The following is a 57,671-nucleotide window of genomic DNA, read 5'->3' on the forward strand; positions in this document are numbered from 1 at the left end:
TTTCTCCGGGGGTGATGAGAAAGGAAACGGCTGCAGGCCGTGTCCGTTGAGCCGGTGGAGCGGGATGGGGCTGGTTCAGTACGATATCTCTGTAAAAATTGCCAAAAGAATTCATTGTCCATGTCTTCCGGTATGGATTATTTGCAGTATGCGCAGAAATGTTTCTGGAGGAATATGACCGGGCCTATTGAAAAGTCCCTGCCCTTCCGGGGATAGAAATATATTGGCGGGAATGCCATTTACTTTGAACTTGTCAGCGAGTGCCTGGTTTCGGTCCACATGAATGCTCACGGGTATAAAATGGGCGTTCAGGTATGCCCTGACGTCTTCATTGGCGAGGGTCTTTGTTTCCATGGTGCGGCACCAGGAGCATTGAGGGCTGTGGAAGTAAAGGTAGATGTGCTTATTCTCGGAAGCTGCTTTGGTTTTGGCGTCCTCATAGGATGTCCATGTAAGAGGTTCGGCAGCACTGGCCGCTGAGACTGAAAGAAGGAAAAGAAGGCAGATGCAGAGCGTGCGGACCGTAGGCATGAATGTCTCCTTGCAACATAGGGTTGGGTGAAGTCAGGGGATGAAAACCAGTTTTCCCATCTGATTGGTCATGAGCAAAATGCCCGTAGCTACCAGCAGAATACCGCCTGTTACGTTGGCAGCCTTGACAAAGGGCTTGGCCTTGCGGACGAATGCCATCAGTCTGGCGGCGGCAAAGGACAGAAGGAGAAAGGGCATGGCCAGCCCGGCAGCGTAGACGGACAGGAGCACAACTCCATGATAAATACTTTCTTTTGTACCTGCAATGACAAGAATAGAGCCGAGCAGGGGGCCGATGCAGGGACTCCAGCCGGCGGCAAAGGCCATGCCGATAAAAAAAGCGGCTAAGGCGTGCACGGGGCGGCTGCGCAGATGAATGCGTTTTTCGGTATGAAGAAGGGGTATTCGTATCAGGCCCATAAGGTGAAGACCGAAAATAAGAACGGCACTCCCACCGGTAAGGCGAAGCCAGGTGCCGTTCCCTGAAACCAGCTGCCCGAGAAAGCTGGCGGAAGCGCCGAGCGCAATAAAAACAACGGAAAAACCAGCGATAAAGCCCAGGGTGGAAACCTGTATTCTGCGCTGCGCTGCGTATGAAGGACCCTGGGAAAATTCTTCAATGGAAACACCGGAAATGAAGCTGAAATATGCCGGTATTAAGGGCAGGATGCAGGGGGAAAGAAAGGAAAGAAGTCCTGCGGTGAAGGCGGCGGCAAGGGATACGGGCTCCACAAAAGGCATGAAAACTCCATGGTTTGAAAAATGTTGACGGCTGTTATTCTTCTGAGAGGAAGAATCCCGGATGGATGTGTACATTTTCAGGGTTCCCCTTGAAAGAATCCGGGAGGGGCTACCGTATGGCTCCGTTGATGATAGTGTCCCGGTCAGGTACGCATGCAGCAGGATATCTGTCCTTGCACAGACATTGAGCACTGTCTGGTAAAAAGGTTACAGAAAAAGCATCACGGTGTTTCCGGTTCCCGGCTGGAAAGTTCCCGGGAACGGTCTCTTGCAGCGGTAATGGCCCGGGTCACAAGATCCGTAAAGCCCCCCTCTTCCAGTATGGCCAGGGCCGCAGCGGTGGTTCCGCCGGGAGAGGTAACCCGTTGTCGGAGCGTGGCTGTATCTGCCCCGCCGTTTTCCATAAGGGCTATGGCTCCTTTCAGGGTCTGCACGGTGAGTGTAAGGGCATCATCATTGGAGATTCCAAGGGTTGTTCCTGCCTGTATCATGGCTTCAGCGAGCAGGAAAAGATAGGCCGGCCCGGAACCGGAAAGGGCTGTGAGCGCATCCATGAGAGTTTCCGGGAGAACACAGACTTTGCCCATAGAACCTGCCATGGTCATGGCAAGTTCCATGTCCTCATCCCGGACTCCCGGACCACGGCTGAGACCGGACATGCCGCATCCCACAAGGGCGGGTGTGTTGGGCATGATGCGTATGGGTACAATGAGCTCTTTGGCATGGGCCGTGAGGGATGCTGTGAGATGGTGTTCTAGTGTGGGAAGTGGTATGCCTGCAGCAATGGATATAATCAGTTTTCTCGACCTGTTCTCCGTGTATCTCGGATCCTGGGTGAGTTCATGAATGACGGAGGGGAGCTGTTGAGGTTTGACAGCCAGAATTACAATGTCTGACTTATCAAAAACCTCTGCGTTGTCTGTGACAGAACGGATCTGAAATTTGCTGGCAACAAGATTGCGCTGGTGCTCCCCCGGATCGGCGGCAAGAATCTGATCTGCGGAGATACCTGAGTTATGGCGCAGGGCCTGGATCATGGCCTGGGCCATGTTACCTGCACCGATAAAACCGATGGTTTTTTGGGAAAGAATGGAGGGCACGGAAAAAGTCCTTTCGATGGGTAATGGCGTTGGAGTTCGGTTTCGTTTGACAATGTGGATGGGAAGACTGACAAAAAAAGGCGGTTTTTTTGACTTTTTTTGTCAGTTCCCGGTACGGCGATGTAAAATAGTTCCATTGTCTCATTTATTATCTGACTGCACCATGCACTTTCTGTCAATACCTGCCATGCATCGGGTACAGGGAAAGTCAGGGGAGTTTTCCGGATTCTTGACGGTTTCGGGGGGATGCCGTATGGTAATAGTCCCATGCGGTTATCTGAAAAAGAGTATCCCGTTTCCTCCCCTGAAGTTGTTGCAAGGGTAAAGACAGAAATCTTCCGGGAAGAATGTTTGTGCCGGAATACCGGAATCCTTCCCTGACAAAGACACAGACGATGAGGTAGAAAAATGTTTTTGCTGGGCAATTTTTTTATGGCTCTTGCCAGAATCACGGAAATGATACTGACCATTTATGTCTGGATTCTCATTGCCAGGGCACTGCTTTCCTGGGTGAACCCGGATCCTTACAATCCCATTGTACGCTTTTTGCATCAGGTAACAGATCCTGTGATGGACAGGGTCCGGAGATTGATTCCGCTGCAGTTTGGCGGAATTGATTTTTCTCCCATTATCATCATTCTCGGTATTGTTTTTCTTCAGCAGATGCTGGTGTCCTCACTGTATAACATGGCGAAAATGATGGGCGGATAACAAAGCAGGAGGGGAAGCCCGGAGCCTGCATGAACCTTTTTACGGAGCAGAAACAGAAATATGGCAAGAATTGATGCTTTTTTCAAACTCATGCACGATCAGGGTGCTTCGGATTTACATCTTGTGGCTGGTCAGCCCCCGGCCCTGCGTATCAATGGAGAGATGGAGCGGATAAAGTATAAGGTCCTTGAGAATGACGAGCTCCGCTCCATGCTGTATGAAATATGCCCGGAAGATAAGATCAAAGCTTTTGAAGAAGCCGGAGATGTGGATTTTGGTTATGAAATTCAAGGTCTTGCTCGTTACAGGGCGAACTTTTTTATGCAAAGGAATGGTGTGGGTTCGGTTTTCAGGGAAATTCCCACAACCATTCTGACTGCGGAACAGCTGGGCCTGCCAGCGGTGATTTCAAAACTGGCTCTGTTGCCCCGGGGGCTGGTGCTGGTGACAGGGCCCACAGGTTCCGGTAAGTCCACAACTCTTGCCGCTATTCTGGATGTGGCCAATCGTCACCGTAAAGACCATATTATCACGGTGGAAGATCCCATAGAATTTGTACACAAAAGCCAGAGTGCCCTGGTGAACCACAGAGAGGTGGGAACCCATACCAGGAGTTTTTCTGCCGCGCTGAGGGGAGCCCTGCGTGAAGACCCGGATGTCATTCTGGTGGGTGAAATGAGGGATCTCGAAACCATATCCCTTGCCATAGAAGCTGCGAGTACGGGACATCTGGTGTTGGCTACCCTGCATACAAACAGTGCGGCGAAAACCATTGACCGTATTATTGAAGTGTTTCCCGCCAACCAGCAGGCTCAGGTTCGTTCCACCCTGGCAGACAGCATAAGGGCAGTGATTTCCCAGACTCTTTTTAAAAGAGTGGATCAGAAAGGTCGCATTGCAGCCATGGAGATTCTCATAGCCAATCCGGCGGTGAGGAATTTGATCCGGGAAGGCAAGACCTATCAGATTGCTTCCATGGTTCAGACCGGTAAGAAATATGGCATGCAGCTTCTGGATGATGCCATCATGAACCTTTATACAAAGGGCTTGATTTCTGCCGATGACGCGTATGCCAAAGCCAATGAAAAAGCCCGTTTTGTCAATTTTCTCAAAAATCCACCTTTGGATTTTACAGAGGTGTGACGGGTAAAAGAGGTTGCCGGAAAGGGGTTCGCATCCATGAGAAAGCAGGAAATAGATCATATACTGACACAGATGCTGGATTATCGCCAGAATGTGTCGGATCTGAATTTTACCGCCGGTCGTCCACCTCAGGTGGAAAGTGATGGCAGGCTTATGGGAGTGCCCATGGAGCCGGCTCTGCCATCTCTGACGCCCTATCAGACGGAAGTGCTGGCACTGACCCTGATAGGTAGAAACCGTCGTATGGCGCGTCAGTTGGTCCAGGAAGGTTCCTGCGATCTTTCCTACGGCCTTCCGGGCAAGGCAAGATTCCGTGTGAACGTATTTTCCCAGTCCGGTGGCAATTATTCAACCGTACTGCGGAAACTGGAAGCCCGGATTCCAACCATTGACAGCCTTAGACTGCCGGAGGTTTTTCACAGGATAGCGGCTGAAAAAAACGGTTTGATTTTTGTTACCGGCGCCACGGGTTCCGGTAAGTCAACCAGTCTTGCCGCCATGCTCGATGCCATCAATAATACCCAGGAAGTGCATGTGGTTACCCTTGAGGATCCTGTTGAGTACCAGCACCCCCAGAAAAAATCTACCTTCAACCAGCGGGAATATGGTTTGGATTTTCCTGACTATATCACGGGGCTACGGGCAGCTTTGCGTCAGGCTCCCAAAGTGATTCTTGTGGGAGAGATGCGGGACCGTGAGTCTGTTGAAATTGGTCTCCGAGCCTCGGAAACGGGGCATCTTGTTCTGACGACTCTGCATACGGTGGATGCGGGAAAAACCATTAACCGTATTATTGGTATGTTTGAAAGTGAAGAAGAGCGGCAGATGAGGATTCGCCTTGCGGATTCGGTGAAGTGGATAGTGTGTCAGCGTCTTCTCCCTAAAGTTGGCGGGGGGCGCGTGGCTGCTTTCGAGATTCTTGGCACCAGTCTTCGGGTTAAAGACGTTATCATGAATGGTGAGTCCGAAGGTAAGACTTTTTATGAAATGATTCAGGCCGGTCGTCACCGCGGCATGTGTACGTTTGATGATTCCATCATTGAGTTGTACGAGAGGGGTCTGATTACGGAAACAACGGCACTGGCCTATGCCTCCAAGCGGGAGGTGGTTGCCCGGGGGATTGACAGGGTGAAAGCTGCCCGTGGAGAGAAAACAACGGACATCGACAACCTGGAAATTGACCGGGGGTATGGCCGGCGGGAGGGCTTCTGATGGTTGCCGAAGAAGGGGTGATAGTTGTGGTATGTGATGGGTGTGCAGCGTCATTTCGTATACCCGAAGACAAGATCCCGGCGGGAAAAACAGTGGGCCTCACCTGCCCGAAATGTGGTCATCGATCTTCTTTTACCGCATCGGCTGATGACGTGGAAACAAAGGCTTCCGCAGAAAGCGTAAGCAAGAGTTGTGAACATACAGAGCAGGGAAGTTCTTTTTTACCGGATCCGATGGCAGGTGAGATGGAGAGACCCTCCGCATCACTGGTATTTGCTGAGGAAGAGGGAGACCTGGCACTGGTTTGTGTGGAGGACCTCAATCTGCAGAAGCAGCTTCGGATGGCATTGGAACTCATGGAGTATCAGGTACTTGTGGCAGCTGCTCCCCATGAGGCGTTGAAGAATCTCCGTATGCATACATGTCGGCTGGTCCTTGTTCATGAGACCTTCGGAGGAGGGGATGAAACACGCAATCCCGTTCTTTTGTATCTGGAACGACTTTCTATGTCCATCCGCAGGGAGATGTTCGTGCTCATGCTGTCGGAAGGCCACAGTACTCTGGATTCTCTTGTGGCTTTTGTGAGGAGCGTGAATCTGGTCCTGAATGTACGGCACCTGCCGGAGATGGAGCGTCTTCTGGGGCAGGGTCTGGCCGATCACCAGCGTTTTTATGAGGTTTTTCTGGATGCCATGAAAGAGTATGGGCGGCGTTGAGATGTTTTTCTGATTATGAAGGGGTAAAGGCCACGGGTGGAAAGTCACCCATGGCCTTTCGGTTTTAAAGGGGGGCTCTTTCACTTAGAAGCCGTAGTCCTTCAAGGGTAAGGGTGCTGTCCACGATTTCTATGGTTCGGGAAACTTCCTGCATGAGCGGAGCAAGGCCTCCCGTGGCAATAATTTTGACAGAGCCTGTCATTTCTGAACGTATTTTGTCCACCATACCGTCCACAAGAGCGGCATAGCCATGAATGATGCCTGACTTGAGACTGGTTTCGGTATCTTTGCCGATGATGCTGGCTGGCGGATTGAAAAGGGCAACCCTTGGGAGCTTGGAGGCCCGTTGAAAGAGGGCGTCTGCGGCAATGGCAATGCCGGGTGAGATGGCCCCACCGAGGTAGGCTCCTTCCGGGGAGATGACATCAAAGGTGGTGGCGGTTCCAAAGTCGATGACGATAAGTGCCTGCGGGTAACGGTGGTAGGCCGCAACGGCATTGACAATCCGGTCTGCACCGACTTCCAATGGGTTGGTGTAGAGGATGGGCATCCAGCCTTTAACGGATGCAGGTCCCACCCAGTGCGGAGCAGGGCCGGGTATATGACGGCGGCAGAAGGCATCCAGAACAGGAATCATGGGTGGCACAACGCAGGACACTATGGTCTTGCTGATGGCCGTGAGTGGGATGTCGGCATCCTGAAACAGATTTCTTGCCAGAACGTGAAATTCATCCGGAGTGGTATCCCGCCGGGATGGGATCCGCCAGTCTTTCCGAAGTGTCTCACCCTGAAAAATTCCGATGACAGTATTGGTGTTGCCAACGTCAATGACCAGCAGCATGGTGCCTCCTCACAGTGGTAGGAAAAAAAGCGTGGAAACATTCCGGCATACGAAGCGTTTTGTCAAGAAAGATCTGCGGGAAGGATTCCCGCGTTTCTTTCACAAGGCTGCCCCGCAAGGGTAATGGCGCGGTTTACTTCCAGAGCGGCGCGGGTGGCAGCCACATCGTGAACCCGAAGTACCTTCGCTCCGCTCTGCACGCCAAGGATGGCTGTTGTCAGGGTACCGGCAAGGACTTCTGGAGAAAGAGTGTCCGGTTCTCTGCCATTGCGGGCGGTGATGGTCCGGATAAAGCGTTTGCGTGAAGTACCCAGCAGTAATGGGCAGCCAAGCTCTTTCAGATCGTTAAGATGAGCCATCAGTTTCAGGTTGTCTTCCAGCGTCTTTCCGAAACCGATGCCCGGATCAATGAGAATGCGGTCTGCTGCGATGCCACCTTTTACGGCCAGCTCAACTTTTATCCGGAGAAAATTTTTCACTTCTTTTACAACATGTTTGTACTGAGGAGCAATCTGCATGGTCTGGGGGTCGTTCTGCATATGCATGAGCACCACATGAACCCCTGCTTCAGCACATAGGGACAGCATATCCGGATCTGCCAGTGCGGATATGTCGTTGACCATGTCGATACCGGCTTCAATGGCAGCTTTGGCAACGCTGGCCTTGCGGGTATCGATGGAGAGGGGAATCGTGCTTTCTTTTCTCAGCTCACGGAGGAGAGGAATGACCCGTCGGCATTCTTCTTCCGAAGAAACGGGACTGGCAAAGGGGCGGGTGGATTCTCCTCCGATGTCCAGTATGCCTGCTCCCTCATCCATGAGCCGACGGGCATGATCAAGGGCTTTTTCCAAGGCAAGAAAACGGCCTCCATCGGAAAATGAGTCAGGGGTACAGTTCACGATTCCCATAAGGGTACATTGATCCGGCAGGATCAGGCGGGCAGAATCCGGGTCTGGTATGCGGTTTGTCATGGGTGGCTCCCTGCTGAAAAAAGACGGGTCTTTTTCTACCGCAAGGGAAGAAAAAGACCCGTAACAATCATGTGCTGCGTCAGGCTCGGTGAAGCTCTGAAGAATTTTCTGCCCGGGTATCAGGTTCTGTCAGGATTTGCGGTCTTCAGAGGAGCTGTTTTTGTCTGACTCCGGCCTTTCATTTTCCTCTTCAGGCCCTGAATCAGTTTCTGGCTCAGGCATGTTAAGGTTGTCTTCCGCCCCCGCATCGTTGTCGCCATCGGAAGGAGTGAAGCCTTCCTGCTGGGGAGGATCGAAGAGGGAGTCTTCTTCATCGATTTCAGGCAGGTGCGATGGAAACTCAATGTCCGGACGCAGTGAAAGGATCAGTTCATCCAGTTCTTTGCCGGATACGGTTTCTTTGTCGAGGAGCATCTCCGCAAGTTTGTGCAGAATCTCCAGATTGTCTGTGAGAACATCCAAAGCCCGGTGATAGGCTCCGTGGATGAAAGCAGATATTTCCGTATCAATTTTACGCGCGGTTTCATCGGAATAATCCCGGTTCTGACCGATGTCACGGCCAAGAAAAATCTGTTCATCTCCTTTGGCATAGGAGATGGGGCCGAGGTCATCGCTCATGCCCCAGGAGCGGACCATGCGTTGGGCCACATCCGTTGCCTGTTTGATATCATTGGCAGCACCCGTGCTGATGCGTTTGAAGATAATTTCTTCGGCAGCTCTGCCGCCAAAGGCTACGGAAAGGCCGCTAACCAGCTGATCTTTATATCTGAAAACGCTTTCGTCCGGCAGAAACCAGGTGATGCCTGCAGCTCTACCCCTTGGAATGATGGTTATTTTATTTACCGGATCGGTGAAAGGCAGCAGCCGTGCCACAAGGGCATGGCCTGCTTCATGGTAGGCAGTGACCCTTTTTTCTTCTTCGCTCATGACATTGGATTTGCGCTCAAGACCCATGTATACTTTATCTTTGGCATCTTCAAAATCTTTCATGTCAAGGGCGTCTTTGTTGCGTTTGGCTGCAATAAGAGCTGCTTCGTTGACCATATTTTCTAGGTCTGCACCGGAAAAGCCCGGTGTCCCCTTGGCAAGGCTTTTTATATTGACGTCCCTTGCTATGGGAGATTTCTTCATGTGAACGCGGAGTATGGCTTCCCTGCCTGCAATATCGGGGAGTGGAACCACTACCTGCCTGTCAAAACGTCCGGGTCGAAGGAGGGCGGGGTCGAGAACATCAGGCCGGTTGGTGGCAGCGATGAGGATAACCCCTTCATTGGATTCGAAACCGTCCATTTCTACAAGCATCTGGTTCAGGGTCTGTTCCCGCTCGTCATGACCGCCGCCGAGACCTGCACCGCGCTGCCTGCCTACGGCATCAATTTCATCGATAAAGATAATGCAGGGGGCATTTTTTTTGCCCTGGTTAAAGAGATCGCGGACGCGGGAGGCACCTACGCCCACGAACATTTCCACAAAGTCTGAGCCGGAAATACTGAAAAAGGGAACGCCTGCCTCACCTGCCACAGCACGGGCCAGAAGAGTTTTTCCTGTGCCGGGAGAGCCTGTGAGAAGAACCCCCTTGGGGATACGCCCGCCCAGACGGGTAAATTTTTTAGGATCTTTCAGGAAATCAACAATTTCCTGAAGTTCTTCCTTGGCTTCCTCCACACCCGCCACGTCTGTGAAGGTGACACGGGTTGTATTTTCGTCCATAAGGCGTGCTTTGCTTTTTCCAAAGCTCATGGCTTTGCCGCCGCCACCCTGCATCTGTCTCATGAAAAAAATCCAGACACCGATCAGAAGCAGCATGGGGAGCCAGGAAACCAGAACAGAAACAAACCAAGGTGATTCTGCGGGTGGTTTGGCTTTGATGGCAACGCCTTTAGCCCGGAGCATGGGAATGAGATCCGGATCATCGGGGGTAAAGACTTTGAAACGCTGATTCGTTTGGGTGACCACTAGCAGGTCGTTGCCCTGTATGGTGACATTGGCGATCTGTTCTCTGTCCACCATGGTCAAAAAGTCAGAGTAGCCAATGTTTTCCTCGGCATACTGAGGCTGGTTGAAGATGTTATAGAGCATGATCATCATAAGAATGATAACGAGCCACAGAGATAAATTTTTATAAAATGGGTTCAATGCGCCCTCCTGGAGCGTGGAAGTTTGTCCGTAAACGTGGTGGACGAAAACCGTGTTTCTTTTGAATCAGGTGCCTGATTGCTGATAGTGCATCGGGTACGGATCTGTGTCAGAATTTACGGCATCCTGATGCGGATACAATACGGTTGTTCGGCCAGGCACTGAATGAGGTGCGGGCAAAACGTCCTGCACATAGTAACCATGATCCTGCAGCAGGCAAGTCAGACAGGACAGATATCTGCTGTGCTGCTTTTTCACGGTGACCTTTTATTCCGTTGAGGCAGGAAAATCAAGGACCGTAAAATAATATGAATCTTATAGCATATCCTTGGGAGCTTCGTGAAGACTCTTCGTATTTTCATACCGGATCTTCTTTCTGCCACAGCAGCCAGAGGCTGGTGTTTTTTTCTGTCGCAAAAGCGATGCGGATATCCGGCGGCAGTCCCGGTACCCAGATAACGGCTTCCTGATGTATGATGACAGGCCTTTGTCTTCGAAGTTCTTTGGGAATAAAGGACTCGGAGAGGAGGCGGAAAATTTTTCTGGATCCGCCCCTTCCTGAAGGTCGCATACGGTCTCCGGGCAGGGGAACGCGCACAATAAGGGGAAACAGAGTGTGGGGTATGGCTGTGAAAGGGTCCTTGCAAGAGTTTTCCGGAGGGTCTGACTGGATGAGAAGGCGTCCAAAACCGTTGGGAAGGAGGACTGTGGCGGGAAGACTTTTGGGGAGGGCAATGTCACAGGAAAAAGAAGGCAGCTGTTTGTTTATACGGAGGGAGTGGGGCATGTGTCTGAGCTCAAGGATTCCCATGGAATAGCGGGCACGAATTCTTCCGGGAAGGTGGCATTCCACGGATTCGCTGGAGTGCAGGAGCTGCTGAATGCTCTGCAGATGTCGCTGGCCAAAGGCCTGGAGATTCCCCCGGAGGTGACAGAGAGCATGGCGTAGAATACGGGCCTGCAGGGCCGGAGGCTGGCTGCTAAGTTTTTTTCCCCTTAGGGAGACCTTGTCTGAGGTTTCTTCCAGTAACAACTCCAGATAGGCATTTTTTGAGGTGTTTTCCAGCCACTGATTTTCGTTTTCTGCAATGGCAGCTGTACGCAGTAGAGTGCGGCGGATAGATGGATTGAATTCTTTTTCCAGGAAGGGAAGAAGTTTATGACGGATACGGTTTCGCAAGAAAACCGTATCTTTATTGGAGGAATCTTCTTTCCATGGGATTCCTCTCTCCATAAGGAAATGAATGAGTTCGGATTTCTGCATATGGATGAGAGGACGGACAATGACTCCCCGGCGTATGGGTGGAATGCCTTCAAGTCCGTCTGGTCCGCAACCTCGGATGAGGTTCATGAGAACCTGTTCCGCTCTGTCGTCGGCATGGTGAGCCGTAGCTATGTGGGTATAGCCCCGCTCCTTTTGCAGCTGATCGAAGAAAGCATACCGTGCCATGCGCCCGGCTTCTTCGGTACTGCAGTCGGGGTATTCCATGGACAGAGAGGCTTTTCTGCTGTGAAATGGAAGGGCCAGGGTTCGGGCATGGTCAGCCACAAAGGTTTCTTCTTCCGAGGCTTCGGGTCTCAGGCCATGATGGAGATGGGCAATGCCAAGGGAAGCTCCGTGAAAAGGGCAAAGTTCCATAAGCGCGTGGAGGAGGGCCATGGAATCCGCTCCACCGGATACGGCAATGAGTACCCGTGCATTGTCGGGCCACATGCTATATTCCCGTATGGTTTGCAGAACTTTTTTGAGAAAGGGTGATGGCGGATACAAGGGTTTTTTTATGTTTTCTTTTTTCAACATGGCAAGAATACCTTGTCAAGAAGGGCCAGTATCTGTATATTCGCCCAGTAAATGAGCCTCCAGGGGTATCCTGGCCGGCCGCTGCGTAACACATTCTCGTGAACCTCGTCAGATCCGGAAGGAAGCAGCGATAAGCGAAGCGGTGTGTGTCGTGGTTCGACCCCGGCCAGGATACCCTTGGGGGTTTGTTTTTTTATACCTCCCTGAAGGAGGGCTCCTTTCCGTCTTCCTGGTTCCAGGAGGACGCAGCATTTTTACGGCCTCTTTTGACACGGTACATAGCGCGGTCTGCCAGGAGAAGCAGGTCTTTTTTGGTTCGGGCATCATCGGGATAAATGGCAAAACCGATGCTTGCCGTTACCCGTATGCCTGGCTGGTTTGTGAATGCAGCAAGATAAAGGGTGTTTCTTACCGCAGTGAGCACAGAGGAACATTTTTCCTGAGCCTGTTCCCTTCCGCAGTCAGAAAAAATCATAACATATTCGTCTCCTCCATACTTGGCAACAATGTCCCCATGTCCCAGATTTTCTTTCAGGGTCTGCCCTACTTCCCGTAGTACCCGTGATCCCATCAGGTGCCCTCTGCTGTCCACAACGCTTTTAAAGTGGTCCATATCCATGAAAGCAACAGCCAGTTTTGTGCCACAACTCTCTGCTTTAAGGATGAGGGTTTCCAGAATTTGGTGCATATAGCGGGCATTGTAGAGCCCTGTGTATTCATCGGTGATACTGAGAAGGCGGATTTTGTCCAGAAACTGGGCATTGCGTATGGCGATGGCAGCATAGTCGGCCAGAAGGGTGAGGATGGGAAGATGGCGTGTTTCAAAAGTCCGGATATCTTCCAGATTGATAATTTCAATGACACCGAGAACTTTGCCATGGATGCAAAGGGGCAGGCAGAATACGGATTTTGTCTCAAAGCCAGTTGTCTGGTCGATACCGGGAAAAAAATGGGGGTCTTCCTGAGCGTTTTCCACAAAAAGAGTCCGGCAGGTTTCGGCTGCATGGCCTGCAATTCCTTTTCCACGCTCAATCCGTACGCCAAGCAGCTTATCGTTTTCCACTCCAACAACAATTGTAAAATGTAACTCCCCTGTTTCCTCGTCCCGTAGCAGGAGGGACCAGTGGTCTGCCATCACAAAGGTACATATTTTTTCCATAATGAGCTGCAGGATTTCATTGAGATCAAGGGTTGACGTGAGTCGTTTGCCAACCTCAAGGCAGGCGAGAAGTGCTTTGGATTCCAGCTCCTGAACAGTTTCTTCTGTGATGGGGGCCATTGATCGCCTCGTTTTTGAGTAAGAAAAAAAACAGTTGAGCATAAACCATACCTTATAGTCAGGGAAAGCAGGACAAGTCAAAGAAGAAGGGCATGGAAGGAAGCGGTCTTTTGAGAGGCGTTTTTGCAAGGTTGCGATTTTGAATGAAACCAGTTGTCGTAGAAAGGGGGGGGGAATACCACCGGGTGTCCTGGTCGAAGGGACACCCGGTATGGCAGGGAATTGATGAGAAGTAGACGGGGACCGGAAAGCCGGTTTTTTGTAGTGGGATCGGTTGCGCCATGGGCGAAACCCGACCGGGGTGGGACTTTGAATCCGCATGTAATCACGCGGACTCTGGTTTGGGTAATATGCACTCTGCGTGCCAATGTGGTCGGGTGTGGATTGTTTTTTTGGTTGTGTTTTGATTTTATTGTTTTTTATGGGGGCTGGCGGCAAATTACGGCCAGTTGCATTTCGAAGCGAAAAAGGGAATCCGGGAGATTTTGTTTCGGTAAGCGCAAAAAGACCGGGTAAAAAAGAACCACACCGTGGAGGTGCGGGTATAAAAGAGTCGGTATTCAGTATCGCCGAACCTTATTTCGGCAGGGCAAAAAAGGAAGTAGCCTCCGTACCATTGGGAAAAAGCCAGGACCCGGACGGCATCGAACTCTTATGCCGTGAATGGTGGCTGTTCAGCGGTAAATACCGCTGAACAGATAGTCCAGAAAGGGAAGGTTTCAGGGAAGTCTGGATAGGCGTCCGATAAGTCCCATGGTTTGGTAAACGAGATGGGCAGCAGAAAAATCAGCATGAAAAAACCCGTTCATGGGAGCCAGTTCCACGCAGTCCATGCCTATGATTCTACGGCCCGTGACGGCTTTAGCGATCACATCCAGGGTTTGATACCAGCTCAGCCCTCCGGGGACAGGGGTTCCCGTTGCTGGTATCACGGAGGGGTCCATGCCATCCACATCAATGGTGAGCCAGATTCGTTCCGGAAAATCATGGGGGAGAAGGTTGGCAGGAATCCCGGAAAGGGCAATGGCAGATGCATCCAGGTGCGGTACGGGAAAAGTCTCCCTGAAGTCTGCTTCTTCGGAAGAGAGAGCCCGGACACCTACCTGAAAAACATGATGGCCCATGTCCAATGCCCTGCGCATGACCGATGCATGGCTGTAGGGGTTTCCTCCATAAGCATCCCTGAGATCCGCATGGGCATCAATCTGTACGATGCCGATTTTTCCGAAACGCTCTTTGGCAGCCATGAGTCCGCCCAGTGTCACGGTGTGTTCGCCTCCCAGAAGTACGGGAATGCTGTATTTCGAAAAAACGCTGTCACAGACCCGGGCTATTCGGGAGAGCACCTTGGCGGGTGAAGACTCGCAGGCTACGGGTGGGTGGGTCCATATGCCAAGATTGGCAGGTTCATCCACACCGTCAAAGCGTTCCAGCTGCTCGGAGGCTTTCAGTATGGCCGAAGGCCCTTTGGCTGTCCCCCCACCATAGGATACGCTGGCTTCCCATGGTGCTGGAATAACATGAAAAAGACATTTATCCGGGTTTTCACCCGGATTTTCACTGGCCAGAAAAAAGGGATAGGCATTGTTCGTGTCCATCAAAACGTTCCTTGTCAGAGAGGATATGCCAACACAGTACCCCAAAAGACTTTTTGTCAGGATAAGGCACACATGGCTTTTGTGAGTGACATGGTTTCACATTCAAGACCCATCCGTATTTCTGGTTACCATGACATGGCAGCATTAGGAACCCGGGGCTGGCAGACGGCGGGGGAAGGCCTTACGGGTGTCCTGTCATCCGAGCTGTGAAAGTGCTCTGTAATACCTTTCGGTAGTGTACAGAACCGTGACCAGAAAATAATGGCTGCGCCAGAGTGGTAATCAGATACGTATTTTGCTCCTGTGAAGGGCCTGGGGTTTTTAGCTTGAGTGCCGGATGTCTGAATTTACAAAGGACCTTTGTGCTGTATGGTAACAGAATCCAAGAATCATCCCAGTCTGGTTTTAAAGTCCTGATATTCGAATTCTCGTTCCAGATGCAGCCTTCCTTCCATGTCAATGCGATAGATGGAAGGAAGGGGAATGCCGTTGAAGGTGTTGGTTTTAACCATGGAGTAGTGGGCCATGTCCGTAAAAACAAGACGATCACCCACGGTAAGGGGGGTGTCAAAGCTGTAACTGCCGATACGATCACCCGCAAGGCAGGAAAGGCCCCCCAGCTGGTAGGTATGGGCTTTTTCTCCCTCATCTCCGCTGCCTATAATATCCGGTCTGTAAGGCATTTCCAGCACATCGGGCATGTGGCAGGTGGCGGAAGTGTTCAGAATGGCATGGGGCCATCCTTCTGAGCCGGTAATATCCAGAACTTCCGCCACGAGAAAGCCCGTGTTCAGTGCAATGGCTTCGCCAGGCTCCAGATAGACGGGAATTCCCCGGAACTCTTTTCTGAAATCAAGAATCAGCTGGCAGAGTCTGTCCATGTCATAGTCGTCCCTTGTGATGTGGTGGCCTCCGCCGAAGTTTATCCAGTGCATGGATGGGATAAATTCTCCAAAGTTCGTCACAAAGGCTTCCAGCACCAGAGCCAGTTCATGGCTGTTTTGCTCGCACAGGGCATGGAAGTGCAGCCCTTCTATGCCGCCCAGCAGATCCGGCCTGAAATCCCTGCGCCTGACTCCCAGCCGGGAACCGGGGGCGCAGGGATCATAGATGGCCACTTTCCCCACGGATCGTTCTGGATTCACCCGTATGCCGCAGCTGATTTTTCTGGGGGCTGACAGCGTCATGGGTCTGAATTTTTCCCAAAGTGAAAAGGAGTTGAAGACCAGATGATCACAGAGTCCGAGAAAATTCTCCATATCCTCCGGGCTGAAAGCAGCGGCAAAGGCGTGGACTTCTCCTCCGAAGGTTTCCCTGCCAAGGCGGGCTTCATGCACGGAGCTGGCACAGGTGCCGTCCAGGGTTTTTCTGATGAGCCTGAAGGTGGAAAACATGGAAAAACCTTTAAGAGCCAGAAGAATACGGCATCCCGTGCGCTCTTTTATCTCACCTAGGCGGGCAAGATTTTTGGCAATGAGCCTTTCATCCACCACAAAGGCCGGAGTTTTCAGGGCATAGGGGTCGAAATTCAGGGGCCGGGTCATTGGCTGATGATTTCCTTCCATGGCAGTCCGTGAAGATTGAGGGCTTCCATGAAGGGATCGGGATCCAGTTCTTCCATATTGAAAACCCCCCTTCCTGTCCATTTGCCGCTGAGCATCATTTTGGCTCCTATCATGGCCGGAACCCCTGTGGTGTAAGAGATGGCCTGGGACCCCACTTCTGCATAAGCTTCTTCATGGCTGCAGATGTTGTAAATATAAACGGTTCTTTCCTTTCCGTCTTTTACGCCTTTCATGAGGCAGCCGATGCAGGTGCGTCCCTTGGTCAGAGGCCCAAGGCTTCCCGGATCGGGGAGAACCGCTTTTAAAAATTCAATGGGGGCAATCTGCTGGCCCCTGATTTCCACCGGATCGATGCGTGTCATTCCCACATTTTCAAGGACTTTCAGGTGGGTGAGGTAGGCATCGGAGAAGGTCATCCAGAAGCGGGCTCTTTTCAGGCCTTTCAGATGTTTCACCAAAGATTCCAGCTCTTCGTGGTAGAGAAGAAAGCATTTTTTAGGGCCGATACCTTCCGGAAAATCATAGGTCATGGACCAGGAAAGGGGATCGGTTTCCACCCATTCGCCCTGCTCCCAGTAACGGCCCCTCTGGGTGATTTCCCTGATATTGATTTCCGGGTTGAAATTGGTGGCAAAGGGCTGGCCATGGTCGCCTGCGTTGCAGTCGATGATGTCCAGGGTATGGATTTCATCAAAGTGATGCTTCTGGGCATAGGCACAGAAGACATTGGTGACACCGGGGTCAAAGCCGCTGCCGAGAAGGGCCATGAGACCTTTCTCTTTAAAACGCTCCTGATAGGCCCACTGCCATTTATACTCAAACTTTGCCACATCCGGCGGTTCGTAGTTAGCCGTATCCAGATAGTGCACGCCGGTTTCAAGGCAGGCGTCCATAATGGCAATATCCTGGTAGGGCAGGGCCACGTTGATGATCATTTCTGGTTGAAACTGGCGGATCAGGACCACGGTGTCAGCCACCTTGTCCGCATCCAGCTTTGCTGTACGTATGGGGCGCTTAAGCTGGGCTGCAATGCGGTCGCACTTTTCCTTTGTGCGGCTTGCAAGCATGATTTCGGAAAAAATGTCGGGAAGCTGGGCGCATTTGTGGGCCACCACCTGACCGACACCGCCGGCACCGATAATTAAAACCCTGGACATTGATTACCTCCCTTGTTGTTTGGATGTGGGTTCAGGCTCTGTTGGCATGTTACTCCGTATTTGTAAAAAGCTAAATAATGCAGTATGTTTTTCACTTGGTGAATGCCGTGTCCGTCAAAGATACACACAGGCTGTCTGCTTGTGATGCAAGTCTTTTCTTAGAGATTCTTGTCCTGTGAGCCGGCGGTAGAAACTTGTCCGCACGGCCGATAGAACCCTGCCAATTGCCATAGCCGCTTCAGGCCTGGGGTACTTTTGTGCCAGTGTCAGGCTGTTGGCTGTCTTTATTCGCATCCGTCATGCAAAAACCGAAAAAAGCGGACTGACTTCGTGTCAGGGGCCGGGGTTATGGCTTGCGAGTCGGATCCGGAAGAATGGCAATGTCATCCACAGACAGTCGTGTGTCGCAGGTTGCCGGAGTCGAAAGATCTCTAACGTTCATAATAGGTATAGCCCAGCAGGCCTGTTTCATAGGCCTTCATGACTTTGTACCTGTCTTCCACGCTGATAAAACCTGCTTTGATGGCTGTTTCAGCCGCGTGGCGGAATCGTTCGGCCATGGCTTTGGGGCTGTATTCCACATAGCTTAAGACATCAGCTACAGAATCTCCTTCCATTTCCTTCACATAGTCCAGTGTGCCGTCTTCACGGATTCTGACACTGACCACATTGGTATCACCAAAGAGATTGTGCAGGTCGCCCAGGGTTTCCTGGTAGGCACCTACGAGGAATGCGCCGAGATAATACTCTTCGTCCGGTTTCAGTTCATGCAGAGGCAGGGACTTTCTTACTCCATGGATATCAATAAAACGGTCCAGTTTACCGTCGCAGTCACAGGTAATATCGGCAATTACGGCGTTACGTGTGGGTTTTTCGAGTAACCTGTGTACCGGCATGATGGGAAAGAGATGGTCGATGGCCCATGCATCGGGAAGGCTCTGAAAAACACTTAAGTTGCCGTAATAGATGTCGGCCAGGGCATCATCCAGTTCACTGAGTTCGGGAGGTATGCGTTTGAGTTTTTTTACATCCTGGGCAATGGTGTGGATGATGTGCCAGAAAATGGTTTCGCCGAGGGAACGCTCCCTCAGGGTTACGGCTCCATGCTGAAAACGCTGGCGCAGTTCGTCTCTGTAGAAAATGGCATCGTTGAAGCATTCCTGGAGATTTCGAAGGCTGAGGGAGTGCAGAACATCGACCAGGTTGACAATGACATCCGGAGCATCTTCCGGTATGTCGCTGAGGAAGGGCTGGGGTTCCAGCCGACTGACATCCAGAATGTTGAAGAGAAGCACAGAATAATAGGCTACGGTGGCCCTGCCCGATTCCGTAATGATGATGGGGTGGGCGAGCTCTTCCTCGTCCATGACACCCATTACGGTTTCCACAATGTCAGCGCAGTATTCGTCAATACTGTAATTCCGGGAATTGGAAAAATTGGTGTGGGAACCGTCATAGTCCACAGCCAGTCCACCCCCAAGGTCCAGATAACCCATAGGAGCTCCTTCACTGATAAGACCCGCATAGATACGGCAGGCTTCCAGTACGGCATTGCGTATATCCCGGATGTTGGGAATCTGGGAGCCTAAATGGTAGTGCAGAAGCTGAAGACAATCCAGCATTTCCTTTTCCCGGAGTCTGTCCACAAGTCCGACCACCTGAGTGGTATCCAGGCCGAAAATGCTGCGATCACCACCCGAATCTGTCCAGTGCCCTCCGGCTTTGGAAGCGAGCTTGATTCTTATTCCGATGCGGGGTCTTACCCCGATAATAGCTGCCCGTTCAAGGATGAGTTCCAGCTCACCGGGCATTTCCACCACAAGGAAACATGGATATCCCATTTTGCAGGCCCAGAGAGCCAGATCCACGAATTCTTCATCTTTGTACCCATTGCATATGAGACAGGCTTCCGGATCTTTCAGAAAGGAAAGGGCAGCGATCAGCTCGGCCTTGGAGCCGGCTTCCAGTCCGTGGTGATAACGGGCGCCGAAGCTTGTCACTTCTTCTACCACCTGTTTCTGCTGATTCACTTTGATGGGATATACGCCCCTGAAATTCCCCTGATAGCCTGCATTGTCAATGGCTTTGGCAAAAGCTGAATGCAAACAGGCAATCTGGGAATCCAGAATGTTTTCTATGCGCAGCAGCACGGGCATTTCTTTGCCCCTGGCGCGGATTCCCTGAATAAGCTCGGGAATGCTGATGCTCAGGTCTTTGCGGTCAGGAATGGGAGTGATGATCACCTCACCAGCCTGGGAAATGTCGAAATAGCCAGCACCCCAGTTACGTACACCGTAAAGATCCAGTGCGTTTTCCAGGCTCCAGCGATCAAGGGTATTTTTTTCGAGCAATTCCATATCCTTTTTAAGTGTTGAAAGTTATTTGTCAGGCCCGGTTACAGAGGTTTATCTGTGTTGCGGGAGGTCAGGGTGTACGGCGCTTTTGAAGTCTTACCGCAAGAAGGCCATACACCATAAGGCAGAGATAACTTGCTGCAGCCAGTACTACGATGGTGGGTCCTGTGGGCAGATCCATTTCAAAGCTAAGGGCAATGCCGCCTGTGGTAAATCCCATGGAAAAAAGTACGGCAAGGCCCATCATGCCCGCAAGACTCCGGGAGAGTTGTCCGGCAATGGCGGCGGGCAGAGTAAGCATGGCGATAACCAGAACAATGCCGACTACCCGGATTAAAAGAACAATGCTCAAGGCTGTGAGTACAAGCAGGAGAAAATAGTAAAAGTGTGCGGGAACGCCCCGCAGTTCGAGAAATTCCTCATCAAAACAGACAGCCACAAGTTTATTATAAAAAAGGATAGCCATCAGCACAATAAATGCCGCCATGACTCCCATCATATGAAGATCGTTGGGGCCGATCATGAGAATATTGCCGAAGAGGAAACTCATGGGATCCAGATAGCCCGATGTCTTGGCCATGAAAAGGAGGCCAATGGCCATTCCTACGGCCCAGAGGGCGTTGATGACCGTGTCTTCCCTCTGTTTGGCCTTGAGACTGACGGCTCCAATGATAAAGGCCGCGAGAAGTGCTGCCATCAGAGCGCCGCCAACGGGATCCCACAGAGAGCTTCCTGTTTTCTCCTGCATGAAAAGGGCAAAGCCGATTCCTCCCAGCACACAATGGGCGATAGCTCCCGCAATGGTACTTATGCGGCGGGCAACCACGTAGGAACCGACTATACCGAAACTGATACTGGATAAAAGCCCCGCAACAACCGCATAGCGCAGAAAGACAATATCCGGATCAAAGAGGGTGCTGAGCATGGACGACATGGGTATGCCCTTTTTCTGTGCAGCGATGGTCATGGCGGACCATCTGCATGCTGCAGTTGTAAATTTCCTGAATAGCGGTTCCCGTAAGTTCTGTGGTGGGGTGGATCACCACCCTGCGGTTGACACAGATAACACTTTTGACAAGGGCGCTCACAAAGCCCATGTCATGGGACACCATGAGAACGCTGATATCATGGGAAAGTTGTTCCAGAAGGGCCATAAAACGGGTTTCTGTCTGGGCGTCAACATTGGCAGTCGGTTCATCCAGCAGAAGGAGTTCCGGTTCGCAGGCAAGGGCCCTTGCAATCATGACTCTTTGTCTCTGTCCTCCGGAGAGAGCGGAAAAAGGCCTGTCCGCCAGATGCTCCATTTCCACATGGGCAAGGCATTCCATGGTGTGAAAACGGTCTTTTTTATCCGGCCACCCAAAAAATCCCCTTATGCCACGACGGCCCAGGCGCCCCATGAGGACCACCTCCCTTACGGTGATGGGAAATACCGGATCAAAATGAAGATATTGGGGCATATAGCCAACCCTTGGGCGGGCATATTCAGGGTTTTTGCTAAATATCCGTACGGTCCCGCTAGAGGGATGGAGCATACCGGTTATGAGTTTTAAAAGGGTGGTTTTGCCGCCTCCGTTGGGTCCGACCATGGCAACAAGCTCCCTCGGGCCGATGGTAAAGCTGACATCCTCCAGCACAGGTGCGCCATTGTCGTAGGAAAAATGAACCTTGTGAAAGCATACAGCCGCTTCGTTCATGGTACCTCATATTGTGGGAGATAGGATCTGTCAGATATAATCAGGCGTGCTTTTCAAGGTCTCCTGCGGAAAACATTCTCTGCATGTGACACATTGCGGGTTGATTTTCAACAGTTTTTACTCCGGTGCTTCATAACCCATGGGTTTTTTCATGAAGGAGTGATATTTATAAAAAGATTGTGGCGGCAAAAGGGTTCACTCTGTTCCCTTTGTGCCAGAAAGGCGGGCAGCAGCGAATGGCTGTCCGCAAAAATTATAACACTCCTTCCGTAAACGGTAAGGGGAGAAATGTTCATTTTCCCGCAACCTTAAGGCGGGAAAGGAGGAAAGATGCAGTTTCTGGAGTGTAACACCCGGCCCATGAGAAGTGCTGTTTTTGTGGATTTTGACAATATTTTTATCCGGCTTTCGGAGCTGGATGTCAATATTGCCCGAACCTTTGCCACCCGTCCTCTGGACTGGATAGCATGGCTGGAGAATTCTCTGCCTCCATATGCGGGTATTGATGCGGGGGCAAAGCGTAACATTCTTGTGCGCCGCTGTTACCTTAATCCGAAAAGTTTTGGAAACTTCAGGCCGTATTTTATACGGGGTGCCTTTGAAACGGTGGATTGCCCGAGCTTGACAACCCAGGGAAAAACCAGTGCGGATGTGCATATGGTTGTGGATCTTCTGGATCTTCTGGATCATAAGGTGAACTATGATGAGTTCATTATTATGAGTGCAGACGCGGATTTTACCCCCGTTCTTCTGAAGCTTCGTAAATGGGACCGGCGTACGGCCGTACTTGCCGTAGGGTCTACCTCCCCTGCCTACAGAGCTGCCAGTGATCTTGTGATTGATCAGGACGTGTTTATTGAAGAAGCGCTGGGCGGTGGCAGCATGGCTTTTTCGGAGCCCGCCCGCATTATCCGCAGAGCGGAGGGACCTGCCAGTACGGCCCCGGTTCTGAGTACGGAAGCCGTTACGGTAATTAACGGGGGGGCGACGGTTTTGCAGGAGAGTGCTGCCGTGCGTCCGGTCTTCAGTTCTTTCAGCCCTGGTGGGGTGCGGGATACGGAAAAGCAGCGGGATCAGTGTTCCCGACTGGTGCAGACCTTTGTCCGGGCATCTCCTGAAGCTGTGACCATGGCTCAGCTGGCCTATCGTATCCGGCAGGCCTTTCCCGATGTGGGTATGGACTGGCAGGGCAAGGGGAGCTTCAAGCTTTTCCTGTCGGAGCTGGATCTGGGCAGCCTTGCCACCTCTCCTGTCATTCCGGGTTATGTATATGATCCCCTGCGCCATGCTGTTCCGTCCGGAGAGACAGGAATTCGGGATGAGGCTTTTGAGGCTGCGGAACCGGAACTGGCAGCACTTGCCCGAAAGGTCCATGATTTGACGGATACCCCCTATCTGTCTCCGGCGCACTACGGTGTTCTGTTTGCATCCATTGCACAGGAGATTAACCACTCCGGCTATAATATGACCACGGTCTCCAAGGCTGTACGGGATCGATGCAAGGAAAAAGAAGTGCCTGTGGCAAGGCAGCATGTGAATTTTGTGCTGCGCGGTATAGCATTTACGGGCCATCGTTTTGGCGAAGGAAAGGAGACGGCTCAGGTGCTGGCAGAACGTCTTCTGGCCAATACCTTGAATCTCTGTGAAAATGCCCAGCTCTCCCTTAGCGAGGGTGAGGTAACTTCTCTCAGGCGCTGGTTCTATGCAGGATTGATTCCATAGCATCCTGCAGACGGTAATGACGGACTATGGAAGGGAGGATGGCAGGGTGCCACCTCCCTTTTTTTTGGCTTCGTACATGCGGGCTTCCGCTTCCTGCAGTAAGAGATCCGGGCAGCGCAGGGTTTCCCGCGGGCTTGTTGTGCCCGAGCTGAAACTCAATTGCAGGTCCGGAATTTCAGTGATCACTGTCCGGCTGATCAGCCGGAGTACGCGTTTTGCGGCTCCTGTGGACGACTCCGCGCTGGTTTCCGCAAGATGAATGGCAAAGGTATCGCCATCGATGCGGGCAAGGGTGTCACAGCTCCGCAGGGATTGGCTCAGGCTGTCCGCAAGGGTACAGAGAATTTTATCGCCCATTCCATGGCCGTAGCGGGCATTGATGGCCCGGAAATGATCTACGTTGAGAACGATAAGTCCAAAGGAGTTTCCATAGCGGCAGAAACGACCCGTTTCCCTGGCTAGAAGTTCCATAAAGGATCTCCGGTTGGGGAGTCCGGTCAGGCGGTCTGTGTGGGCCAGTCGGCGCAGGTGACTTTCCAGTTGGTGACTGCGGGTCATGTCCGTAAAGAATCCCTGTATGGCAAGTATACGCCCGTCAGTACCCATGGTGGCGTAAGCGGTGATGGATGCATGGCCGATGGTGCCGTTTTTTTTCCTGAAGCGGATGGGGAACTCCTGCACACCACCGGAAAGAAGTCTGTTGGTAAGTATTTTCCTGTCCTGACGGTCAAGGTATAGTTTTTGCGGAATATCATCTACATGATGAATCAGTTCTTCCGGAGAGGCATACTCCAGTATTCGGGCCATGCTGCTGTTGACTTTGGTAAAACGGCCTTCCGGAGTGGAAATGAAAACGCCCACCGGTGCTTTCTCTATAAAGGTGGCCAGTTCTGTTTCCAGTTCCTGTTTTTTCTGTTCACTCTGATAGAGATCCAGTGCCAGCTGTCGGCAGAGACTGTGAGTGAAGGAGGTATCTGATGGCAAAGCGGGATGGGGTGCGGAAGGCCCTTGTTCCCGAAGGGTCTGAATTTGTGATTTAAAAATCCGGTTTTCTTGCCTCTGCTTTCTGTAATACAGGGCATGGATAAAGAGATAAGAGACGGAAAGAAGGGTCATGAGAATCAGTGCCGTACTACGCATGGGCGAACCGGGACAGGATTCCGGGGATCGGGGTATTCCCTGAACGATCCGCCATTGGGGCTGGTTCAATGTGCGGGTGCTGATTATGAGTTCCTTTGCCTGCCCATCCAGATGGAGAGTATCCGTTTCTCCGCGAAGAAGGGCGACAAGGCTGGCTGGTTTTTTGAGAAGGGCTTCCATTATCTCCGGTTGTGGCGAGGCGACAAGCTGACCATCGGAAGACAGGATTCCCAGAAAGCCTCCTTCCGGTATGGGAATGCGTCCGGCTATGGCATGGAGGTGGTCCAGGAGGATATCGAGGCCCATCACTCCCAGCAGTTCGCCGGATTCAGGATCCGTTAGTGCCCTGACCACACTCACCACACGTCTGTTGGTAGGAACTTCCATGTATGGATGGGTCCAAAGGATTGTTCCTGGCTCCAGCATGGCGTGGCGAAACCAGGGTCTTCTCCGTGCATCATAGCTGTCCGGCAGGGGAGCTTCGGGTTCAAAAAAGAGCTTGCCATCAGCCGTGGAGAAGTAAAGATAATGGATGCTGCTGTGGGTGACGAGAATATTTTGCCACAGGCTACGGACGAAATCTTCATCCTTTTCAGACGGATTCCGGGTGAATGCGGCAAATCGCCTGTCCGATGCCAGGTTCGTCAGTATGGTTTCAAACTGGCGGAAGGGGGCATCCAAGGCCGTGCTGACCAGAATGTTGAGCCTTATTTCTGCGTCACGCCGCTGCTGATCCATAAAGAACTGCTGATTTTTTTGGTCTGCATGGATGGATGCCATCAGAATGGCTGCCAGAACCAGCAGGAAAAAAAAGAGGCTTCTGCGTTGGCAGAAATAAGAAAGCATGGGCTATTCCTCGAACTGGCAACAGGTTTTTCAGCCCGTCAGAAAAAAGTGGTTGAAAGGCATTGTGAAGGTTTCGTCTGTTCCGTTTCAGGGTGCTGGAAAAATACGATTCGGTTTTATCGGCCGCACAAGGGAATCGGCCTGAAGCGGGTTATGGCAGCTTTTACGGGCCAGCAGATCCATGGCGGGGTGTTTGGTCCTGCCTATTCCGGGTGCAGGCAGGGCCTTCTTTACATACGGATGCGTCCCCTACGGAAAGAATGAGCTGGGTTGCGGGTTTCGATGACAGTGAATTTGTACACAGATACGGATAAAGTCTCAAGGGGTGATTTGTGTACTCCTTGCGTTCATGGCCTGGCAGTGGTCAGGCAGGGCAAGGATTTTCTTTGCGGCAAATGCGGCAGATACCGCAGTCCTTCATGGGGCAGGGAGGGCTGGCAAGGGCGTTTCTGGACTTCAGCAGTTCGTTTTCCAGAAAAGGCCTGTAAATGCCATTGTCAATAATTTCCCATGGGAGATAATCCGTAAAACTGCGCTCTCCAAGGAGGTCTGTGGGATCCAGCCCGATGGACCGGCATGCCCTTGCCAGATGACCCTTTTCCTGCCAGAGGGCAATGACCAGCCGGGAGATATCCCTGTCTCCTCTGGCCAGGAGAGCCTGAAGAATGCTGTTCCTGGGGTTTTCATCATGGAAACGGATGTTGGGAACGGGTGCAAAGCTTTTGCGAAGATATTTCAGAATTTTTTTCAGATGGGCTTCGGTCTGCATGGCTGACCACTGAAAAGGAGTGAAGGGTTTGGGAACGAAGGGGGAAACACCAACGGTGATGGTGCCCATATACCCTTTTTTACGGCTGGCGTCCAGAAAGCGTGCCTTGATGGCAAGAACAAGATTGTGAAGGGCTGTGATGTCTTCCTGTGTCTCTTCGGGCAGGCCGATCATAAAGTAAAGCCGGATATTGGGTATCCCTGCCGTGACAAGTCTTTCCGCGGCATGCAGTATGGTATGTGCATCCAGCCCTTTATTGATTACCCGCCGCATTCTTGAACTGCCTGCTTCGGGAGCAATGGTGGCCGTTTTGACGCCGCCTGCCACCAGAGCATCAAGAAGGGCAGGGGTGATGGCGTCGGCACGCAGGGAGCTGAAACTTAATACCAGCTCACCCGTTCGGGCAGTGGCACAGATGCGGTCAATGTCTTTCAGGTCTGAAACAGCCGTTCCCATAAGGCCGATTTTCATGTTGCGTGCTTTGCCGCTGGCCATGGCTTTTTCCAGAACATCCATACGGCGGAAACGGGGCGGGCGGTATACGAAACCGGCGGAGCAGAAGCGGCAGCCATGGGGACATCCCCGACTTACTTCAATGAGAAAGGTGTCGGCAAATGCACTGTCAGGAGAAGTGATCACACTGCAGGTTGCATGGTCGGCTGCATGGGGATCGAAAACCCGTTTGATGGTTTTTGGCATACCCTCTTCCGCCTTGTATCCGCTGATGCGGCCTGTTTTGTCCCGCAGCGGGGCATAGAATGCGGGAGCATAGACTCCGTCCATTTCTTTTGCCATATGACGGATGCAGTCCGTTCGGCTGAGGTGGCGGTAGCGGGCAAAGAGGTCAAAAAAAGGGTGGGTCAGAACTTCCGCCTCGCCAATAAGGAAAAGGTCAAAAAAGTCTGCGAGGGGCTCCGGGTTGAGGAAGGTGACCACACCTCCGGCAATGATGAGCGGAAAGTTTTCTGTGTTCCTTTTTTCTCTGAGAACGGGGATTCCGCTTCCGTGTAAAATGTCCGGAATGTTCGGATAATCGTTTTCAAAGGAAAGGGAAAAGGCCAGGATGTCGCACTCTTCCGGGGACCAGCCTGACTCTATGCTGCGGATTGTTTCTTTTTCAGGGTTCGGAGGCAGAACAAAACGCTCACAGACCACTTCGTCGCGTTGATTAAAGAGGGCGTATACGGCCTGAAAGCCTAGATTGGCCATGGCAACGGCATAGGTGTTGGGAAAAACAAGGCCCACCCGCACCCTTCCCCTGCTATCCTTGCGGATGGTACCGGTTTCGGTCACAGGAGGGGGCGGTGCAGGGGCGTTCTTTCTGGCCATGGGCATTTCCCGAAGCAGCCCTTCTGGCAAACCAAAGGACTTTGATCAGGGATCTTCACCCCGTTTTACGGATGAAGGTCTCTGGAGGTTTAACAGGCAGCGGACAAGATCCCGGATCTTCAGTCTGCCTTTCGGCGTAAAAAAGTGGGGATCTCCAGGTCATCCCTGTCTATGCTTCCTTTTTTTATTTCCGGAATATTGTCCTGCAGAGAGCTTGATATATCATCGCCCACAGCCTTTTTCCGATAAATTACACCGGAGTCATGAATGTTTGGGTTCTCGAGATCTTCAGGAGTCAGATCCCGGACCTTGCCCCGGGTGGAAGCTCCGGCATTGCGGGTGGCATGAGCCCGGTGGGGAATGACATTGGCTGCTCTGGCCTGCATTTCTTCCTTGGTGCCGATGCCTGTGGCAATAACGGTAATCCGAAGTTCCTCGCCGAGGTTTTCGTCGATGGCGTGACCCCAGATGATTTCCGCTTCATCGCCGACTTCCTCATAGATACGATCCATGGCTTCTGTCATTTCATCCATGGTGAGTTCGCTGGTGGAGGTGATATTCATCAGCAGGCCTTTGGCACCGGAAATGGAAATATCTTCCAGCAGTGGATGACTGATGGCGCGCTCTGCTGCTTCCACGGCCCTGTTTTCTCCCGCAGCAATACCGATTCCCATGAGAGCCATGCCTGCTTTGCTCATGGTGGTGCGCACATCCGCAAAATCGAGGTTTACAAGGCCCGGAACCATGATGAGATCCGTGATCCCTTTGACAGAATGGTGAAGAATTTCATCGGCCTTCTTGAACATATCCACCATGCGGGCATTTTTATGGGCAATGCCCCGGAGCCTGTCATTGGGGATGGTGATGACCGTATCGGCTACATTTTTCAGCTCCTCGAGGCCTTCTTCCGCCTGACGAAGGCGTTTTTTTCCTTCGAAGCTGAACGGTCTGGATGCTACGGCCACGGTCAGGGCACCCAGTTCTTTGGCAATCCGTGCCACCACAGGTGCTGCGCCTGTGCCAGTTCCGCCGCCAAGACCTGCTGTGATGAAGACCATGTGGCTGTCCTTCAGGGCTTCACGGATTTCCGCTTCGCTTTCCGTAGCGGCTTCGTGTCCCACACTGGGGTTGGCACCCGCCCCGAGGCCTTCGGTCAGGGTACTGCCCAGCTGAATTTTAACCGGTGCTTTGGAAATGTCCAGAGCCTGGGCATCTGTGTTGGCTGCAATGAACTGGACGCCCTGAAGATTGGCATCAATCATGTTGTTGATGGCGTTACCGCCTGCGCCTCCAACTCCGATGACTTTAATTTTTGCCGTTTTTTCATTTTCTACATAGGTGAAGCTCATATTGCCTCCTTTTTGCATTCCCCGTTTTGGGCTTCAAAAAGCATCGCGTCGTATGGTCTGGGCCGGTCCGGATCGGATAAAAAACGATACGGGCTCAGGCCTGGCTTATAAGAAAATATCTGTCTGAAAGGGCTAGATGGCATTTTTGAACCATTCTTTCATTTTTGTAAGAACGGTGGCAAAAGTGCCTTTTTCTCTTACTTTCATCTGGCAGTTTTCATCCTGCTTGGCACCGTACAGTACCAGGCCCACGGCAGTGGCGAAGTTGGGATCCTGAATGACATCCTTCAGGCCACCAACGCCCCTTGGGTTCCCGATGCGTGCGGGCAGGTTGAAAAATGATTCGCAGAGATCGGTGATGCCGTGCAGCATGGCTCCGCCTCCCGTGAGAACAATGCCGGAGGAGATATGGCTTTCCATTCCTGCCCGGTAAATTTCTCTTTTGAGCAGGCTGAAAATTTCTTCGACCCTGGGCTCAATGATTTCTCCTAAAATTTGCCGGGGGAGTTTGCGGGATTCACGGCCGGCCATGCCGGGAACTTCTATCTGCTGCTCAGGGCTGATTTCTCCGGAAAGACAGGTGCCATGCTGGATTTTAATACGTTCCGCATCGGCAATGGGCGCCCTGAGCCCGATGGCAATGTCATTGGTGAGGTTGTTGCCGCCCAGGGGCAGAATAAAGGTATGACGAATGTTGTTCCCGGAAAAGACGGCCAGATCCGTGGTGCCGCCTCCAAGGTCCATCATGGCGGTGCCCAGTTCACGCTCTTCGGCGGAAAGCACCGTTTCTCCGGATGCCAGCGATTCAAGGACGATATCGATGACTTCCAGTCCTGCTTTGTTGCAGCACTTAACAATGTTGTGAGCCGAGGCTACGGCTCCGGTCACGATATGGATTTTGGTTTCCAGCCGGACTCCTGCCATGCCCACCGGGTTTTGAATACCGAAATGGTCATCCACAATAAATTCCTGGGGCAGAACATGAATGACTTCCCGGTCCGTCGGGATGGCAACGGCGCGGGCGGCCTCTATGACCCTTTCCACGTCCGCTTCCGTTACTTCTGGCCCTTTAATGGCAATGATGCCATGGGAATTGAATCCGGTTATGTGGCCACCAGCAATCCCGGCATAGACCCGGCTGATTTCACATCCAGCCATCAGTTCGGCCTCTTCCACAGCTTTACGGATGGAGGATACTGTGGCATCAATATTGACCACAACCCCCTTGCGCAATCCTATGGAGGGATGGGTGCCAATACCGATGATATGGATTTCGTTCCCGGAGACCTCACCCACCACGGCACATATTTTGGTGGTTCCGATGTCCAGGCCTACAATAATATCGCCATTTGCGTTCACACGTCCCTCCTTTTTCTTCCGGCTTTATGCTGCAGCCGGTATAACGACCACCCGGTCCGGCCGGACGAGATCGATGGTATCTACAGCCTCTGTATGGTGATGGGTTCTGCGATAATGGAGCAGAACGCGGAGTCTTCGGGTTTTTTCCTCATAGTCGGAGAAGCCGAATATAATTTGAGAGGCAATATCCGTATCCGCCAGGCCCAGCCCCAGTTCGGGATCTACCCAGAGAGAAACGGTATCCGAACGGTGGTCAAGTACCACCGGTGGTGTGTGCATCAGTGTTATCAGTGTCCTGACTCTGGTAAACCAAAGGGCATTCTCATCCGCATCCGGGAGGGGAAGCCCCCTGACCCTTGGATAATTTTTCGGATCCTCTTCGGACACTTGTTTAAAGATTCTGCCGCTGCTATCTGCCCAAAAAGCTGAATCCGGTGCAAAGGCAGGCTCAAGAATGACATAGGGTTTCTCTTCCTGTACTTCTATTTCAAGAGTGCCGGGCAGTTTTCGGTTCAGGGCTGCTTTGTGGATCCATGGATGGTTTTCCAGCCGCATCCTTACGTGGCGGAGATTCAGGTCCAGAAGATTGGCTTTGTGATGGATGGCGGCCTGTTCCAGAACGCTTTGGCGATCCAGGAAATCCGTTCCGCTGATCCGAATACTGCGAACCTCAAAATAGGCGGACTGAGTTGTCAGATCATGCAGAAAAATCAGAAGTATGGCCAGTGTCAGCACACCGGCGCAGCGTACAGTCCAGCGTCGGATGGTACCGGGTATGAGCAGGGGACGACTTTCCTTTCTTTTGCGGTTGGGTTTCGTCTTTTTCCCTTTGGCATGGAAGGAAGTTTTCTCAGACCGGAGTGTTTTCGCCGACAATGCGGACCTCCCTTTCCAGTGTAATTCCTTTTGTTGCCAGAACGGTTTCCTGTATGCATGCCATGAGTGAGAGAATATCCGAAGCCTGGGCGCTGCCCTGGTTGATGATGAAATTGGCGTGCCTGGGGGATACCATGGCGGCGCCCCTGCTGGTTCCTTTCAGCCCTGCTTCGTCGATCAGCCGTCCTGCCGGCAGGCAAGGATCTGGGTTTTTAAAAATACAGCCTGCGGAAGCCGCATCTACGGGCTGACTGGCCTTGCGCAGGACAAGGGCTTTATGAATTTTCTGCCTGAGTACGGCGGGGTTTTCCGGCTGAAGTTCCCAGCGGGCCTCCAGAAGAATACGGTTTTCAGGGGCTGTCCCGTCATTCCATCGGAACAGCCGGTAGCCGAATGAAAAATCTTTTTTGCCCAGAATACGGATACGACCGTCTTTTTCACATATGGTCAGGCTCTGCAGGTGGTCACAGGCGGATCCTTCAGCCGTCCCGGCATTCATGGCAATGGCCCCCCCTACGGTTCCGGGAATTCCGGCAAGAGTTTCCAGGCCGGAAAGTCCCTGGCCGGCTGCATGGAGGCAGACTCGGGGAAGTTTGGCGGCACATCCTGCAATCAGGGATTTGCCTTCCGTTCGGATCTGTTTACAGTTTTTACCCAGACGAATTACCAGTCCCCGCAGCCCTCCGTCCCTGATAAGAAGGTTGGTACCATCACCCATGATAAAGAAGGGGATATTGTGCTGGGAAACGGTCTTCATAACAGCGGAAAGTGTTTGTATGTCCGGCGGGGAGCAAAAAAGATCGGCAGGCCCTCCTACCCGGAAGCGCACATGGGAAGCCAGTGGTTCATTTTCTTTCAGAAGTCCGGGAAACCGGCCTGTCATTTTATGGTATTCAGGCTGCTGCAGCACGGGAAAGAACCTCCGCAAGGGTTTCGCCAGTCCGGTATACATTGCCTGCTCCAAGGGTCAGGACCACATCGCCTTTTTGAACATAATCCTGAAGCAGGGGTACGGGATCCGTGTTGTCTCCCACGCAGATTACCTGTCGGTGACCATGGGCCTTGATTCCCTCGCAGAGCCTTGTTCCCGTAATCCCTTCGATGGGTGCTTCGCCCGCTGCATAAACGGGAAGAACAAAGAGGGCATCGGACTCATAAAAAGAACGGGTGAAGTCATCGAAAAGTGCTGCTGTTCGTGAATACCGGTGGGGCTGGAAAACCACTACCATACGCCGGTCCGGATAGGTTTCCCGAACAGCCTCAAGGGTGGTTCGGATCTCTGTGGGGTGGTGTCCGTAGTCGTCCATGATGGTTATGCCGTGGATTTCTGCCTTTACATCCATGCGTCGCGCCACACCGGAGACCTGTTCAAGGGCTTTCCGGATTTGATTGAAATCGATGGAAAGTTCGCAGCCCGTGGCAATGGCTGCCAGGGCGTTGGTAACATTATGGCGTCCGGGAAGATTGAGAGTCAGCCTTCCCAGCTCCTTGCCATGGTGAAGGACGGTAAAGTGATTTTTCATGCCTTCCCTGCAGATGTCCGTGGCCCTGTAGGCAGCCTGCCTGGACAGCCCGTAGGTGACAAATCGTTTCCGGATCCGGGGAATCAGATCCTGAATATGCTCGTTGTCAAGGCAGATCACACCCATGCCGTAGAAAGGGACCTTGTTAATGAATTCCGTAAAGGCATTTTTGATATCTTCAATGCCCTTGTAGAAGTCCAGATGTTCCAGGTCAATGTTGGTTACTACAGCAATGGCCGGGCTCATGCGGAGAAAGGAACCGTCAGATTCATCTGCCTCGGCAACAAGAAAGTCTCCTTCTCCAAGACGGGCGTTGGTGCCAAGGCTATGGAGCTTACCGCCGATGATGATGGTCGGGTCGAGCCCCCCTTCCGCCAGTACGGCGGACATGAGATTGGTTGTGGTGGTTTTCCCGTGGGCACCGGCAATGGCAACACCATATTTCAGACGCATAAGTTCTGCCAGCATTTCTGCCCTTGGAATGACGGGAATCCCCTTCTCCTGCGCGAACAGGACTTCGGGATTGTCTTTTCTGACGGCGGAGGAAATGACCACCACATCGGCCTCTTCGGCCTGAGCTGCGGCATGTCCTTTGAAAATGTGCCCTCCCAGAGAGGCCAGCCTTCGGGTAATCTCGGAATCTACAAGATCGGATCCGGAAACCCTGTAGCCCAGGTTGATGAGGAGTTCGGCAATACCGCTCATTCCGATACCACCGATTCCCACAAAGTGAATATGATAGGTTTTCTGATACATAAATTCATTCCTCTGCTATGCAACCCATGATGGCGTTGGTAAGGGTGATTGCCGCATCAGGGCGTGAAAGATTTCTGGCCGCATCAGCCATGGCCTCTGTGATTTCAGAGCTAGATGAACAATTTTTTAGGATGCTTGCCAGCTCCTCCGGTCGAAAGGTGCTTTCTTCCAGAATAAAGGCTGCTCCCGCATCCACCATGGCTTTTGCATTATAAAACTGGTGATTGTCCGCCGCATGGGGAAAGGGGATAAAAATTGCTCCAAGCCCGGCTGCTGCAAGTTCGGCCACGGTGGTGGCGCCTGCCCGTGAAAGAACCATATCGGCTTCTGCATAGGCCGTTACCATATCGTCGATAAAAGGCTGAATATGTGCATGGACACCCGCCTTGGCATAGGCCCCATGGACCTCGTGAAAGTCTGTATCCCCAGTCTGGTGCACAAAGGTGAGGGGTAGGTTGCGGATCAGTGGCAGGGTCTGGCACAAAGCCTGATTCAATCCCCGTGCTCCCTGACTGCCGCCCAGAACAAGAAGCCGTAAGGGGGCTCCCGCTTGTCTTCTGTGGGTGCGGCATCCAACAAGATCTCTGCGTACCGGGTTCCCGCTGATATGTATTTTGCCCGGTCTGGCGGAAAGTTGTGTATCCGGAAATGAAACGTGGACTTCCGTGGCAAAACGGGCAAGAAGCCTTGTTGTCAAGCCGGGCAGGCTGTTTTGTTCATGCACGATCACAGGGATCCTCATGAGTTTTGCGGCCAGTGCCGCCGGTGCCGCACTGTAGCCCCCGACGGAAAGCAGCACCTGAGGCTGAAAACTGCGTAGAATAGCAGAGGAACGGCCAACTGTCATGGGGAAACGGAGTGCAGCCTTGATTTTTTGCAGAAGGCCCATTCCCTTGATACCGGAAATGGCAATACTTTCATGGCGGAATCCATGGGCGTTGAGAATCTTATGATCCATGGGTCGGCCTGCGTTAATGAAGAGAACGCTGTTTTCCGGAGACCGGCGGAGAAACTCTTCAGCAGTGGCAACTCCGGGAAAGAGATGGCCGCCTGTTCCGCCACCCGAAATGACAAGGCGTTGCACTTTTCTGTTCATCACGCTTTCCTTCCTGTGGCGGCTATGTTCATGATGATGCCCATGGCGGCGAGATTCACCACAAGGGATGTCCCGCCGTAGCTGAGAAAGGGGAGGGTGAGGCCCTTCGGCGGCAGCATGCCCAGAGTGACACCCGTGTTGATGAGAACCTGCATGGCCAGAGCAATGGCGATGCCAGCGCCCAGATAGAGGCCAAAGCGATCCGGTGCGGACATGGCAGCCTGCATGCTTCTCAGGAAGAGAATCACAAAAAGGCACAGCACCATACAGACCCCCCAGAGGCCCATTTCTTCACCGATGACGGCAAAAATAAAATCCGTATGGGATTCCGGAATGTAATCCATTTTCATGCGTCCATTACCAAGGCCCTGTCCGAAGGGTCCACCGTTGCCAAAGGCCATGAGAGCCCTTGAAACCTGAAACCCTTCGTCCTGTGCGTGGGCCCATGGGTCGGTAAAACTGAGGATGCGGCGCATGCGATAGGGTGCGGCATACACAATCCATGTAAGGATTCCTGCAAGGGGAATGGCAGGCCATGCGAGATGGAGAAAGGGAACACCAGCCAGAAACATGAGCATCCATGCAATGGCCATGAGAATGAGGATGGAGCCGAAATCCGGTTGTTGCATGAGAAGAACGGCAAAGAGCATAAGGACAACAAAGTGGGGGAGAAAACCGATGCTGAAGAGATGGATCTGCTCCTGTTTTTTGTTCAGGGAGTAGGCCATATAAATAATAAGGGCATATTTGGCCATCTCAGAGGGCTGAAAGCTCACGGGCCCCAGATGCAGCCAGCGCTGGGCACCACCGGCACTGTGTCCATACTGACTGAAAAGAACAGCAATGAGAAAGGCAAAAGCAAGGGCCAGGATGGGGTAAGCCAGTCCTGCCAGGAACCGGTAGGGGAAAAATCTGAAAAGGATGAGGATGCCGAAGCCTGCCACCATATGAACTGCCTGTCGGCTAAGAAAATGATACTCGGATCCGAAAATAAGGGCTGCTCGGGAAGCGCTGGCGCTGTATACCATAACAAGACCGGTGGCCATGAGAATGAGAACCGGAGCCCAGAGCCAGGGGTCTTCACGAAATGAAATCTTATGGTTGGGGTGTCTGCTCATGCATCATCCTCGCTGAGAGCATGACGGGCCACAATGGCACGGAACTGATTACCTCTGTCTTTGTAGTCCCGGAACATATCAAAGCTGGCACATGCCGGAGAAAGCAGAATCGGGGTATGAGGCCGGGCTTTCTCTGCGGCCATCCTGACGGCTTCATCAAGATCGCTGGCTTTTTCACAGGGAACAAGGAGGTGAAAGGCCCTGTAAAGAGCTTCGCTGGCCTCACCAATCAGAATGATGGCACGGGCGTATGTCCGGACGCATTGTTCCATGAGTCTGTAGTCTCCGCCTTTGTCCCTGCCTCCCATAATCAGGACGACTTCACGGTCAAAGGCAGCAAGGGCTCGGCATACGGCATCCATGTTGGTGGCTTTGGAGTCGTCATAGCAGGGAATCCCCCGGATACTGCCGCATGGGGTCATTCGATGTTCCAGCCCTTTGAATTCCCGGATAGCCTGAATGATTCCTTCCCTTGAAGCTCCTGCTGCTTCCGCTGCCAGCCATGCTGCTGCCAGATTTTCCCGGTTATGGCGGCCGGGCAGGGAAAACAGCTGAAGGTCAATGAATGAACCGTCTTCAAGGTGTATTCCTTTTTCGTCAATCTGAATGCCCCTTTCCTCCCTGTCATACCAGCGTCTGGTCAGAGGCAGTTTCTCTCCGATGGAACGAACCCGTGTGTCTCCGTAATTAAGCACGGCCGTGCCTGCGTTCATATCCCTGAAGATCCGGGCTTTCGATGCGGCATAGGCTTCGAGGTCGCTGTAGCGGTCCAGGTGATCCGGAGTGATGTTGAGCAGTACGGCCACATCGGGCCTGAAGGATTCCAAGGTATCCAGCTGATAACTGGAAATTTCCAGCACGGCTATATCGGCAGGGCATCCCTCGCGGACAAAATCACAGAGGGGTGTACCGAGATTTCCGCCCGTGAAAACAGTTTTGCCGGATGCGGCCAGCATGGCACCGATAAGTTCTGTCACGGTACTTTTGCCATTTGTTCCTGTAACGGCAACAAAGGGTACGGAAAGAAACCGCAGACCCAGCGCCATCTCTCCGATGGCAGGAATGCCCTTTTCTGCGGCTGAGGAAACGGCCTCCCGCCTGGGATCCACGCCGGGGCTCAGAACAAGAAGTTCTGTATTTTCTGCCAGATCGCGACTCAATTCACCTGTAATCTGATCGCAGATACCAGGACAGTTCGGCTTGTTTTCGTCCACGCCCGTGACCCGGTACCCCTGATCTTTAAGAAGACGCACGGCTGCCATTCCCGAAATGCCGAGACCAATCACTACCGCATGTTTTTTGATAGGGGCGCAGGGCATCATGCTTGTCCTTAGCGTATTTTGAGGGTGCTGACAGCGATGAGGGCCAGCACAATGGCAATAATCCAGAACCGGATGGTTACCTTGGATTCCTGCCAGCCTTTGAGTTCAAAATGATGATGGAGCGGAGCCATGCGGAAAATCCGTTTGCCTCCTGTTATTTTAAAATATCCAACCTGCAGGATGACGGAGAGAGCTTCTATGACAAAGATTCCTCCCACGATGACCAGAAGAAGTTCCTGCTTGGTAATCACCGCGACCACGCCAAGGAAGGCGCCAAGGGGAAGGGAACCCACATCCCCCATGAAAACCTGGGCCGGGTGACCGTTGAACCACAGAAAGCCAAGGCCTGCGCCTGCAACGGCTCCGCAGAGTATGGCCAGCTCACCCGCACCATTGACAAAAGGGACTTGCAAATAGGAAGCCAGTCCCCAGTGTCCTGCTACATAAGAAAAAATCATGAAAGTGACAGCGGCAATGGTAACTGGACCGATGGCCAGACCGTCAAGACCATCGGTCAGGTTGACCGCATTGGAAGCTCCCACAATGATAAACGTTGCAAAGAAGATATAGGCAATGCCTAAGTCCGGGTTGAAATTTTTGAAGAAGGGAACCGATACCCGGGTGTCGAAATCCGGCATAAGGTAGATGAATATGGATGCAATAAGGGCAAGAAGAATCTGCAGCATGAACTTATTGGCTGAAGACAGGCCTGTGTTGTGTTTTTTAACCTGCATCAGCCAGTCATCCACAAAGCCGATGAGTCCGAACCCCAGTGTGGTCATGAGGGCTACCCAGAGATGGAGGCTTGTAAGGTCCACCCAGAGCAGGGTGGAGCTTGTGATGGCAAATAGAATCAGAAGGCCACCCATGGTGGGTGTTCCGGCCTTGCTCTGGTGAGACTGGGGCCCTTCTTCCCGGATATACTGACCCACCTGCATGGCCTTCAGTTTCCGGATGGCCCAATGGCCCAGCAGGATACAGATCAGCAGGGCTGTCATGGCGGCATAAATGGTTCTGAAGCTGATATAGCGGAATACGTTCAGCGCAGAAAACCAGGTATGCAGTGGGTAGAGAAGGTGATAGAGCATGGGCGTTTACTTCCTAGGGGCTGTCCGAGCAGCCTGCATCAGTTGATCCACAACGCTTTCCATGGACATGGAACGCGAACCTTTTACAAGAACCTGGTCGCCGGGCATGAGTCCAGGCAAAATCATGGAGGCAATGGTTTCCTTGTTTTCACAGAAGACCTCTTCGAGCCCGGCACTGCGGGCTCCATAAGCAATGTCTGTGCCATTCGGGCCGCACGCATAGAGTGCTGAGATGCCAGCTTTTGCCGCCAGAGAACCCACATGTCTGTGCAGGGCAGGAGCTTCTTCGCCCAGCTCCCCCATGCTTCCAAGAATGGCAAAGGTACGCCCTTTTTTGTCCATGAGGCGGGTCTGTTTCAGGGCTGCTTCCATCGAATCGGGATTGGCATTGTAGGTGTCATCAATAACCGTGAAGCCGACTTCCGTTGTCATGGGCCGGAATCGGCCCGGACAGCCTGTAAACTCTGAAAGACCCTCCTGAATCAAGTTCTCCGGTACGCCCGCCATAAGGGCAGCAGCGGCAGCAGCCAGGGCATTTTCCGCCATCATGGTTCCAGGAATATTCAGCGTGATGGCAACGGGGGGCTTATTCTGACGGCAAAGATCGAAGGAGGATCCCCCTGCATGACACGCGAGGTTTTTCATATAAAAGTCACAATGATCGCTTTGGCCGAAGTATTGAACTCTGCGATCCTGTCTCAGGGGGATAAGTTGTGAATGGGGGTCGCTCCCGTTGATGAGGATGGAGCCGCCTGTCTTCATGTGGGTGAAAATTTCTCCTTTGGCCTTTGCAATGCCTTCCACAGAGCCCAGGCCTTCCAGATGAGCCGGAGCAATGCGTGTAATGACTGCCATATCGGGAAGGCAGATGGCGGAAAGTCTCTCCATTTCCCCCGGATGATTCATGCCCAGCTCCAGAATGGCCCATAGATCCATTGGCTTGAGTTGAAACAGGGTGAGGGGAAGCCCTATCTCATTGTTGAAATTACCCCTGGTAACCAGACAGGGGCCCTGTTTCCGAAAAATATTCCCCAGCATTTCCTTGGTGCTTGTTTTTCCGTTGGATCCGGTTACAGCAAGGACTTTTGCCCCATAGATACCAAGGCGATAGCGGGCCAGGCGGCCGAGAGCCTGGAGGGTATTGTCCACACCAAAAACAGGAAGATTCTGATTCTTGAGTATGGGAGAAAATTCCTGCCAGCGGGATTTTTCCATAAGAATGCCCCCATAGCCGGCATCAAGGGCTTTCTTCATGAAGTTGTGCCCATCATGGTTTTCCCCCTGTAAGGCCACAAAAAGAGCGTCAGGCTTTCTTTTCCGGGAGTCTGTGCCTATATCAGGAAAGGGGATATCCCGGTTTCCCCAAAGAAGGTCGGCTCCCGTAGCCATAAGAATATCTTCTGACGTCCAGAGCTGCGTTTCAGGCATGGGCAATGACTCCTTTGGCCGCAACGGCCCTGTCATCAAAGGGGTGGATGGTATCCCCCACAATCTGATAGGTTTCATGTCCTTTGCCCGCAATGAGGAGGACGTCGCCGGGTTCTGCCATGGCAATGGCCTGAAAAATAGCCTTTTCGCGGTCTTTCTCCACCGCCAGAAGGGTGCCTTCAGGAATGCCATGGAGGATATCCTGAATAATGCTGTCGGGATCCTCTTTACGGGGATTGTCGGAGGTGATCACACAGAAGTCTGCCGTGTCTGCGGCAATACGGGCCATTACAGGACGTTTGGTCCGGTCGCGGTCGCCTCCGCATCCAAACAGCACAATAAGGCGGCCACGGCTGCACTTTCTCAGGGCAGTGAGTGCTTTTTCCAATGCATCCGGTGTGTGGGCGTAATCCACAAAGATATGCCGTCCCTTTGGATCGGGAACGGGCTCCAGTCTGCCCGGGACAGCAAGGGAGCTTTCAAGGGCTTCTTTGATAGTTTGCGGCTTTATTCCCAATGCCAGAGCGGCAGCCGTTGCTCCAAGCATGTTTTCGAGGTTGAAGGCACCTACAAGAGGGCAGGCAACGGGAATGGTTTCTTCGGGTGTCATAAGGGAACATCGAATGCCGGAAAGGGAAAAACGCGGACTGCCGGGGCGTATCAGTGCATCGGGGTGGCGGCCTGTGGAAAAAAGCCTGTTGCCCCCGGTCTTCGCAATGCAGTGGTTGAGAAGCTGTTCTCCCCTTTCATCATCAATATTTATAACAAGAGAGGCTTCTTTTTTTCCGAAATGACCACCCAGCACTCCTTCCAGAAAGCTTTGTTTGCAGGCCCAGTAGGTGCCCATATTGCTGTGGTAATCCAGATGATCCTGGCTTAGATTGGTGAACACAGCCACATCAAAGGGCGTATGGGCTATGCGGCCGAGATCAATGGCATGGGAGGATACTTCCATGACAACATGGGTAACACCGGCATCCCGCATGGCGGCCAGGCGGGCTTGGAGGTCTCTGGATTCTGGCGTGGTTGTGGACACAGATTCGCTGTGTCCCGGATAATGCCAGTCAATGGTACCCATAACCCCTGTGGTATGACCTGCTCTGCGGAGAATCTCTTCGAGAATGTGGGCAGTGGTGCTTTTTCCGTTGGTACCTGTGATGCCGATCAGGGTCAGGTCCTCTGCGGGGAACTGGTAAAAAGCAGCCGAAAGGGCGGCAAGGGCACGGCGGGAGTCATTGACGATGATTGTAGGTAGACCGGCTTCGGGAACAGGGCGTTCCGCCACCAGAAATACAGCCCCGTTTTTAGCAGCCACAGGGGCAAAGGTGTGACCATCTGCAACAAGCCCGGGGACGGCCACAAAGAGATCGCCGGGCTGTACCTTCCGCGAGTTGTACTGGATACCGGTAATGTCAGGGTTTTCAGGCGGACTCTCCTCGATGAGGAAGGGAGGAGTCTGAAGGGACTCCCATGGAGAAAAAAGATCAGAAACCTTCATGGGCGTTTCCTTGCTGCATGGCCGTTGTAAACGGACGAATGGGTTCCGGCGGAATGTTCATATAGGCAAGTCCTTCGGATACGATGGTTCGGAAGGCGGGGCCTGCGGCCGCGCCACCATAAGAACTTCTTCTTGGTTCATCCAGCATGATCACGATGGCAAGGGCTGGATCGTCAAGGGGGGCAAAACCCAGAAAAGAAGCGATGAAGCGAGTGCGGGAATAGGTCCCGTCGGGGTTTGTTTTCTGAGATGTTCCCGTTTTGCCTGCCACGCGGTAGCCTTGGGGAGTGGCGGCTCTGCCGGTTCCATCGGCTTCTGTAACGGCTGCCATCATGGAAGAGACCGTTGCCGCTGTCTCTGGTGCAATAACCCTGCGTATGGCTTTGGGAGGCATCCGGGTGCTTTTCCCGGTAACTGGATCCCGTATTTCACGTACAAGACGGGGTTGCATGAGGATTCCGCCGTTGGCAATGGCACCTGCGGCGGCAACAAGCTGGACGGCGGAAGCGGAGAAGCCCTGACCGAAGGCGATGTTTCCCGTGTCCACGGCTGTCCAGCGCTGCCAGTCACGAAGAATTCCCCGGGTTTCTCCCGGAGCTTCGATTTTTGATCTCTCACCAAAACCAAAACTTCTCAAAGAATCATAAAGAGCTTTCTCTCCCATAACCTCAGATATTTTCACAGAGCCTATATTGCTGGAGAATTTGAGAATCTGGGTTACGGACAGCCATTCATGGGGCCGGGTATCCCGTATGGTCACAGGGCCAATGCGATAAGATCCGTTTCCGCAGTAGTAGATGGAGTCCGGGCGGATGTAGTTTCTGTCAATGGCACCGGCGACCAGAAAAATTTTGGTTGTGGAGCCGGGCTCGAAAGGTTCGCTTACGGCACGGTTGCGCCAGAAATCCTGTGGGTAGCGACGGAAATCATTGGGATTGAATGATGGATAGTGGGCCATGGCTTTGATGTCGCCCGTCTTAGGACAGAGCACTACGGCCATCCCTGCAGCGGCATCGGAACGGGAAGCTGCTTCATGGAGAGCTGACTCTGTAATAAACTGAATGGTTTTGTCGATGGTCAATACGATATCTTTGCCCGGTGCTGCCTGGCCATCGGAGGACGTTTCGTTGAACCAGCGGCCCCGGCCGTCACGTATAATTGTGAGGTCCCTTGCTTCGCCCTTGAGAATGCCATTGTATCGATGTTCCAGCCCTTCCAGTCCTTCTCCATCGGTTCCGGTGAATCCGATGACCTGGGCGGCCATTTCACGATTGGGATAGGCACGACTGCTTTCGTTGACAACCTGAATAGCCATAGACCGGTGGCTGGGAGGCAGATGGAGTTCTTCCCCGATGGCAAGAATGCTGTCGGCAGTTTCCGGTCGTATTCTGCGGGCAATCCAGGTGAAACGGTTTTCTGAGAAAAGAGGTCGGATTTCGTTGACGTCTTTGCCGAGAATTCGCGCTATTTTGAGGGCTGCCGCATCTTTGTCCGGAAAATAATCGGGACGTATGGCCACGCTGGCGGCATCGACACTTACCGCCATGGGTGAACCATTGGCGTCAAGTATGCTGCCTCTTTTCCCATGAAAGAGAAGGGCTTTTCTGTAATGCCGCTCCGCTTTTTGAACAAGGCTGTCCCTGTGCAGCACCTGTACCTGAAACGCACGGGCGGCAACGATAAGAAAAAGGAGCGAAAAAACCAGTGACAGGAATCGGAAACGGTTTTTCGCATAGCGATGTTCAGGGATCTTTTTCATGGACAATTCCGGTAAGATCTACTGTGTTTTCCGCTTTTGGCATAACAAGCCCCAGCCGGTTTTCTGCAAGATTGCGGATGCGTTCCGGTGAGCGGAGTCTTGCCTGTTCAATTTCAAGGTTACGGTTCTGGGTGATAAGCCTGTCTCTTTCCTCCCGGAGGAGACTGATACTGAAATTCAGGCTGGTGCACTGGGTCCGGATCCATGTGGCGCTGAAAACGGTTATAAAAAAAACGCCTAAAAGGAGCAGCCAGGCCATGGGACCCGGTGGGTTTGAAGTTTGTTTCATGTAAGACGCTGCAGTGCCCTGAGCCGTGTGCTGCGGGCCATGGGATTGATCAGAACTTCCTGGCTGCCGGGTTTGACGGCCTTAATCGTCTGCAGCTGGAATTCAGTTTGTTTGCCACAATTGCATACAGGAAAGTCCGGTGGGCAGGTGCAGGGGAAAGCCAGTTTGCGAAAAGCCTGCTTGACCCTGCGGTCTTCCAGAGAATGAAAACTCAGGACCACCATGCGCCCGCCCGGCCTGAGCATCCTTGGAGCTGTTTCCAGAAAGGTGTCCAGTCTGTCCAGTTCCTGATTCACGGCAATCCGGAGTGCCATGAAGACCCGTGTCGCGGGATGAATTTTTTGTTTTACCCTGTGTTTTGTCGGGATACTTTTCTGAATAATGTCTGCAAGCTGGCCTGTGCTTGTGACAGGGGCATTTTTTCTTGCTTCCACTATGCGGCGGGCAATGGGCCCCGCAAATCTCTCCTCCCCGAATTCCCGGAAAATCGTTTTGAGCTCCTGCTCACATTTTGTGTTGACCAGCTCTGCTGCGCTTAGTGCAGCCTTTGGATTCATGCGCATATCCAGAGGCTCGTCTCCCCTGAAACTGAAGCCCCTGCCGCTGGCTTCCAGCTGGTAGAGTGACAGGCCAAGATCCGCCAGTATGCCGTCAACGGCTGGAATATTCAGGTCGTCCAGAATCGGGCCTATATCAGAAAAATTCCCATGAACGATTTCAACCTGCCTGCCAAAGGAGGCCAGCTTTTCCCTGGCATGGGCAATGGCATAGGTGTCCTGATCGATGCCAATGATACGGGTTTCGGGTCCGGAAGATTCAAGAATGCGTCTGGCATGACCGCATCCGCCAAGGGTTGCATCCACATAGATGCCCTCCTTCTCTGAATGGAGGAAGGTAAGAACCTCTGCGGGCATACAGGATATATGATGAAATTCCATGAATCAGAGCCCCAGTCTGGCGATTTCGGCCCGCAGGCTTTCTTCGTTCTGCATGTCATTTTCCAGCTGTTCCGTTTCTTTGGCCCACTGGTCTTCGGAAAGTATTTCAAAGTGATCCAGTACGCCCACCAGAACGATATTTTTTGTAAGTCCGGCATACTGGCGGAGAGAGGGAGGGATCAGTATGCGTCCCTGGCTGTCCAGTGGGCAGTCATGGGCACCGCCCACAAACACTCTTCTGAAACGCCTCATGGCGTCACTTTTTTCCGCAAGGCTGAGTATTCGTTTTTCAATCTGTTCCCACTCCCCGTAGGTGTAGGCAACAATATTCTGATCCATACGGGAGAGCATCAGGCCAGGGCAGTTCTGGCTGTCCATGACTCCGCGGAAACGGGCTGGAATGGAGACGCGCCCTTTCGGGTCAAGTTTATGCGTGGAGCTGCCCCGGAACATGGTTTCTCCTTATTGGAATTCCACTTTCCCCCACTTTGCTCCATTACCCTACAATAAAAACAGAAAAGGTCAAGGGCTGATATGATTCTTCATGTCGTTTAAGTGGGTTAGTGTCCTGTAAACAGTTTGTTTCTGAGTGTGGGAGCCTTGGTAATCAACGGTATGGAGGGAATGGTTTTTTCTGCCTGTTTTCAATATTATTTAAAAAATGTATGGTTGAAAAAAACAGATATATCAGATGGGCCTGGCCCGGGGAGGTTGTATGCATGTTCATCAGTTCCGTTACAATTCAGATAATCTTGCCTACCTTGTGGAGTCCGGAGGTGAGGCACTGGTCATCGACGGTGGAGCAACGGATGGCATTATGAGGGTGATTGCTGAGAGGGGACTTCACCTTGTGGGCATTACCCACACCCACGATCACCCGGATCACGTGCAGGGCTCACGGATTTTATGTGAACAGTCCGGAGCGTCTTTGATCCACCACCTGGATCTTCTTGCCGATGGTGGCTGTGCCCTTGGTGGAGGGCGGGTACTGGTTCTGCCTACGCCTGGGCATACTATGGATTCCGTCTGTTTCAGGGCCGGAAATGCCCTGATTTCTGGCGATACCCTGTTCAACGGAACGGTGGGGAACTGTTTTTCCGGGGATCTGGATGCTTTTTTTGAAAGCATGGAGCGACTTATGTCCCTGCCGCCGGAGACCAGAGTGTATGCAGGTCATGATTATCTGAGGGAGGCCGTTGCTTTTGCAAGGAGCATCGAGCCGGATAACCCTTTCCTGGAAGCCTTTCTTGCTGCGTGGAATCCAGAGCATGTATTGTCTACCCTTGCGGATGAAATGCGTGTGAATCCCTATCTTCGCTACGGAGATCCGGTCATGAAAGGGCTTCTTCAAAAGCGGGGCCTGCCGGTGGATACACCATTGCGCTGTTGGTACAGCCTGATGGAAGTGTACTGATTTGTCTGGCTGGGGGTGCCTTGAAGGCCTTGTTTCAAGTGAGACGCATGGGGGGGATATGCCGGCTGAAGGGGGTTTGGATGATAAAAAAGTGTCAGAAAGTGGAGGCACCGGTTTCTGGCGGGTTTTCAGTGTCTGTGCCCTGGATCTTCTGTCTGGCAGAGGGCCGGATCTTGCAAGGGCCCTCGAGAGGCTGCAGATGTTTACCGGTTCCTGTGGCGTCAGTCTTTGGCAGGTGGCCGACAGTCTGGAAAAAGGGGTTGTTATTCAGTATCTTTCCGGTGCACGCAGGGATGGAGGGCCTGTAGAGTTCGCCTTTCCCCCTGCAATGAATACGGATTTTATGGCTGATATGGAAAAAAAATGTTTTTGCGGGCATGAGCTGCCAGCGGTTTTTTGTGAAGCCATCGGCCGTGCTCAGGATTATTATATCTGTCTTCCTCTGAGGGAAGGGGAGTTTATACGGGGAGATGTCAGTGGTTTTCTTGTTTTCTCGTTTGAAAGAAAAAGTCATGGCGGTATGCTTGCCCCTGTCCTTTTGGATCTGTCGAGGCTTTTTTCCCTGTATGTGGACCGACGTTCAGCCTTTCTGTCTCTGGAAGCCGGAGAGCAGAAGTATATGGACATTCTTGAAAGTATAGAAGAGGGTTTTTTTGAAATCGATCTGGCAGGAAACCTTACCCTGTTTAATGATGCCATCTGTCGCATTGCTGAGTGCTCCCGGGAAGAGCTGGTGGGAATGAACAACCGGGAGTATACTACTCCTGAGACAGCAGCAAGCATGTACAGAGTTTTTAATACCCTTTACAGAACGGGTCGGCCTGTCCGTATACGGGATTATGAAGTGATTCTCCGGGATGGCAGAAAAAAAATGATTGAAATTTCTGCTACCCTCATCCGCAATGGGGAGGGTAGGGCGGTGGGTTTCAGGGGACTTTTGCGGGATGTGACGGAAAAGGCCCGTGCCCTTGAGGAGCGCAGGCAACTGAGCCTGCAGCTTCAGCAGGTTCAGAGGATGGAGGCAATCGGTACCCTCGCAGGGGGCATTGCTCACGATTTTAATAATTTGTTGATGGGCATTCAGGGAAATGTTTCTCTGATGCGTTCCGGTAAACCGGAAAGCTCCGTTTTTTTTGAAAATCTCAGGAACATCGAGCATTGTGTGGATTCCGGTGCGGATTTAACGAGGCAGCTGCTGGGCTTTGCCAGGGGTGGAAAGTACCGGATGGAATCCTTGAATGTTAACTATCTGATTCAATCTACGGCTACCATGTTCGGTCGTACAAGGCGACAGATACGGATGCAGTTCCTTCTTGCTGACGATCTTTGGGCTGTAGCGGCGGATGAGGTGCAGATGGAGCAGGTACTTCTGAATCTCTATGTGAACGCCGGGCAGGCTATGCCTTCGGGTGGCAGTCTGATTCTTGCTACGCGGAACACCTACCTTGACAGGGAGACAGCCGGTTTGCTGGGTTTGAACGCCGGTTCCTTTGTTCTTGTGTCGGTAAAAGATACGGGAGTGGGGATGGATGCCGCGACAAGGCAGAGAATTTTCGAACCTTTTTTTACCACAAGAGAGATGGGGCGGGGTACGGGGCTGGGACTGGCTTCTGCCTTTGGTATTGTGAAAGGGCATGGAGGCGGCATTCATGTGGAGAGCCACCCTGGCAGAGGGGCATGTTTTTATCTGTATCTCCCCGCACTTCGGGATGGAAGGGTAGAACCAAAGGAAGAAAAGCGGACTTTGGAGCAGCATTGCGGCATCCGTGGCCGGATTCTTCTTGTGGATGACGAGGAAATGGTACTGCTGGTTACCCGTGAAATGATTGCAGGCATGGGCTGTGAGGTAAAGGCCGTGGCTTCGGGAACTGAGGCACTGGAATATTTTGCAAGGGAGGGGCATGTCCTTGATCTTGTGATTCTGGATATGATTATGCCGGATATCAGCGGCAGGGAAACCTATGAGGCTATGAAAAAAATATGCCCCCATGTGAAGGTTCTGGTATCAAGTGGTTACAGCCGTGATGATCAGGTCGAAGGTATGCTTGCGTCCGGTTGCATGGATTTTATTCAGAAGCCCTACAGCATGGAGGTGTTGCAGCAGGCGCTGGTAAAAATTTTATGCGCTGGAAGGGACCAGCAGGTCTGTTCTCCTCCTTGACGGGAGGAACGCTTCATTTTAAGTACAATCGTAAGATTGTTTGCAGTCGTTTTCCCTTTGCCGGAATGATCGTTTTTCCATGAAACAATGAGATCTGAAGGTCAATATTTCAAAATCAAAATAATAATCAGGTGATTCAATGACAACAAACAGGGTGGATGAGATTGATGACCGGGTGAGGGTGGAGCGGGTCCTGGTCAGTGTGTCGGATAAAAGGAATCTGGATGTGCTGATAGGGGGGCTTTGTGAAATCAACCCGGAAGTGGTGTTTTATTCCACGGGGGGAACGTATCAATATATTGCCTCCATTCTGGGGGAAAGGGCAAAGCAATCACTGATTCAGGTTTCCGATTATACCGGCCAGCCGGAGACCCAGGGGGGGCTGGTTAAGACCCTTGATTTTAAAATTTATCTGGGCTTGCTCACGGAGACCTATAATGACAGCCACAAAGGGGATCTGATGAGGACCGGGGCCGTGTCTCTGGATATGACAGTGGTGAATCTGTATCCATTTGAAGAAACGATTGCCAAGGCAGGCGTTACAACAGAAGACGCCAGGGCTAATATTGATATTGGTGGTCCTTGTATGATTCGTGCTTCCGCAAAGAATTTTCTGCGTGTGGCTCCTGTGGTAGATCCTGACGATTACGGGAATATCATTCAAGAGCTGAAGGATGGGGAGGGCTGTACGACGTTGGCTCTTCGCTATGGTCTGGCAGCAAAGGCCTTTGCCCATACGGCTGCTTATGATATGGCCATCGCTTCTTTTCTTGGCAACCTTGATTTTACCCATCAGGTTAACCCCTGTTACCGGAGTGTGTGAAGATGGTGCAAGACCTTAAAACCATGTATAAAACCGTTATGGATGATGCGTTCAGTTCTGCCATGGAAATTAGTTTTGTGGAGGGGCAGAAAAGACAGACCCTGTATTATGAAAAGGTGGCATGGACCATCGATGGGGTGCGGAAAGGGTTACGGTATGGCGAAAATCCCGGTCAGGAGGCTGCTCTGTACCGCCTTGTGAATGGGAATCTGGTGTTGGGGGAGACCCGCACTGTGCAGGCGGGCAAATACCTTGTTTCGGATATCGAGCTTTTGCAGAGTGGGAAGCACCCCGGTAAAACCAATTTGACCGATGCGGATAATGCCCTGAATATTCTTCGTTATTTTCATGATACACCGACAGTGGTCATTGTCAAACACAACAATCCCTGTGGTGTTGCCATGGATGGATCTCTGGAGAATGCCTATCATAAGGCCTATATGGCAGACCGGATTGCCGCTTTTGGCGGATGTATTGCCCTGAACCGTTCTGTGGACAGATCCACTGCAGAAGCCATTGCCTCCCAGTATGCGGAAGTGGTAGTTGCACCGGATTTTGAGGACGGTGTCATGGATATTCTGGGGGCCAAAAAAAACCTTCGGGTGATCCGTATTGCCAATATGGCAAGGCTGCAGGAATTTGTGGGTACCCCTGTGGTGGATTTTAAAAGCCTTATGGATGGTGGGATCATTGCACAGTGGAGTTTTGTGCCCTCCACTTTGAAAAAAGAAGAGCTGTTGCCTGCTGTCTGTGACTACAAAGGGCAGGCCTATCGGGTGAAAAGGGAACCGACGGAAGCCGAATATGAAGATCTGCTTTTTGGTTGGCTGGTGGAATCGGGCATTACTTCCAACTCCGTTATCTATGTGAAAAACGGTGTGACTGTGGGCATCGGCACGGGCGAACAGGACCGTGTGGGGGTTGCGGAAATTGCCAGGGACAAGGCCTACCGGAAGTTATGTGACCGTTACTGTTTTGAAACCTTTGGCAAACCCTATAATCTCATGGTAGATGAAGATAAGAAGGCAGAAATTGATGCCCGCGTGGCGGCGGAAAAAGGGGGGCTTGTTGGTTCCTCCATGGTGAGTGATGCCTTTTTTCCCTTCAGAGACGGTATTGATGTGGGGCTGAGGGAGGGAGTCTCCGCTGTGATTCAGCCGGGAGGCTCCATGAATGATTATCAATCCATTGAAGCCTGTAACGAATATGATGCGGCCATGGTCTTTACGGGTCAGCGGAGTTTCAGGCACTGAGAGCTACGGGTCATTGATCAGGGTACGCCGGGCGGGGGCTTTTACGCCTGCCCGGCGGTTTTGTGCTGTCAGTTTGAATCCTTGAGGTCCAGTATGCCCTGAAGCAGGGTATCAAAGAGTGGTTTTACCTCATCCTCCTCGATGCAGCTGAAGGCCACCCGTATGTCGTATTTGCCCAGGGCGATAAGGCCCACTCCGTATGTTTCCAGAAGGTGGAGGCGAAGCGGCTCTGCCTCCAGGTCCTTTAGGCGGACACACATGAAATAGCCTGCATTGAACGGGTAGGGTGTGAAGGCCCCGGTGTATCTGGGGTCCTTGAGAACGTCTTTGACCCTGGCAGCTCTGGCTTTCAGCACCTCATATTTCTGGGCATGTTCCTTCTTGTTCCGTGTATCCTGCATGGATTTGAGTACGATGCGCTGGCCCAGATGGGAGGCATTGGAAATATTGCCGCGGATGCAGCCTGCGGTTTTTCTTTCCAGTGCTTCATAGAAAGGAGCCGGATCTCCGGATATTTTTGTGCCATAGGTCATGAAGCCTACCCGCAAACCCCATACATAATTCTCTTTGGTTGCTCCGTCCAGTTTCAGGGCCAGGATGTTTTCGTGCAGATTTGCAAAGAGGGCAAAAAGGGACTCCTTCAGGGTTTCCTCTTCATAGAAGAGACCAAAATAGGCATCGTCTGTGGCCACCAGCAGCCTGCTGCCGGATTCAGCTACTGTTTTCAGCCCTGCAATCAGTTCGGAAGCTTCTTTTTGAGAAATGGCATAACCTGTGGGGTTCTGGGGAAAGTTCAGCAGCACAATGGCTTTGCCTGTTCTGTCTGCTTCGTCCCGCACCTGTTCCATCAATCCTTCAACATTGAATCCGCCTTCGGGAGTGAAGATGGGATAGTGGCGCAGCTGTATGCCGAGACGGACATTCATGATGAGGTTGTAGTTGCCCCACATCATGTCCGGCAGAATGACCGTGTCTCCCGCATTGCACCACATTTCGGCAAAAACGCTAATGGCATGGGTAATGCCGCAGGTTACCACGGGCAGGGAAATCGTTTTTTCTGCAAGGGAAGGGTTCTTTTCAAAAAGAGAGGCCTGCCATGCCTTGCGAAGCTCCGGGATGCCAAAGGAAGGAGCATAGGTCAGGGATTCATCGGGTCGGTAGGCAAGCCCCTCCATGACCGATGGGAAGCACATGATGTCCCCTTCCTCCCGTGCGATACCTATTGTGGCATTGATAGCATGTGCCTTTTCTTTGGCCTCGGCGCTCTGGCTGAGGATACCTTTTGGGAAAAAAAGCTGCTTGCCCACGGAAGACAGCAGGTCCAGGGCATTGGGGTTTCCATTGGATAGGTTCGTATTGAGCTGCTCGGCTAAGGGGTTCATGGTATTCCTTGGCAAAGAATGCGGTTGGTAAATTGGCTCTCTGGCTGAACACCCACCCTGTTCCAGCACCATCATATGACGCCGGAACAGAGAAAGCCCGAATCCTTAACTGTAAGGCAGGGCTTTTTCTGTCTGGATGATTGTATGCCTGCCGTAACAGGAATAAACGCTTTTGCGAGGCCTCCCATGGCCCATGGCCTTCCGGAGTATGGGAGCTATTTGCGCTTGGATGCCTTGAGGGGGTTGACTTTTTTCTTGGCGTCTGCGGATTCCGTTTTGATATGGGTGGCCATGTTGCAGTTGCCCAGTTTCCATTTGTTGGCTGGCTCAGGGAAAATGGTGCAGTAGATACCGCTTTCCTGTTCCGTAATACGGGCGCAGCCCATGCAGGGTTCAACGGCAGCAAGGCAGGTTCCTCCATTGTAGGAGCATCCGTTGGATTTCATAAAAACACAGTCGTGGCCTTTGCGGGTGGTAGTGCAAATCATAGAGTGAACTCCTGGTTCCTTAAAAAAATAACGATAAGGTCTTATGTCTGGATTAGGATGAAATCGGATCCTGACCGGGTGTCTGTTTCCCACCCTTTCATGATGGGCCGAATTGGAATCTTCAGGGTTATGCTGTCATTTTTATACAAAGATTACAAGCCCTCCCTCAGTCCGATCGAATCCAGAAACGGTTTGATTTGGTCAATCTCTGGATAAAAACCCAACAACAATAGAAAAAGGAAGTGGGCTTGTCAATTTGAAAACGCTTTCCATGATTTTTTAGGGGTTGGCAGGGAAGTTAAATTTGATTCGCCGCTGGCTTGGAGGTATAGTTGCCAGCGGTTTAACCGTTGGTTTGCAGGGTAGCAGTGGGGTCCATCCGATCGAGAGAGTTTGACCGGGGACATTTGTTCTTTTGTTTACAAAGCACCGTTTGCATCTTGCTGGGCCTGAATCTGCTGGCTGCATCGCCCTTGCTTGAAAGGAAGAAAGACCGTCATGATAAAAGAGATTAAAGAGGTTCTTAGAACAGAAGCGCAGGGGATTCTCGACCTTGCGGACAGAGTGGACAGCACCTTTGAGAATATGGTGGAAGCGGTTTTTGCCTGCAAAGGCAGGCTTGTGGTGGCTGGAATTGGGAAATCCGGTCTGGTAGGCCGGAAAATTGTTGCCACGCTTATATCCACGGGAACCCATGCTATTTTTCTGCATCCTGTGGAAGCCATGCATGGAGATCTTGGTGTGGTGGGAGCCGGGGATGTTTTTCTGGCTCTTTCCAATTCAGGTGAAACCGAAGAACTGAATATTCTTCTCCCGAGCATACGGCATATGGGCTGTCCCATTATAGCCCTTACGGGGAACCCCGGGTCTACTCTGGGGCGTGAGGCGGATATTGTTGTGAATGTGGGGGTGGCCAAGGAGGCCTGCCCCCTTGGGCTGGCCCCCACCACGTCTACGACGGTTCTCCTCGCTGCAGGAGATGCCCTTGCGGTTGCCCTTATCCATAAAAGACAGTTTAAGTCATCGGATTTCAGACGTTTTCATCCTGGAGGTGCCCTCGGGCAGCGTCTTGCCAGTCGTGTTGCTGACCTGATGCTTACGGATAACCTTCCAAAGGTGGTGATCGAAACATCTTTTTCGGAAGTTTTGGCCGTTATGGACAGAATTTCTTTGGGAGCTGTGATGGTAACGGACGGTCAGGACCGTCTTGTGGGGATTTTGACGGATGGGGATGTACGCCACCTTGCGGCTTCCGGAGAGCTGGAAAAAGGCAGTCTGGAGGCTGTTATGACAATCAACCCGCGCTGCGTGACCCCGGAAGCACCGGTTTACGATGCGTTGAACACCATGGAAGAGTATCAGATTACCGTATTGCCCGTTGTGAATGCGGAGGGTGTGCTGATGGGAATGCTTCATCTGCATGATATTCTGGGCAAGGGAGCCTTTCAATTCAATGCCCGGCCCTGATGACAGCCTGGGGCAGCTATATGAGATGGGCTGAAGGGGGGGGGGCAGGGATAGAAATGCAGGAGGCAAAAAACGAAATGTGGTTTGAAGATACACGGATTACGAATCTTGAAAATCAGCCTTTTGCGTCTCCTCTGCGCTTTGCCCATGGGGGCGGTTTTGTGGCGGATGGCCATCATATCTTGTACAGTCTTGATGCCGAAGGGCTTGTCCGTATGGTGAGGGAGGGTGGAAACCCTTTGGGTTTTGAGGCTGCCGGTCCCCGGGAGCGGATTCATTTTGCCCCTTCTGAGGTCCGGGCTGCCATAGTCACCTGTGGTGGGCTGTGTCCGGGTCTGAATGATATTATCCGGTCTCTGGTGATAGAGCTCTATCACCGTTACGGGGTTCGGCGTATTCTGGGAGTTCCTTTCGGGCTTCAGGGGTTGATCGGTGATTACGGGTATGATTTTCGGGAGCTGAATCCTTTAGTCGTGGAGCGGATTCTGGACATGGGCGGAACCATTCTGGGTTCATCAAGGGGACCTCAGGATTTTGACCGTATCTGTGACCGTCTTGAGAAGGCGGAAATTCATATCCTTTTCATGGTGGGAGGAGACGGAACCCTGACCGCTGCCCATCTGCTTTCCGGGGTTGTTCGGAAGAGGGGGCTGGACCTGGCTGTGGTGGGTATCCCTAAGACCATTGATAATGATATTGCCGTGATTGAGCGGAGTTTTGGATTTGATACGGCCGTTGAAGAGGCTACCCGGGCCATTCGGAGTGCCCATACGGAGGCCGTTGCCTACCCCAATGGCATTGGCATGATCCGTCTCATGGGGAGGCATTCCGGTTTTATTGCCGCCACAGCGGCCCTGGCTCAGCAGGATGCTAATTTTGTTCTGATCCCTGAGGTGCCCTTTGAGCTGGAAGGGGAAATGGGCCTTCTGGCCTCCCTTGAACGCCGTCTTGCTGAAAGGGGGCATGCTGTGATTGTGGTTGCCGAGGGTGCTGGCCAGAATTTTTTTACGGACAAGGAGGAGGCAAAGGATGCTTCGGGCAACAGGGGTTTGAAGGATATCGGATTGTTTCTGAAAGAAGCCATAGAAAAATATTTTGCGCTTCAAGGCAGGGCCATTGCCATGAAGTACATTGATCCCAGTTATATGATCCGGAGCAGACCTGCCAATGCAGGGGATTCGGTTTTTTGCAGTTTTCTTGCCCGTAATGCCGTGCATGCGGCCATGGCCGGAAAAACGGATATGCTGGTGGGTTATGTCAACGGAACCTTTGTTCATCTGCCACTGGCTCTCTGTGCGGGGAAGCGGCGGCATGTGGACCCGGGGGGGCTGTTGTGGCAGGCTGTCCTGGAAACAACGGGGCAGGGGGAGCTTTGTCCGGCCTGACACCTTTTTCCAAACGGGCGTTTTCGGGCGGGATGGCTAGGGCGGGCCAGAACCCGCCGCGTTTTTCCTTGCATGATGCCCAGCTTGAGCCGGATGATCTTTCAGCTTGTGATGGGGATATGGTCGGCAGGGAGGACGTCGAGTATGGTCTGGACATGACAGGCCGTGGCACCCCTGTTCTTTTGAAGAGCCGCAAGCCCGGCAAGGCCTGCGGCTTTTGCTTTTTCCGGAAAGCTGAGCAGAAAGATCAGTTTTTCGGCAAGGGCATCCGCATCCTTTGCTTCAAAGGCTGCACCGGCTTCCACAAGCAGGTTTTTTTCATCGGAAAAATCTTCCATGGAGGGGCCGAAGAGGACTGGTTTGGCGCAGGCTGCTGCTTCCAGCAGGTTCTGCCCTCCTGCAGGAACAAGGCTCCCTCCGCAGAACACCACATCCGCAAGGGTATAAAGACTGCGGAGTTCGCCCATGGTATCCAGAAACAGAACGGGGGCGTGCAGGGGAAGGTCGCTGCTGCGACGCTGGTGTCTCAGGTTCATTCCTGTGATGTTTTTTTCCATGGAGAGGAGACGTTTCAGGTGGCGGGGCGCAAGAATCATGTGAAGGTTGGGAATTTTTTTGCGGGCTGTGCAGAAAGCCCGGCCAAGGGGAATTTCTTCTCCTTGGCGGATGCTGCCGCAGATCAAAAGCGGTGTATGGGATGCAAGGCCGAGGGTTTCTCTGTCGATGGTCTGTCCTGCAGCCGGAGCTATGCTGATGGGGTCCCGTTTGATGTTGCCGCATACCTGTATTTTTTCAGGCGGAGCGCCCAGCTCCACGATGCGTTCGGCATCGGCCTTGCTGATCATGCTGAATCCCTGCATGCTACTGAATGTTTCCTGCAAAAGGGGACGGATTTTTTTGTACCGGGGGAAAGACCGCGGGGAGATACGCCCGTTGACCATGAGTACGGGAATGCCTCTGTCTGTGCAGGCTCGTATCCAGTTGGGCCAGATTTCTGTTTCCACAAAAATCATGGCATCCGGATGCCTTGCCGTGATGGCAGCATCCGGCCACCCTGGGAGATCCAGAGGGGCAAAAATCACGGTTGCGAACGAGCCAAGGCGCTGCTCCAGCAGGGCCTTGCCCGTGTGGGTGAAGGCGGAAAGGGTAAAAATGACGGGAGAGGAGAGATGTTGTTGCAGAAAGTACACGATGGATTCCGTGACGCCTGCTTCGCCAAGGCTGGCCCCGTGGATCCAGATATGCAGGGGCTGGTTGGCTCGATGAAGGGGAGGAATGTTGCCCATAAGGTGCTGGCAGCGTTCTTTATTCAGTGAGACGAGGCGGCCTGCCTGTAGCAGAGGCTGGGCGAGAGCTTTGATCCCTGCCGTTAGCCTGCTGTAGTTTTTATAGGAAACCGGGCAGGTTCTTCCCGGCTTTTCAGGGGTTGATTTCACGGAAAGAAGAGCCTCTTATTTCAAGGATAAAGGGTGGTGTAAGAGACTCCCGGTTTTCAGCAAAGCCGACAGGTCCGGTGACCCCTTGGTAGGATTCTGTTTTCTGCAGAAATTCAGCGAGTTCGGAGCGGCTGTACGGTCTCTGTTCCAGGGTGTGAAAAAATAACATCAGACTATCAAATACAACGGCTTCCAGATAGCCGGGGAGTTCACCATAGGTTTCAAGGAAAAGGCTGGTGAATTCCTGAACATGGGGGTTCTGGCTTTCGGCAAAAAAGCCTGTAGGCAGTATGGCACCCCGTGCATGGTGTCCTGCCATTTCAATAAGGCGTGGGCTGTGCCAGAGATTGGTACCCAAAAGTCGAACGCCCATAAGGTCGTTATAGGCCAGCTGGGGTAGAATCATGCCGGCTCTTTGGGCGCTGTCCGGGATAAAAAGGGCATCGAACTGAATGGCAGGACCAGAAGTTTTATCCTTATCTTCGGTTTCGGAAGAAGACAGGTCCTCAGGAATGGGGAGGTGGAGACCCGTAAGTCGCCGTATGGGTTCCGAGAAGTCTGTGCTTCTTGGTGGGTAGGCCTCCACACCTGTGATGCGGCCGCCCATGTCTTCAACCGTATCCCAGAAAAGATCCCGGAAATTCTGGCCGTAACTGTCGTCAGGATGGAGAATGCCGAATCGGAAGAGGTTCTGCCGGTTCATGGCATGGGAAACCAATGCGCGCACCTGCATGGAGGGGGTCATGAAATTACGAAAAATGAGGGGGCCGATGTCCGTGATGCCCTCCTGCTGGGTCAGGGTTATCAGGGGGAGTCCGTGGTCGGCGGCAACCTGGATGGATTCGGGAGATGCTGCCAGAGGGCCGATGGCGGCAATGATTTTTCTTTTGTCAAGCAGCCGTATGGCATCGGCTGTGGCGGTTTCGTCGGAGCGGGTGTCTTCAATGAGAATCCGTACAGGAAGAGCATCTTCTCTGTTTGTATAGACGGCCATGGCCATTTCAACCCCCCGGAGAGCCTGTATGCCAAAGGCTTCGAATCTCCCTGAAAGCGGGAGAAGGCAGCCGATGGCAAGAGGATCGATCTCTTCTTTGTCCTTGAGGGATTTTTTCAGGTCTTTAGCCATGTTTTTTCTCGGGTGACGGGGAAAGGTCTCCAGAAAAAACTGCAGTCTGTCTTCGGCGGCCCGGTAGCGTCCGGTTTCCGCAAGCCGGACGGCAGAGGCAAAGATCAGTATGGCCCGGGGTTCTGGTTGTCCGGCCCGATCAAAGAGGGCTTCCAAATCACCTGTATCCATGGAGCGGGTCTGGGAAAAGATTTTTTCTACCAGCAGGGGTTGGAGGTTGTTCGGAGCGGTATCAAAAGCCATAATGAGGGTTTCAAGGGCTTCCGGCATGCGTTTGAGTTCCGAGAGGGTATCAGCCTGTAGAAAGGCCAGGCGGATGCGGATCTCTTCCGTATGGATTCTGTCCTGAATATTCTGAATGCAGCCAAGGGTTTTTTCGGGAAGATTTTCTGCATAAAAGGAGCTGCATTGGGCAAGAAGGGCTTCCGGAACAAGGCCGTTGCCGGGGAAGCCTTGAGTCAGTCGGTCAAAATAGTAGCGGGCTTTGCTTCCTTCCCCTTGGGCTGCATGGAGCGTTCCGAGTTTAAAAAGAGCAGAGGGTGTCTGTTTATGGTCTGGATATTGCTTAAGGAAATCCTTGTAAGCTTTGAGGGCATCTTCGCTGCGGCCGTCGGTATAGGCTTTTTCAGCCAGAAAGAATTCCTTTTCTCCGGGAGGCAGCATGTCGGGATGATGGGGGGAAGGGGGCTTTGCACAACCTGTCCAGAAAAAAAACAGGGTGATCACGAGAAGGCAGGAGATGCTTGATGCCAGGGATTGGTTTTTCATAGCAGAACTGTCGCCTTGGTTGCGGATACGATAATGACTGGCAAGGAATTTATGAAACAGTCATTATGATAAGGGCTATGCCCTGTACTTGTCACAAAACCTGGGTGGCTTTATACACCAAGATTGCAGCAGGAAGCAAAAAGGAATTGTTTTTTTCCGTATCCTCATTCGAAAGGTCCGAAAGGAAAGACTGATGCAGACAGGTTACAG

The 57,671-nt window shown here is 52.3% G+C and carries 50 protein-coding genes and 1 other RNA gene (2 of these 51 running past the window's edge); 15 read left to right on the top strand and 36 right to left on the bottom strand.

The genetic code is table 11. From position 1 onward, the window contains the following. From OOT00_RS00835 to proC, 4 genes are all read right to left on the bottom strand, one after another. Positions 1-115, bottom strand: partial view of an NUDIX hydrolase gene (locus OOT00_RS00835; RefSeq protein WP_265423392.1) — the 5' portion only. The gene continues 503 nt to the left of window position 1, outside the view; only the first 115 of its 618 coding nucleotides appear in the window; the start codon lies at positions 113-115; its stop codon lies off the left edge, out of view. After that, positions 112-531, bottom strand: coding sequence for a thioredoxin family protein (locus OOT00_RS00840; protein WP_265423393.1), 420 nt, complete (start codon positions 529-531; stop codon positions 112-114). Before OOT00_RS00840 ends, OOT00_RS00835 begins: the two co-directional genes overlap by 4 nt. A 33-nt stretch (positions 532-564) precedes the next feature. Continuing rightward, positions 565-1,272, bottom strand: coding sequence for a cytochrome c biogenesis CcdA family protein (locus OOT00_RS00845; RefSeq protein ID WP_265423394.1), 708 nt, complete (start codon positions 1,270-1,272; stop codon positions 565-567). A gap of 221 nt (positions 1,273-1,493) precedes the next feature. Then, positions 1,494-2,372 carry a pyrroline-5-carboxylate reductase gene (gene proC, locus OOT00_RS00850; protein ID WP_265423395.1) on the bottom strand — a complete coding sequence of 293 codons (879 nt, stop codon included), beginning with the start codon at positions 2,370-2,372 and terminating at the stop codon, positions 1,494-1,496. A 408-nt stretch (positions 2,373-2,780) separates the two neighbouring features. Between proC and OOT00_RS00855 the strand changes: the two genes are divergently transcribed. Genes OOT00_RS00855 through OOT00_RS00870 form a run of 4 tightly spaced genes read left to right on the top strand, consistent with a single transcriptional unit; the run spans position 2,781 to position 6,154 of the window. Beyond that, a complete protein-coding gene (locus tag OOT00_RS00855) occupies positions 2,781-3,083 on the top strand; it encodes a YggT family protein (RefSeq protein ID WP_265423396.1) in 303 nt (100 codons plus the stop codon). 60 nt (positions 3,084-3,143) lie between these two features. After that, positions 3,144-4,226 (top strand): type IV pilus twitching motility protein PilT, encoded by a 1,083-nt coding sequence (locus tag OOT00_RS00860; RefSeq protein ID WP_265423397.1) that lies wholly within the window; start codon positions 3,144-3,146, stop codon positions 4,224-4,226. A gap of 36 nt (positions 4,227-4,262) precedes the next feature. Continuing rightward, positions 4,263-5,438: a type IV pilus twitching motility protein PilT gene (locus OOT00_RS00865; protein WP_265423398.1), complete on the top strand. Its 1,176-nt coding sequence runs from the start codon at positions 4,263-4,265 to the stop codon at positions 5,436-5,438. After that, entirely contained in the window at positions 5,438-6,154 is a 717-nt protein-coding gene (locus OOT00_RS00870) for a zinc-ribbon domain-containing protein (protein WP_265423399.1), read from the top strand. Before OOT00_RS00865 ends, OOT00_RS00870 begins: the two co-directional genes overlap by 1 nt. Positions 6,155-6,218: 64 nt before the next feature. Here OOT00_RS00870 and OOT00_RS00875 read toward each other — a convergent pair whose 3' ends face one another. The 4 genes from OOT00_RS00875 to tilS all read right to left on the bottom strand — a co-directional run bounded on the left by OOT00_RS00875 (position 6,219) and on the right by tilS (position 11,903). Beyond that, positions 6,219-6,995, bottom strand: a complete 777-nt coding sequence (locus OOT00_RS00875; RefSeq protein ID WP_265423400.1) for a type III pantothenate kinase — start codon at positions 6,993-6,995, stop codon at positions 6,219-6,221. A 62-nt stretch (positions 6,996-7,057) separates the two neighbouring features. After that, a complete protein-coding gene (folP, locus tag OOT00_RS00880; protein ID WP_265423401.1) occupies positions 7,058-7,966 on the bottom strand; it encodes a dihydropteroate synthase in 909 nt (302 codons plus the stop codon). 129 nt (positions 7,967-8,095) lie between these two features. Then, positions 8,096-10,102: an ATP-dependent zinc metalloprotease FtsH gene (gene ftsH, locus OOT00_RS00885; RefSeq protein ID WP_265423402.1), complete on the bottom strand. Its 2,007-nt coding sequence runs from the start codon at positions 10,100-10,102 to the stop codon at positions 8,096-8,098. A 358-nt stretch (positions 10,103-10,460) separates the two neighbouring features. Beyond that, complete coding sequence (gene tilS / locus OOT00_RS00890) at positions 10,461-11,903, bottom strand: tRNA lysidine(34) synthetase TilS (RefSeq protein WP_265423403.1); 1,443 nt, start codon at positions 11,901-11,903, stop codon at positions 10,461-10,463. A 72-nt stretch (positions 11,904-11,975) separates the two neighbouring features. On the opposite strand from tilS, the gene ffs reads away from it, so the two are divergent. Further along, positions 11,976-12,072, top strand: an RNA gene (gene ffs, locus OOT00_RS00895) — signal recognition particle sRNA small type. 24 nt (positions 12,073-12,096) lie between these two features. Here the strand turns inward: ffs and OOT00_RS00900 are convergent. Continuing rightward, positions 12,097-13,182, bottom strand: coding sequence for a sensor domain-containing diguanylate cyclase (locus tag OOT00_RS00900; RefSeq protein ID WP_265423404.1), 1,086 nt, complete (start codon positions 13,180-13,182; stop codon positions 12,097-12,099). 379 nt (positions 13,183-13,561) lie between these two features. Between OOT00_RS00900 and OOT00_RS00905 the strand changes: the two genes are divergently transcribed. Then, on the top strand, positions 13,562-13,876 hold the full coding sequence (locus tag OOT00_RS00905; protein ID WP_265423405.1) for a hypothetical protein: 315 nt from the start codon (positions 13,562-13,564) through the stop codon (positions 13,874-13,876). Positions 13,877-13,901: 25 nt separating this feature from the next. Here OOT00_RS00905 and speB read toward each other — a convergent pair whose 3' ends face one another. Next, positions 13,902-14,780: an agmatinase gene (speB, locus tag OOT00_RS00910; protein ID WP_265423406.1), complete on the bottom strand. Its 879-nt coding sequence runs from the start codon at positions 14,778-14,780 to the stop codon at positions 13,902-13,904. A 72-nt stretch (positions 14,781-14,852) separates the two neighbouring features. Here speB and OOT00_RS00915 point away from each other — a divergent pair, with 72 nt between their 5' ends. Further along, positions 14,853-14,990: a hypothetical protein gene (locus tag OOT00_RS00915; protein ID WP_265423407.1), complete on the top strand. Its 138-nt coding sequence runs from the start codon at positions 14,853-14,855 to the stop codon at positions 14,988-14,990. A gap of 179 nt (positions 14,991-15,169) precedes the next feature. On the opposite strand, the gene nspC is transcribed toward OOT00_RS00915, so the two are convergent. The 5 genes from nspC to OOT00_RS00940 all read right to left on the bottom strand — a co-directional run bounded on the left by nspC (position 15,170) and on the right by OOT00_RS00940 (position 21,553). Next, a complete protein-coding gene (gene nspC / locus OOT00_RS00920; protein WP_265423408.1) occupies positions 15,170-16,324 on the bottom strand; it encodes a carboxynorspermidine decarboxylase in 1,155 nt (384 codons plus the stop codon). Continuing rightward, on the bottom strand, positions 16,321-17,502 hold the full coding sequence (locus OOT00_RS00925) for a saccharopine dehydrogenase family protein (protein WP_265423409.1): 1,182 nt from the start codon (positions 17,500-17,502) through the stop codon (positions 16,321-16,323). The genes nspC and OOT00_RS00925 overlap by 4 nt, the downstream gene beginning before the upstream one ends. 431 nt (positions 17,503-17,933) lie before the next feature. Then, on the bottom strand, positions 17,934-19,853 hold the full coding sequence (gene speA / locus OOT00_RS00930) for a biosynthetic arginine decarboxylase (protein ID WP_265423410.1): 1,920 nt from the start codon (positions 19,851-19,853) through the stop codon (positions 17,934-17,936). Positions 19,854-19,926: 73 nt separating this feature from the next. After that, entirely contained in the window at positions 19,927-20,823 is an 897-nt protein-coding gene (locus tag OOT00_RS00935) for a metal ABC transporter permease (protein ID WP_265423411.1), read from the bottom strand. Further along, the gene (locus tag OOT00_RS00940; RefSeq protein ID WP_265423412.1) at positions 20,762-21,553 is read right to left on the bottom strand and encodes a metal ABC transporter ATP-binding protein; all 792 of its coding nucleotides are present in this window, start codon (positions 21,551-21,553) and stop codon (positions 20,762-20,764) included. The genes OOT00_RS00935 and OOT00_RS00940 overlap by 62 nt, the downstream gene beginning before the upstream one ends. A gap of 330 nt (positions 21,554-21,883) precedes the next feature. On the opposite strand from OOT00_RS00940, the gene OOT00_RS00945 reads away from it, so the two are divergent. Continuing rightward, complete coding sequence (locus tag OOT00_RS00945) at positions 21,884-23,275, top strand: NYN domain-containing protein (protein WP_265423413.1); 1,392 nt, start codon at positions 21,884-21,886, stop codon at positions 23,273-23,275. 24 nt (positions 23,276-23,299) lie between these two features. On the opposite strand, the gene OOT00_RS00950 is transcribed toward OOT00_RS00945, so the two are convergent. The 17 genes from OOT00_RS00950 to mraZ all read right to left on the bottom strand — a co-directional run bounded on the left by OOT00_RS00950 (position 23,300) and on the right by mraZ (position 44,211). Then, the gene (locus OOT00_RS00950; RefSeq protein WP_265423414.1) at positions 23,300-25,261 is read right to left on the bottom strand and encodes a sensor domain-containing diguanylate cyclase; all 1,962 of its coding nucleotides are present in this window, start codon (positions 25,259-25,261) and stop codon (positions 23,300-23,302) included. A gap of 364 nt (positions 25,262-25,625) precedes the next feature. Then, positions 25,626-27,359 (bottom strand): radical SAM protein, encoded by a 1,734-nt coding sequence (locus tag OOT00_RS00955; RefSeq protein WP_265423415.1) that lies wholly within the window; start codon positions 27,357-27,359, stop codon positions 25,626-25,628. Positions 27,360-27,478: 119 nt separating this feature from the next. After that, complete coding sequence (gene ftsZ, locus OOT00_RS00960) at positions 27,479-28,708, bottom strand: cell division protein FtsZ (RefSeq protein ID WP_265423416.1); 1,230 nt, start codon at positions 28,706-28,708, stop codon at positions 27,479-27,481. Between the two features lie 132 nt (positions 28,709-28,840). Next, complete coding sequence (gene ftsA / locus OOT00_RS00965; protein WP_265423417.1) at positions 28,841-30,067, bottom strand: cell division protein FtsA; 1,227 nt, start codon at positions 30,065-30,067, stop codon at positions 28,841-28,843. Between the two features lie 24 nt (positions 30,068-30,091). Beyond that, positions 30,092-30,943: a cell division protein FtsQ/DivIB gene (locus tag OOT00_RS00970; RefSeq protein WP_265423418.1), complete on the bottom strand. Its 852-nt coding sequence runs from the start codon at positions 30,941-30,943 to the stop codon at positions 30,092-30,094. After that, positions 30,918-31,853 (bottom strand): UDP-N-acetylmuramate dehydrogenase, encoded by a 936-nt coding sequence (gene murB, locus OOT00_RS00975; protein WP_265423419.1) that lies wholly within the window; start codon positions 31,851-31,853, stop codon positions 30,918-30,920. The genes OOT00_RS00970 and murB overlap by 26 nt, the downstream gene beginning before the upstream one ends. After that, entirely contained in the window at positions 31,837-33,222 is a 1,386-nt protein-coding gene (gene murC, locus OOT00_RS00980; RefSeq protein ID WP_265423420.1) for a UDP-N-acetylmuramate--L-alanine ligase, read from the bottom strand. Before murC ends, murB begins: the two co-directional genes overlap by 17 nt. Positions 33,223-33,226: 4 nt before the next feature. Then, positions 33,227-34,318, bottom strand: coding sequence for an undecaprenyldiphospho-muramoylpentapeptide beta-N-acetylglucosaminyltransferase (murG, locus tag OOT00_RS00985; RefSeq protein ID WP_265423421.1), 1,092 nt, complete (start codon positions 34,316-34,318; stop codon positions 33,227-33,229). After that, the gene (ftsW, locus tag OOT00_RS00990) at positions 34,318-35,436 is read right to left on the bottom strand and encodes a putative lipid II flippase FtsW (protein WP_265423422.1); all 1,119 of its coding nucleotides are present in this window, start codon (positions 35,434-35,436) and stop codon (positions 34,318-34,320) included. The genes murG and ftsW overlap by 1 nt, the downstream gene beginning before the upstream one ends. Beyond that, positions 35,433-36,758 (bottom strand): UDP-N-acetylmuramoyl-L-alanine--D-glutamate ligase, encoded by a 1,326-nt coding sequence (gene murD, locus OOT00_RS00995; protein ID WP_265423423.1) that lies wholly within the window; start codon positions 36,756-36,758, stop codon positions 35,433-35,435. Before murD ends, ftsW begins: the two co-directional genes overlap by 4 nt. 8 nt (positions 36,759-36,766) lie before the next feature. Further along, positions 36,767-37,846, bottom strand: coding sequence for a phospho-N-acetylmuramoyl-pentapeptide-transferase (gene mraY, locus OOT00_RS01000; protein ID WP_265423424.1), 1,080 nt, complete (start codon positions 37,844-37,846; stop codon positions 36,767-36,769). A 6-nt stretch (positions 37,847-37,852) separates the two neighbouring features. After that, positions 37,853-39,274, bottom strand: a complete 1,422-nt coding sequence (locus OOT00_RS01005) for a UDP-N-acetylmuramoyl-tripeptide--D-alanyl-D-alanine ligase (RefSeq protein WP_265423425.1) — start codon at positions 39,272-39,274, stop codon at positions 37,853-37,855. Beyond that, positions 39,267-40,772 (bottom strand): UDP-N-acetylmuramoyl-L-alanyl-D-glutamate--2,6-diaminopimelate ligase, encoded by a 1,506-nt coding sequence (locus tag OOT00_RS01010; RefSeq protein WP_265423426.1) that lies wholly within the window; start codon positions 40,770-40,772, stop codon positions 39,267-39,269. Before OOT00_RS01010 ends, OOT00_RS01005 begins: the two co-directional genes overlap by 8 nt. Continuing rightward, a complete protein-coding gene (locus OOT00_RS01015; protein ID WP_265423427.1) occupies positions 40,759-42,531 on the bottom strand; it encodes a peptidoglycan D,D-transpeptidase FtsI family protein in 1,773 nt (590 codons plus the stop codon). Before OOT00_RS01015 ends, OOT00_RS01010 begins: the two co-directional genes overlap by 14 nt. Beyond that, on the bottom strand, positions 42,515-42,820 hold the full coding sequence (gene ftsL, locus OOT00_RS01020; RefSeq protein WP_265423428.1) for a cell division protein FtsL: 306 nt from the start codon (positions 42,818-42,820) through the stop codon (positions 42,515-42,517). Before ftsL ends, OOT00_RS01015 begins: the two co-directional genes overlap by 17 nt. Beyond that, the gene (gene rsmH / locus OOT00_RS01025; protein WP_265423429.1) at positions 42,817-43,758 is read right to left on the bottom strand and encodes a 16S rRNA (cytosine(1402)-N(4))-methyltransferase RsmH; all 942 of its coding nucleotides are present in this window, start codon (positions 43,756-43,758) and stop codon (positions 42,817-42,819) included. Before rsmH ends, ftsL begins: the two co-directional genes overlap by 4 nt. Positions 43,759-43,761: 3 nt before the next feature. Beyond that, entirely contained in the window at positions 43,762-44,211 is a 450-nt protein-coding gene (gene mraZ, locus OOT00_RS01030; RefSeq protein WP_265423430.1) for a division/cell wall cluster transcriptional repressor MraZ, read from the bottom strand. A 262-nt stretch (positions 44,212-44,473) separates the two neighbouring features. Between mraZ and OOT00_RS01035 the strand changes: the two genes are divergently transcribed. The 4 genes from OOT00_RS01035 to OOT00_RS01050 all read left to right on the top strand — a co-directional run bounded on the left by OOT00_RS01035 (position 44,474) and on the right by OOT00_RS01050 (position 49,409). Beyond that, positions 44,474-45,172, top strand: a complete 699-nt coding sequence (locus tag OOT00_RS01035) for an MBL fold metallo-hydrolase (RefSeq protein ID WP_265423431.1) — start codon at positions 44,474-44,476, stop codon at positions 45,170-45,172. A 58-nt stretch (positions 45,173-45,230) separates the two neighbouring features. Then, positions 45,231-47,333, top strand: coding sequence for a hybrid sensor histidine kinase/response regulator (locus OOT00_RS01040; protein ID WP_265423432.1), 2,103 nt, complete (start codon positions 45,231-45,233; stop codon positions 47,331-47,333). Between the two features lie 139 nt (positions 47,334-47,472). Beyond that, positions 47,473-48,156, top strand: a complete 684-nt coding sequence (locus OOT00_RS01045) for a hypothetical protein (RefSeq protein WP_265423433.1) — start codon at positions 47,473-47,475, stop codon at positions 48,154-48,156. A gap of 2 nt (positions 48,157-48,158) precedes the next feature. Continuing rightward, positions 48,159-49,409, top strand: a complete 1,251-nt coding sequence (locus OOT00_RS01050) for an IMP cyclohydrolase (protein WP_265423434.1) — start codon at positions 48,159-48,161, stop codon at positions 49,407-49,409. A gap of 68 nt (positions 49,410-49,477) precedes the next feature. Here the strand turns inward: OOT00_RS01050 and OOT00_RS01055 are convergent, their stop codons facing one another. After that, a complete protein-coding gene (locus tag OOT00_RS01055) occupies positions 49,478-50,791 on the bottom strand; it encodes an aminotransferase class I/II-fold pyridoxal phosphate-dependent enzyme (protein ID WP_265423435.1) in 1,314 nt (437 codons plus the stop codon). A 215-nt stretch (positions 50,792-51,006) separates the two neighbouring features. After that, on the bottom strand, positions 51,007-51,279 hold the full coding sequence (locus OOT00_RS01060; protein WP_265423436.1) for a PxxKW family cysteine-rich protein: 273 nt from the start codon (positions 51,277-51,279) through the stop codon (positions 51,007-51,009). Between the two features lie 498 nt (positions 51,280-51,777). Here OOT00_RS01060 and OOT00_RS01065 point away from each other — a divergent pair, with 498 nt between their 5' ends. Together OOT00_RS01065 and OOT00_RS01070 are read left to right on the top strand one after the other, a co-directional pair. Beyond that, positions 51,778-52,746 (top strand): KpsF/GutQ family sugar-phosphate isomerase, encoded by a 969-nt coding sequence (locus OOT00_RS01065; protein WP_265423437.1) that lies wholly within the window; start codon positions 51,778-51,780, stop codon positions 52,744-52,746. A 20-nt stretch (positions 52,747-52,766) separates the two neighbouring features. Further along, positions 52,767-54,131, top strand: a complete 1,365-nt coding sequence (locus OOT00_RS01070) for an ATP-dependent 6-phosphofructokinase (RefSeq protein ID WP_265423438.1) — start codon at positions 52,767-52,769, stop codon at positions 54,129-54,131. A 101-nt stretch (positions 54,132-54,232) separates the two neighbouring features. Here OOT00_RS01070 and OOT00_RS01075 read toward each other — a convergent pair whose 3' ends face one another. Further along, the gene (locus tag OOT00_RS01075; RefSeq protein ID WP_265423439.1) at positions 54,233-55,567 is read right to left on the bottom strand and encodes a 3-deoxy-D-manno-octulosonic acid transferase; all 1,335 of its coding nucleotides are present in this window, start codon (positions 55,565-55,567) and stop codon (positions 54,233-54,235) included. After that, positions 55,551-57,461, bottom strand: a complete 1,911-nt coding sequence (locus OOT00_RS01080) for a penicillin-binding protein activator (protein ID WP_265423440.1) — start codon at positions 57,459-57,461, stop codon at positions 55,551-55,553. Before OOT00_RS01080 ends, OOT00_RS01075 begins: the two co-directional genes overlap by 17 nt. Positions 57,462-57,654: 193 nt before the next feature. Between OOT00_RS01080 and OOT00_RS01085 the strand changes: the two genes are divergently transcribed. Next, positions 57,655-57,671 carry the beginning of a DUF4124 domain-containing protein gene (locus OOT00_RS01085; protein WP_265423441.1) on the top strand. It continues 499 nt past the right edge of the window, so only the first 17 of its 516 coding nucleotides appear in the window; its start codon is at positions 57,655-57,657; the stop codon falls past the right edge of the window.

It is taken from the genome of Desulfobotulus pelophilus (genome assembly GCF_026155325.1).
GTDB lineage: Bacteria > Desulfobacterota > Desulfobacteria > Desulfobacterales > ASO4-4 > Desulfobotulus > Desulfobotulus pelophilus.

Coding starts and splice junctions, on each gene's coding strand:
- OOT00_RS00840 (WP_265423393.1), bottom strand. CDS start 531: ATGCCTACGGTCCGCACGCTCTGCATCTGCCTTCTTTTCCTTCTTTCA.
- OOT00_RS00845 (WP_265423394.1), bottom strand. CDS start 1,272: ATGCCTTTTGTGGAGCCCGTATCCCTTGCCGCCGCCTTCACCGCAGGA.
- OOT00_RS00855 (WP_265423396.1), top strand. CDS start 2,781: ATGTTTTTGCTGGGCAATTTTTTTATGGCTCTTGCCAGAATCACGGAA.
- OOT00_RS00860 (WP_265423397.1), top strand. CDS start 3,144: ATGGCAAGAATTGATGCTTTTTTCAAACTCATGCACGATCAGGGTGCT.
- OOT00_RS00865 (WP_265423398.1), top strand. CDS start 4,263: ATGAGAAAGCAGGAAATAGATCATATACTGACACAGATGCTGGATTAT.
- OOT00_RS00870 (WP_265423399.1), top strand. CDS start 5,438: ATGGTTGCCGAAGAAGGGGTGATAGTTGTGGTATGTGATGGGTGTGCA.
- OOT00_RS00875 (WP_265423400.1), bottom strand. CDS start 6,995: ATGCTGCTGGTCATTGACGTTGGCAACACCAATACTGTCATCGGAATT.
- folP (WP_265423401.1), bottom strand. CDS start 7,966: ATGACAAACCGCATACCAGACCCGGATTCTGCCCGCCTGATCCTGCCG.
- tilS (WP_265423403.1), bottom strand. CDS start 11,903: ATGTTGAAAAAAGAAAACATAAAAAAACCCTTGTATCCGCCATCACCC.
- OOT00_RS00900 (WP_265423404.1), bottom strand. CDS start 13,182: ATGGCCCCCATCACAGAAGAAACTGTTCAGGAGCTGGAATCCAAAGCA.
- speB (WP_265423406.1), bottom strand. CDS start 14,780: ATGGACACGAACAATGCCTATCCCTTTTTTCTGGCCAGTGAAAATCCG.
- OOT00_RS00915 (WP_265423407.1), top strand. CDS start 14,853: ATGGCTTTTGTGAGTGACATGGTTTCACATTCAAGACCCATCCGTATT.
- nspC (WP_265423408.1), bottom strand. CDS start 16,324: ATGACCCGGCCCCTGAATTTCGACCCCTATGCCCTGAAAACTCCGGCC.
- OOT00_RS00925 (WP_265423409.1), bottom strand. CDS start 17,502: ATGTCCAGGGTTTTAATTATCGGTGCCGGCGGTGTCGGTCAGGTGGTG.
- OOT00_RS00935 (WP_265423411.1), bottom strand. CDS start 20,823: ATGACCATCGCTGCACAGAAAAAGGGCATACCCATGTCGTCCATGCTC.
- OOT00_RS00940 (WP_265423412.1), bottom strand. CDS start 21,553: ATGAACGAAGCGGCTGTATGCTTTCACAAGGTTCATTTTTCCTACGAC.
- OOT00_RS00945 (WP_265423413.1), top strand. CDS start 21,884: ATGCAGTTTCTGGAGTGTAACACCCGGCCCATGAGAAGTGCTGTTTTT.
- OOT00_RS00950 (WP_265423414.1), bottom strand. CDS start 25,261: ATGCTTTCTTATTTCTGCCAACGCAGAAGCCTCTTTTTTTTCCTGCTG.
- OOT00_RS00955 (WP_265423415.1), bottom strand. CDS start 27,359: ATGGCCAGAAAGAACGCCCCTGCACCGCCCCCTCCTGTGACCGAAACC.
- ftsZ (WP_265423416.1), bottom strand. CDS start 28,708: ATGAGCTTCACCTATGTAGAAAATGAAAAAACGGCAAAAATTAAAGTC.
- murC (WP_265423420.1), bottom strand. CDS start 33,222: ATGTATCAGAAAACCTATCATATTCACTTTGTGGGAATCGGTGGTATC.
- murG (WP_265423421.1), bottom strand. CDS start 34,318: ATGAACAGAAAAGTGCAACGCCTTGTCATTTCGGGTGGCGGAACAGGC.
- ftsW (WP_265423422.1), bottom strand. CDS start 35,436: ATGAGCAGACACCCCAACCATAAGATTTCATTTCGTGAAGACCCCTGG.
- murD (WP_265423423.1), bottom strand. CDS start 36,758: ATGATGCCCTGCGCCCCTATCAAAAAACATGCGGTAGTGATTGGTCTC.
- mraY (WP_265423424.1), bottom strand. CDS start 37,846: ATGCTCTATCACCTTCTCTACCCACTGCATACCTGGTTTTCTGCGCTG.
- OOT00_RS01005 (WP_265423425.1), bottom strand. CDS start 39,274: ATGCCTGAAACGCAGCTCTGGACGTCAGAAGATATTCTTATGGCTACG.
- OOT00_RS01010 (WP_265423426.1), bottom strand. CDS start 40,772: ATGAAGGTTTCTGATCTTTTTTCTCCATGGGAGTCCCTTCAGACTCCT.
- OOT00_RS01015 (WP_265423427.1), bottom strand. CDS start 42,531: ATGAAAAAGATCCCTGAACATCGCTATGCGAAAAACCGTTTCCGATTC.
- ftsL (WP_265423428.1), bottom strand. CDS start 42,820: ATGAAACAAACTTCAAACCCACCGGGTCCCATGGCCTGGCTGCTCCTT.
- rsmH (WP_265423429.1), bottom strand. CDS start 43,758: ATGGAATTTCATCATATATCCTGTATGCCCGCAGAGGTTCTTACCTTC.
- mraZ (WP_265423430.1), bottom strand. CDS start 44,211: ATGTTCCGGGGCAGCTCCACGCATAAACTTGACCCGAAAGGGCGCGTC.
- OOT00_RS01035 (WP_265423431.1), top strand. CDS start 44,474: ATGCATGTTCATCAGTTCCGTTACAATTCAGATAATCTTGCCTACCTT.
- OOT00_RS01040 (WP_265423432.1), top strand. CDS start 45,231: ATGCCGGCTGAAGGGGGTTTGGATGATAAAAAAGTGTCAGAAAGTGGA.
- OOT00_RS01045 (WP_265423433.1), top strand. CDS start 47,473: ATGACAACAAACAGGGTGGATGAGATTGATGACCGGGTGAGGGTGGAG.
- OOT00_RS01050 (WP_265423434.1), top strand. CDS start 48,159: ATGGTGCAAGACCTTAAAACCATGTATAAAACCGTTATGGATGATGCG.
- OOT00_RS01055 (WP_265423435.1), bottom strand. CDS start 50,791: ATGAACCCCTTAGCCGAGCAGCTCAATACGAACCTATCCAATGGAAAC.
- OOT00_RS01060 (WP_265423436.1), bottom strand. CDS start 51,279: ATGATTTGCACTACCACCCGCAAAGGCCACGACTGTGTTTTTATGAAA.
- OOT00_RS01065 (WP_265423437.1), top strand. CDS start 51,778: ATGATAAAAGAGATTAAAGAGGTTCTTAGAACAGAAGCGCAGGGGATT.
- OOT00_RS01070 (WP_265423438.1), top strand. CDS start 52,767: ATGAGATGGGCTGAAGGGGGGGGGGCAGGGATAGAAATGCAGGAGGCA.
- OOT00_RS01080 (WP_265423440.1), bottom strand. CDS start 57,461: ATGAAAAACCAATCCCTGGCATCAAGCATCTCCTGCCTTCTCGTGATC.